This is a genomic window from Peribacillus sp. NPDC096540 (assembly GCF_050278525.1).
Lineage (GTDB): Bacteria > Bacillota > Bacilli > Bacillales > DSM-1321 > Peribacillus.
In genome coordinates this window covers 1-57,671 of record NZ_JBNNTG010000012.1, presented here as the reverse complement: position 1 = coordinate 57,671, position 57,671 = coordinate 1, and the positions used below count along the sequence as shown (strand labels likewise).

Below are 57,671 nucleotides of genomic sequence, written 5' to 3'. Positions count from 1 at the left end.
AAATGTATTTGTGCTAAAGCGGGAATGTACTAAAGCGAAAGCCGACACAAAATCCTCTTGTTGAAGATCAAGATAAAAAGCATCTACCTGCTCTGGTGTCAACAATCCTTTGTAAACAATCGTAGTACTTGAAAAACTAGCAAAATAAAAACGATTACCACGTTCACGTGCCCAGTTTTCAGCTTGTTTTCTAATAATGAATAGTTTACGTTCAAAAGCTAAATCATCGGATATCTCCTCACTAGCCCCAATGAATACTTGGCGGATCGTCGGACATGTCTCCTTGCCAACCTCTCCGATTTTTGCTGCATCGACAGGAACCGTTCTCCAGCCTAAAAGCGTTTGTCCCTCTTGTTCTATAAATGCATTTAGACGTGCTTCAATCTCATTCCGTTCCACATCATTGTTTGAGAAAAAGAGCATCCCCACACCATAGCGCCCTTTTGCTGGCAAATTCATTTCCGGGCATGCCAGTCTGAAGTATTTATCAGGAATTTGCACCATTAATCCTGCGCCATCCCCTGTAAGCGGATCGCTTCCTTGTCCTCCACGATGATCTAATTGACACAGCATCTTTAGTCCTTGTTTGACGATGTCATGTGTAGCAAGCCCTTTTAAATGAGCGTATAAACCGATCCCACATGCATCATGTTCAAATTCAGGATGGTAGAGACCTTGTGCCTTTGGTATTTGATTGTATGTCATATTAATCGCCCCCATCGTATTCTTATACCGTCATTTCTCTTACATTTAATTCTAGGTTTTCAAATCAATATAAACAATATATAATTCTCTTAAAATCTATCTCACCTTGAGATGAATGAATGGAGGATGAATAAATGGAACTACGTCAATTACGTTATTTTGTTGAAGTCGCTGAAAGAGAACACGTCTCTGAAGCCGCAGAGCACCTGCATATCGCACAATCAGCAATCAGCCGGCAGATCGCCAGACTAGAAGATGAACTTGGGGTCCTCTTATTTGAAAAAGCTGGCCGTAATATTCAGTTAACTCCTATTGGTAAAATATTCTTAATCCATGCGAAAACGGCAATAAAGGCGATAGAATATGCAAAAGATCAAATAGAAGAATTTTTAGACCCTGAACATGGAACAATTAAGATCGGCTTTCCTACAAGTCTCTCCACCCAATTATTGCCTACCGTTATTTCCGCTTTTAAAGATGAGCAGCCAAATATCGGGTTCCACTTAAGACAGGGATCGTATTCGGCATTAAAGGAAGCTGTCAAAAACCGCGAAATCGGATTAGCCTTTCTTGGCCCAGTTCCAACAAAAGATCCAGATATTGAAGGCCATATATTATTCACAGAAAACATTTCCGCTTTACTTCCCATCTCTCATCCATTAGCTGATAAGAAGAGTTTGCGCCTAAGTGACTTACGAAATGATCCATTCGTCTTGTTTCCCAAAGGATACATCCTTCACAGTATTGCTATCGAAGCATGCAAACAAGCAGGATTCACACCGATCATTGCCTCAGAAGGTGAAGATATGGATTCCATAAAAGGACTCGTATCAGCCGGAATCGGAGTCAGCCTTTTACCTGACAGTACCTTTTATGAAGTAATTCCAAGACTAACTGTAAAAATCCCGATTGATACACCTGAGGTTAAAAGGACAGTTGGTATCATCACACCCAAAAACAGGGAATTAGCACCTTCCGAAAAGGTATTTTATGAGTTTGTCAAAAAGTTTTTCTCGATTCTTGAGCAGTATCAATAATTATTTTGGAATAATATAATGAAATTATGACTACTCAATTCATAGCTCCTGCATAGCCTATTCCCACTTCAATATTGAGAGTATATTGAAATTGGGGTAATTATGTGATTGAAATGATGGAACTTTTGAAAAATCACCCTTCTTCCAGAACTAGCAATTTTGCCAGTTGGATTAATATTCAGCAGATCAGTGTGATTGAAGATAGGTAAATTTGAGGTAAAAAGACAGTTGGCCTAGGCATGCAGGAAATCAATCCTAAGTTGCCGAAACCACTGTCTTTTTCTTGTCCTGCCTTTATTTTTGTGGATAAGCTTGCCCTTTAAAAAACGGACAGCATTTCTTCCATAAGTAATCTAAGCTAAAATGCAGGACGATTTTAATCCTCTTTTTTCAAAAGACAACTTACCAAGAGCCCACTTTACGAATAACGTATCAAGATTATTTGTTCAGGAGGATTTTATATGAAACCCACCCATTCACATCTTGCTTGACATGAAACACTCGAACTTCATGAATTGGTCGCCGCCCAGTCCAATGCCCTTATTAAATTGAAAAAAGCCTATCCGACAATACAGGACCCCATTCTAAAAACGATATACAAGCAAACCATGATGCCCTTACCCAAAACATCATGGAACTGCTGCAATTTTACCCATTGACGCCTAAGACGGACCGGGATGACGATGCATTAAGGGATGACGCATCGGCCGCTGCTGCCGGAGAATTGCTGGGGCTTGCCAAAACATCCATCAAAAGTTATGCAGGTGCCATTACTGAAACAGCCACCCCTTCCCTTCGAAAGGTATTTATGAAACATTTAAATGGAGCCATCGATATCCAAGTCAAGATTTTCAACTACCTTTATGAAAGAAATCTCTATCCTGCTTACAACTTAAACCAATTGCTTCAAAATGACGTGGATGTTGCCAATAATCCTCTTTCCCAACCATTCTAAATGCAAAAAAAAGGTAAGCGTTCCGATTGCTTGCCTTTTACCGCGTTCCGATTCATTTTTTTCATTAAAATGTTATAATATACAAGAATTGGGTTTAATTAGCTTGATATTATCAAGGGGGGTGAAATACATGAAAAAGATCATATTATCCATCATCATATCCCTGCTCTCATTTTCTTTAGTCGCCTGTAAGGCTGATGATCCAAAACCCGAGAATACCCTTTCAGTTCCTAAGTTATCAGCAAGGGAAAAAGCCATCCTTGAGAATACAAGTAAACATTTCTTTCTTATCGATTTCAATGTTGATGATACATACAAGGAGATCTCCGTCTGGGTCGAAAAATATGAATTTGGTAAACTTGTCGAAGATGAAAAAGGTCGCATGACAACTGGGGTTGAAAAGAATGGGACGATCATCTTCACCACATCCAAAACGGATGATGAACAAGATCTATCGATGTTCAACATCAGTATTCAAAGCGATGATGGTATAACTACGGCTACTTTTCCTGAAACCATTGATGAAAAGGGTTCCAGCGTATGGGGCAGTCCTAGTAAATTCAATATAAACAACACAAAAAAGCTTGCGTTGGCGAGTATTTGTTATTCAAGCGGAGATGAAGGCATGCACACACTTTCCAATGATTTTTACAATGACATGGATCGTCATATGGAAGAATTAAAGGAGTACGATGTTGTCTATCTTCTGAGAAGTGAATTTACTAAATAAGCTTACAAGTGCAGGAGACAAGTTGGATCGAGCTTGCCCTGCACAGTTTGTTTGTAGCACGAGAATCCTACAAAAATGGATTGTTCAACTTTATGATTTCAAGAAAATAAATGAAGCATTTGAAGATCCAAAAAAGGGTTGGTGATCAAATTGATGAAGTGCAAAAGCCCAAGCAATGGCTGATTCTGCTCATTCGATATATGAGCGAGTCCAAATTACGGGGTATGGAAAGATTTTCATGAAATCAATTTTTCTACATTTTTAAAAAGGGGTTGAAGGAAGAGGCATTTGGGTGTAATCTTTAAAAATAAAAAAACGGAAAGAAGATATTAAATTGAAGAAAATCATCCCCTCTTTGCAGCAGTAGTCATTGCGTGCTCTCTCGGACATCAAATAAACGGCGGATATATGGACCCTCGAAAATCCCGGCATAGGTATATACATTTTAAAAAAGGAATCCGTAATACATGAGATTGATTCCTTATATTGCAGAAATCGAAAAATGTTTGGATTTATGCAGGAAGTTACCCCAAACGCTCATTCCCGGCCTCAACTGAAAGCGTTCCTAACCCAATTGAACAAGCTGAAATAGTACCTAACGCTATTACTCTTCCTATTTTCATTTTATTTCCTCCTGAATTTTGGGATTACTGCACTTTGACTTTTATTCCCTCTCTTCTCCTTTTCTCTAATAAAGATTTATAGTGCGAAACTCCAGATCTGACATCATGCAATGACAACGAACAGGCAAAGACACGATCATAGCAAAAACACCGCTCATCATCGAGCGGTGTTTTCATTCGTTTTCTCACAAAAAAAAGCCGTTTAACATGTAAGTTAAACGACCTTCACCTCTTATTGCTATTTAGATTTTTTAACAGTTACTTTTGTTGCTTTCCCTGTATTGCCAGCTTTATCTTTTGCTGAGACATATAATACAGAACCTGCTTTTTTCTTGCTGATTTTAATAGAGAATTTTCCATTTTTATCAGCTTTAGCTGTGCCGATATGTTTATCTTTGTACTTCACCGTAACGTTCGATCCAACTTCTGCTTTACCTGTTACTTTGGTTGCTTTGTCATTTACTTCATTCACTTTCGGTGCACCTGGAGCGGTTTTATCTTTAACCGTTACTTTTGCTGCTTTTCCTGTATTGCCCGCTTTGTCTTTTGCAGAGGCATATAATACGGACCCTGCTTTTTTCTTGCTGATTTTAATGGAGAAGTTCCCCTTTTTATCAGCTGTTGCCGTTCCGATGTTTTTATTGTTGTACTTCACGGTAACTTTTGAACCGATTTCCGCTTTACCAGTTACATTGGTGGATTTGTCGTTTACTTCGTTCACTTTCGGTGCACTTGGAGCTGTTTTATCAATTACAGTCACGGTTGCTGCTTTACTTTCACGTTTTGCCAAGTCTGTAGCTGTGATTGAAAGTTTAGTCCCCGCTTTTTGTTTGCTGATTTTTACTTTAAATTGCCCCTTGCTGTCCGTGTTACCTGAACCAATTACTTTTTTCGCATTATTTTTGATCGTGATTTTCATATCGGCTTGCGATTGACCAGATACATACGTATCTTTGTCACTAACAGCCTTAACTGTTGGCTTATTAGGTGTTTCACCCTTCTTCACAAACACTTTGATTGAAGATACTGCTAGTTTGGAAGAATCAGATATATTCACAGTAAGAAGTTGACTTGCTTTTTGGACTGGAATCTTAATACTGAACGTTCCATTGGCTGCAGCTGTTGCTTTACCGAGCGTTTTCTTCCCGTTTTTCACTTCGATTACTGAACCTTTTTTAGCTGAACCAGTCAGTTTTGTTTGAGTATCCATCACAAGATTCACTTTAGCTTTTAAATCCACTGTACTAAGTGCACTATATGCATTCAGTCTACCAAACCCTGATACTAAATCTTTCCCTACAGGCAGTTCTTCTACTGGGTATTGGATTTCCCCATCTTCTGGTTGATAGCCCTCATAAGGGTCTACATTATCTTCTTCTTCAAAAGCAACATATTCCGATGTCTCATGAAGGATTTCCCTTACTTCATTCACTTTCAACCCAGGGTTTCCGGATAATAACAAGGCTGTAGCTGCCGCAACATGGGGAGCTGCCATTGATGTACCATCCATGTAGGTAACATTTCCATTAGGTACAAGGCTCGGGATGCCTGTCCCTGGAGCGACCATGTCCAATTTCGATCCATAATTGGAATAATCGGATACTAAATCAAGGGCATTGGTTGCACCGACGGATATGGCGTATTTAGATGATGCAGGATAAGATAGTCCCTCCATCCCATCATTACCGCTTGCTACGACAACCATTACATTCTTGGCAGCGGCATGTTTCAAGGCATATTCAATCGTTCTGCTATATTCTCCGCCCAAGCTAAGGTTTATGACCTTTGCTCCATGATCCACGGCATATTTAATGCCTAATGCAATTTTCTCCATGTCTCCATATCCTGAAGAATCGAGAACCTTCACAGGCATGATTTTAGCAACTGGATTAATTCCTTGCATCGAATACCCATTATCCGCTTTGGCAGCGATAATTCCGGATACATGTGTACCATGACCATTGTCATCAATGGCATTTTCTTTCTTATCAATGAAATTCTTACCTAAGTCCATGCGAACCGTATCTTTCAAATCCGCCAGTGAATCATCGACACCCGTGTCGACAACCGCTACCATTGTATCTTTTAAATTACGTTTCTTTATAAGGTTCTGCAGTTTTTCGTTATCGATGTCCGCTCCCTTTATGCCCTCTTCACCACCGGCGTTATTTAAAGACCATTGATACGGTGACTGAATATCAGCTGAAAGTGCTTTGTACGCTTTTACCGCTTCGATATATTCCACTTCTGGAAGTTTCTCGATATTCGATAGAGCTGCTGTGCTCATTTTAGCTTGATTGTTTAACTCTACAACGTACATATCATCATACAGTACCTCTTGTTTCTTAGGTGCCGATAATGTTCCATACCCTTTTCCTTTTACCTTGGATTGGACTGAACTTAATGACTTCCCAGGTTTAAGTTTGACAATATATTTGTTCTTTATATTCTTCGAAGCTGGAAGTTCAATTCCTGCTTTGCTTGCGATATCTACGATTCTCTCACCTGCAAGCTTATCAAGGTTGATTTTCTTTGCTATGCTGTTCATTTCTTTTTTCAATCCAGCAGGTGCTACGTCTGCCGACTTATTGAATAATGCTTTAATCGCTTCTTGCTGCTTGTTGCTAATGACTGCCGTACTGCTTACTCCATTCTCATTAAGATCCTCAATAAGGGGCTTAATGACGACTAAGTGATTATAGACAGCTTCCCTGGCCGTTTTATTACCAGCCAGATGAATGGCCAGGAATGGGGAAGCCTTATAGTATAAAGAGGAAAGGGAGCGCCCCTCAGATGACTTGGTGAGAACTTCATCTCTAAACACGCGGAGTGTTTTCAACATCGATTCTCCCGTTTTCTTATCGTTTACACTCACTTCAACCGGGCATGATTCGAGATCCATCTCTTCGTCCCCGGCAGATGGCGGCAATGTTACTGAATGCGCATTGATGGAGTATTCAGCTACATTTTCCGCATCCGGGATGGGATTCCCCTCATCATCCGTATCGCCGAAATATTCAACTTTAACATAATATGTGCCTTCCCAAGCATATGGGAAATCGACTACAGCTTTTTCATCAGGATAAGAAGAGACAAAATAATTGCTCTCATCTTTTTCTGCTTTTTCTTTATCTTGATATACGGAGATATTCAAGATTTTGTCCGAATTGACTTCGAACTCAATATGGGAGAATTTTTGTATTTCTTCTTTTGTGGGGGTGATTTGATACCATTGAACATCCGGTTTTTTAAACTTCCCGTCCAAAGTGTCCCCATTTTTAATCGTTTTTACATTTTCAATAGGTGTTGCAGTTGCAGCTTGAGAATTTAGTGGAATCACCAAGCTGAAAATCAGTGCAAAAATAAGTACAAACGCGGTAAATCGACTTACATTCTTAAATTTCACGGTTTCGCCTCCAATAAATAGTAAAAAATTACATTACTATACCAAACTATCATACTGTAAAATATTATCAACCAATTTTTTCCCTTTTTTAAAAAAAATGCTTGATATAACTGAACATCGAGCTAAAAAATGATTCACATGTACCAATTAAGCAATTTAAGTGAAGATCACACTGGCTCCTTATAACGAGTGATGCATTCAAAATATGATGGGGAAGTATCGAAAACCGACTTAAATCGGTAAAGTTTCTAACATGACCTAACTCCAACTTCATCTATCTATGCTCGAGCAAAAAAAAGCTGACCCTGCACATGACATGCGGGCCAGCTCTGATTTGAACTATTTAGTTTGCGACAATGTTGACCAGTTTTCCTGGTACAGCAATGACTTTACGGATGGTTTTGCCATCAATTTGTTCTTTGATGGAGTCGTCTCCCATCGCAATTTCTTCTAGCTTTTCTTTCGTTGTGTCAGTTGGAACCATTAATTTGGCTTTGACTTTTCCGTTGATTTGGATGACGATTTCAACTTCGTTATCGACTAGCTTAGCTTCGTCAAACGCTGGCCATGTTCCGTATGTGATGCTTTCAGAATGGCCAAGTTTAGACCAAAGTTCTTCGGCGATATGCGGTGCAACTGGCGCAAGCAATTTCACGAAGCCTTCGATATATTCTTTAGGAAGCGAATCTGCTTTGTAGGCATCATTGATAAATACCATTAGCTGTGAAATCGCCGTATTGAATTTCAATTCTTCATAGTTCTCGGTCACTTTTTTAACCGTTTGATGATACACTTTTTCAAGCTTTCCACTGTCATCAGTGTCGACCATTTTATTTGTAATCGTGTCGTCTTCGTTGATTAGTAAACGCCAGATACGATCTAGGAATCGGCGCGAACCGTCCAATCCGTTTGTGGACCAAGCAATAGATGCGTCCAATGGTCCCATGAACATTTCGTACATACGAAGTGTATCCGCACCATGGCTTTCAACGATGTCATCCGGGTTTACGACATTACCCTTTGATTTACTCATTTTTTCATTATTCTCTCCAAGGATCATTCCCTGGTTGAATAGGTTTTGGAACGGTTCATTCGTTGGTACGATTCCGATATCGTACAAGAATTTATGCCAGAATCGAGCGTACAATAAGTGAAGAACCGCATGCTCAGCACCACCAATATAAATGTCGACTGGCATCCATTCTTTTAATTTTTCCGGATCTGCAAGTGCTTCTGTGTTGTCTGGATCAATATAACGAAGGAAGTACCAGCTGCTGCCTGCCCATTGTGGCATTGTATTCGTCTCACGGCGGCCTTTACGTCCATTTTCATCCGTAACATTCACCCATTCCGCAATGTTTGCAAGCGGTGATTCACCCGTGCCTGAAGGCTTGATATCTGTTGCTTTCGGTAAAATCAATGGAAGTTCTTCTTCTTTCACCGCAGACATCGTGCCATCTTCCCAATGGATGATTGGAATCGGTTCACCCCAGTAACGTTGGCGGCTGAATAACCAGTCACGAAGACGGTACGTGATTTTTTTCGTGCCAATTTCTTTTTCTTCCAGCCATTTGATCATGGTTGAAATACCTTCTTCTTTATTCAATCCATCTAGGAATTCAGAATTCACATGAAGGCCGTCGCCTGTGTATGCTTCTTTTGTCACATCTCCACCAGCTACAACTTCCTTAATTGGCAATTCGAATTTAACAGCAAATTCATAATCACGTTCATCATGCGCAGGAACGGCCATGATAGCACCTGTTCCGTAGCTAATCAACACGTAATCAGCAATCCAGATCGGCATTTTCTCGCCATTGACTGGATTTATTGCATAAGCCCCTGTGAACACGCCTGATTTATCTTTTGCCAAGTCGGTTCTTTCCAAGTCGCTTTTATGTTTCACTTCATCTAAATATGCGTCAACTGCAGTTCTTTGTTCAGCAGTCGTAATTTTATCAACAAATGAATGCTCTGGAGCCAATACTGCATACGTTGCACCGAATAAAGTATCCGGACGAGTCGTAAACACCGTGAAAGTTTCATCGTGGCCATCGATATTGAACGTCACTTCCGCTCCCTCAGAACGGCCAATCCAGTTACGTTGCATATCCTTAATGTTCTCAGGCCAATCCACATCATTCAAATCATCGATCAAACGGTCTGCATAAGCTGTGATTCGAAGCATCCACTGCTTCATCGGACGGCGCTCAACCGGATGGCCTCCACGCTCACTTTTACCATCGATGACTTCTTCGTTTGCCAAAACTGTGCCAAGTGCCGGACACCAGTTAACAGCTACTTCATCAATATAAGCAAGACCCTTTTCATATAATTTCAAGAAGATCCATTGCGTCCATTTATAATAATCAGGGTCGGTCGTATTGATTTCGCGGTCCCAGTCATAGGAAAAACCAAGCGCCTTGATTTGACGGCGGAACGTGTTAATATTGTGTTCCGTGAATTCCGCTGGGTCATTCCCCGTATCAATCGCATACTGCTCAGCCGGTAGTCCAAAAGCATCCCAGCCGATTGGATGTAACACATTATACCCCTGCGCCCGTTTCATTCTCGCTAAAATATCGCTTGCCGTATAACCTTCGGGATGACCAACATGAAGACCCGCTCCTGATGGATATGGGAACATATCAAGTGCGTAGAATTTACGTTTTCCGCTCTCTTCCCCCGTTTTAAATGTCTTATTGCCTTCCCAATACTGTTGCCATTTCGTTTCTATACTTCTATGGTCAAAACTCATTTGATTTCCTCCTAATTTCCGTATAAAAAAACAATAAAAAAACCCCTCATCCCAAATAGGGACGAGAGGATTATGTATATCTTCCCGCGGTACCACCCACATTGGCGATACTAAAAAACCGCCCAGCTCAAACATCCGTAACATGGATTAAACGCCAGGCATTACTATTACCTTCACACCTGTAACTCCAAGGCGAGTTCACAATCATTCCAGGTTGACTTGCACCATCCGTCAACTCTCTAAACTGGTTCTAATCGCTACTGCTCCTCTTCATAGTCTTTATGAGAATATTTGATTATATTACATTCTAGTCAATTTTACCGATAATTGCAATAGCCGTTCACCAACATTATCAACAGGTTTCTCATTATATATGCGTATTTGAGAAAAATCGTTCAAAAATAAATAGGGAGCTATGCATCCATAGCCCCCATTCTTTCTTTAATGACGCAATAAAATCATCTCATTTTTCATTTCATTCAACTGCTGTTTCATCCGAGAAAGCATATCTCGTTGTTGGGCATTTGAGCTTGCATATAATCTTTCCATGTCCGTCAATGCCTCTTCGATATACCTTTGGGAATTCTGAAACTCTTCATCTTCATAATGCTCCTGCCGTGAGGCCTCGTTAAATTCAAACTCTGCAAAATGGAGAGCCCCTTCACATTGCTCTAAAAAATGATCGACGGATTGTCTGGTTGCCATTTCAAACCCTCTCCTTCGCGCCTCATTTGGATGATTCAGTATCATCTTGTTTAGTTTGAGCAAATAACGAGTGGATTATCAGTTTTTTTGAGGAATCATTATTTATCCCAAAATTTCTCTCCTTGATGGGAAATAAACAGATCAATCCATTCGGCAAAGCCCATATGGAGTTTCTCGCCCTCTTCAAAATCGTCGATATGTCCTTTTACCATTAAATAATTCTTATCGCCTTTCGCAACGGCCTCTCCATCAATCACGATATTATCTTGATAAATGCAGGCAACCTTATAACATCCTTCATAGGAGCCCTCATATGTGTAATTAATAATATCATCCAGGCTGTATAAATCATTTTCTCCCCCGGATTCAAGGTTATCGAACAGTCGGCATCCATTCGTTATTTTCAAAAATTCTTTATAATCATCGGGCAGCAGCAATCCAGTTTTCTGTTCAAAGGAATGAATTTGTTCGTCCGAAGCAGGTGAATTGAAGGTACAAGTGGCTTTATATATAAACCCATCTTCATTTACTTCGATCACCTGATTATTTTCGGCTAATTTCTTTTTCATTTGATTAATTGCTTCTTCAACTTGACCGGTCATGTCCATCAGCTCCCGATTGGATTTATTCATTCACTAGATATACTGGCATTAGTAGCCAATGTTTAACCTTCAAGTATACATTATACGCTTATTTTTAGAAAAAAGACCTAGCTGCTAGAATGTTGTATAATATATGATGCGCTTTATTATTCTTAGGGAGGTTGCTGATTTGAATCAAGCAAACCCGTTTATATATGCAACGGATAACAAACGATATCATACTTGGAATTACCACTTACGCAATCACTTTGGACATAAAGTTTTTAAGGTTGCTCTAGACGGCGGTTTTGACTGTCCAAACCGTGATGGCACCGTCGCACATGGTGGCTGTAGCTTCTGCAGTGTCTCTGGATCGGGAGACTTTGCAGGTAACCGTGTTGAACCGCTTGACGTCCAGTTTAAGAAAGTCAGTGAACGAATGCATCATAAATGGAAAGATGGAAAGTATATGGCCTATTTCCAAGCGTTTACGAATACGCATGCACCCGTGGCAGAGCTTCGTGAAAAATACGAAAGCGTCCTGAATCAAGAGGGTGTCGTCGGCCTCTCCATTGCGACACGCCCGGACTGTCTGCCAGATGATGTGGTCGAATATTTAGCGGAACTGAACGAACGCACTTACCTTTGGGTAGAGCTTGGCCTTCAGACAGTTCATGAAAAAACCGCCACGATGATAAACCGTGCACATGATTTTGATTGCTACAAAGAAGGCGTCGATAAACTTCGCAAACATGGCATTCGCGTTTGTTCACACATCATTAATGGACTCCCTCAAGAAGACTACGAAATGATGATGGAAACAGCTCGTGAAGTAGCGAAACTAGATGTGCAGGGCATTAAGATTCACTTACTTCATCTATTAAAAGGGACGCCCATGGTCAAGCAATATGAAAAGGGCCTGCTTGAATTTCTTGACCGTGACGATTATGTTAATCTTGTTTGTGATCAGTTGGAAATAATCCCTCCTGAAATGATCGTTCACCGCATAACTGGAGACGGTCCGATTGATTTGATGATTGGCCCGATGTGGAGCGTCAATAAATGGGATGTATTGAATGCCATTGATGCCGAATTGCAACGCCGCAACAGCTGGCAAGGGAAGCATTATCATATGGAGGTACCATCAAGATGAAGCTGGATCGCATTTTGACATTCGCAAAACTTCTGCTTGAAAAAGCAGTTCAACCCGGGGACATCACCGTTGACGGTACTATGGGCAACGGCTTTGACACTGTCTTTCTTGCAGGACTAGCCGGTGAAAATGGGCATGTCTATGCTTTTGACATTCAAGAAAACGCCATTCAAATCACAGCAGCCAAACTGAAGGAGGAGAGCATGCATGAACGCTGCACTCTCGTTCATGACGGACACGAGCACCTGAACAAATACATCAGCAAAGAACATTTAGGGAATATTACAGGAGCTATTTTTAACCTAGGCTACCTTCCTGGTGGAGACAAATCAATCGTCACCCAAGCTAATACAACGATACCTGCACTTGAACAGCTATTCGAAATGATGGCTCCCGAAGGTATCATCATCCTTGTCATCTATCACGGTCATCCAGAAGGTGCTTCGGAACGGGACGCATTGTTACACTATGTTCAGAATCTCCCTCAGCAAAAAGCCCATGTCCTGAAATATGACTTCATTAATCAAGCTAATAATCCACCATTCATAGTGGCAATTGAAAAGAGAGCATAAACAAAAGAGGTTCTATCTAAATTTTATAACAAAGTTGATTGGAGCGGACGGTGCGAGACTCCTGCGGGAAAAGCGCGTCTAGGGGAAGACCCCGCAGGCGCAAGCCGAGGAGGCTCCCGGACCGCCCGCGGAAAGCGAGTGGCCTACGTTCCAATCAACGTTCAAATTGTACAAGCCATAAAAAAACTGTAGAAGACCTGAAACAGTATGAAAATCAATTTGATAAATTCCTGTCTCAACTCGATTTAGTGATTTCCACTCAAGGTCATGAAGAGATCATGAATATGATGGCAACCCTCTTAGACCTATTCGCGAATGACTTAAGCTTCAAATCAATTAAGTTTACTGCTTTATCCAATAAAAAAGAACTTACACACTTGCACCAATTTATATATCCGGTTACTTATTGGGCACCGGTCATTAAGTCGAACGAATTACTTACAAACGCTGGCTAAAACAAACAAGCTGCTGATAATCGCTTCAGCAGCTTGTTATATTTATCCCGCAGTATGTACATTTCAAACGACATACCCTAATATTTTTAAACGATTTTCAACAAAACTCAAAGCGTATTGGAATACGTCATCCTGCTCTGGTTCGTTGAAGATTTCGTGATAAAGTTTTGGCCATTCTTTGTATTGTTTTTCACTAGCCAAGTTATAATTAAACCACTCACGAACCGCCTTTTTATTCACGATTCGGTCATCACCGCCCTGCATCAACAAAAGAGGCACATCCTGAAATTCAGGAATCTCTTCAAAAGCATCCTTCATAGCCTGTGCAAGCTCACGATACCAGCGAATCGAAACTTTTGTAATGTATAATGTATCATTTTTATCTGATTCACGGACTTCAGAACTTCTCGTAGCCATTTCAGGTGTTAAACCGGAATCGACTCTGAACTTAGGCATCACGAGGTTCAAACCATGTGAAATAGCTGTTAAGAACTTTCTAGGCTTCGTCACGAGGCCCAGACATGGTGAAGATAAAATCACCCCGGCAATGTCCAACTCTTCTTCCTGAAGCAAGCGTATCGAAATTAAACCACCCATGCTGTGTCCAAGCAAAAAGACTGGCAGCGAATATTCATAGGCATCTTCTATCCAGCTTTTTACTTCGTCTAAATATTCGTCAAAGGAATCGATATGTCCCCGGTAGGCACGAGTTGTCATCCCTTGCCCAGGAAGGTCGCCCATGACAACATGATATCCGGCTGAAAGCCACATTTGCGTTACCCACTTATATCGGCCGTGATGTTCCATTGCCCCATGAATGATGACAATGACGCCTTTTGCGTCTCCTTCTGTCTCCCATTTCCACATTCGAAATCCCCCTTTCACTTTTCTCTTGTTGTATACGATCAATGATAGCTGAAAAATAATATATATAAATTATAACCATATTCATGATTTTCGACAAAAAGGAACTCTAACAAATTCTACATTTTTATTATAAATAGCAAAGTCTATTTACATACGGTATATTAAAATAATACATAAAAACATCTACTTCGGAAAGGAAATGATTAAAAATGATTATTTATCCATTTAAAGGGAAAGAACCTGAAATCTCTGAAAGCGCTTATATTGCTGAAAATGCTGTCGTGACAGGTGATGTAAAAATCGGCGACGAAACGTCAATCTGGTTTAATACCGTTATACGTGGCGACGTAGCCCCTACTATAATCGGTAATAAAGTAAGTGTACAAGATAACAGCGTCCTCCACCAAAGTCCGAATAATCCATTAATTATTGAGGACGAAGTAACCATCGGCCATCAGGTTATTTTACATAGCTGCAAAGTTCGTAAAGGAGCTCTTATTGGCATGGGGTCGATTGTGCTTGATGCAGCAGAAATCGGGGAAGGAGCTTTCATCGGTGCAGGAAGTCTTGTTCCCCAAGGCAAAGTTATACCACCAAACACATTGGCATTCGGCCGTCCAGCTAAGGTGGTACGAGAAATTAACGATGAAGATCGTAAGGATATGGAGCGTATCGTCGGAGAATATGCTGAAAAAGGACAATACTATAAAAATGCAGAACGCATTAAATAATTCATGAAAATTCACGAGTAAACTTGCATTATTCACGAGTAAAAAAATAAATGACTGGATTAAATAGGATTTCTTGAATTATTCCCTCAGTCGACAAATTAATCCATTTCACAATTGAAAAAGGTGCCTCGCTAGTTGCGAAGCACCTTTTCTTTTATTTGATTATGCTTTTGCTTTTAAAATCTCAGCTTTATCTGTGCGTTCCCAAGGAAGATCAACGTCTGTACGGCCAAAGTGTCCGTAAGCAGCTGTTTGTTTGTAGATTGGGCGACGAAGATCAAGCATTTTGATGATACCAGCTGGACGCAGGTCGAAGTTAGCGCGTACTAGATCAACTAGTACTTCTTCGCTTACTGTACCAGTTCCGAATGTATCGATCGAGATTGATACAGGCTCTGCCACACCAATTGCGTATGCCAATTGTACTTCCGCTTTGTCAGCAAGGCCAGCAGCTACGATGTTTTTCGCAACGTAACGAGCAGCGTATGCCGCAGAACGGTCAACTTTTGTAGCATCTTTACCGGAGAATGCACCGCCGCCGTGACGAGCGTATCCGCCGTACGTATCAACGATGATTTTACGTCCAGTAAGACCAGCATCCCCTTGTGGTCCGCCAATTACAAAACGGCCAGTTGGGTTAATGAAGTACTTAGTCCCAGCATCGATTAATTCAGCTGGTACAACTGCTTTAATCACATGTTCTTTTAAGTCAGCTTGAATTTGCTCAAGCGTTACTTCTGAATCATGTTGTGTTGAAATTACAATTGTGTCGACTCTTACAGGTTGATTATTTTCATCATATTCCACTGTTACCTGTGTTTTACCATCAGGACGTAAGTAAGCAAGCGTTTCATCTTTACGAACTTGAGACAAGCGGAATGAAAGTTTGTGAGCTAATGAAATCGGAAGTGGCATAAGCTCTTCTGTTTCATTGCAAGCAAAACCGAACATAAGCCCTTGGTCCCCTGCACCGATCGCATCGATTTCTTCATCTGACATAGTTCCTTCACGAGCTTCCAACGCTTTGTCTACGCCAGCTGCGATATCGGCAGATTGCTCATCAATAGAACTCAATACGGCACAAGTTTCAGCATCGAAACCGTATTTCGCACGTGTGTAACCAATTCCTGCAATCGTATCCCGAACGATACGTGGAATATCCACATAAGCAGATGTTGTAATTTCACCTGCAACAAGTACAAGACCTGTTGTTACACTTGTTTCACACGCAACACGTGCATTTGCATCCTTAGCAAGGATAGCATCTAAAATGGAATCTGAAATCTGATCACAAATCTTGTCCGGATGGCCCTCTGTAACAGATTCAGAAGTAAATAGACGTTTCTTTGACATCATATTTCCTCCTTGGAAGTTAGTATGTTGTAGGCAAAAGCCTGATTTTTTACGGAACTCGTTTTCCCTTATTAGTTTCAACTATAGACACAGAATTACTAAAAAACACAAAAACCTTCCCTGGCAAATGAGGAAAGGTTTAAAATTCTGTCATCTATCCTTTCACTCTTATCGTTCAAGGGTTTTTTACCTTGCTCAGGTTAGCACCATCACCACTATTCCTTGAAGAACTATCGCTTTATTTTCGGCGATTGATCTTGGAGTCAAGTTCAATATGGCAGGTTGCTGGGTTTCAAAGGGCCTGTCCCTCCACCAACTCGGGATAAGAGAATCCGTACAATTTAAGATATTATCGTATATGGTCGGAATCTGTCAATGCTTTTCTAAAAAGAACAATTCCCCCCATCGTAGCTTTCGAAAAAAAAAATGTGCTGATGCTCCGTCATTATTGGATTTTCGAAGTAGAAAGCAAAACGAAACTGTAGATAATTTCCAAAGATAAAAGAAAATTAAAAAAGCAAACTTCGAAGCGTAAAAAACTTTTTATGACTTTGCCTTTCGAGGTAATAGCATGTTATTCTTTTCTTTGTTACTTCCTATTAAATAAAACAATCCTTTTTTATATTTCTGAAGCGAGACCCATCCTTTTTTTACATAACCTTTAATCCAGCTACCAATCTTGATTATGGGTTTTCTTTCTAGTTAAGATTCCTCCATTCAAGTATATGCAAGAATCCGAACTCGGTTCTTAACGCATTTATAAAAATGATTAAGGAAACCATATAAAAATTATCACAAAAAAAAATAAATAGTATAGACTATTTAAGTGAATGTGTTATACTAATTGTAATATAAAACTTAAAACAAAGGAAGGTACCTCATATATGAATTCTGTAGACGTTTCTAATGAGTTACACCAATTATTGGCAGGAAATAATGTGCAAACTCAACTTTCAGTTCCCCAATTAGTTGAAAAAGTATTAAGCAGAAACGAAGGCGTTTTGACATCAACTGGCGCAGTAAAAGCTGAAACTGGCAAATATACTGGCCGTTCACCTAAAGATAAATATATCGTAGACGAAGCATCTGTTAAAGACAAAGTAGATTGGGGTTCAGTAAACCAACCAATCTCTGAAGATGTATTCAATAAACTATATAATAAGGTAGTTGACTACCTAAAAGCAAAAGAAGAGATCTTTGTTTTCAAAGGTTTCGCTGGTGCAGACGAAACATCACGTCTTCCCATCCGAGTGGTAAATGAATATGCTTGGCATAATCTTTTCGCTCATACTTTGTTCATCCGTCCAAATGAAGAAGAACTAAGAGGTCATGAAGCAGAATTCACGATTCTCTCAGCACCTAATTTCAAAGCAGATCCAGAAGTCGACGGAACTAAATCCGAAACATTCATCATCGTGTCATTTGAACGCCGTACTATCTTAATCGGTGGAACGGAATATGCAGGTGAAATGAAAAAATCGATCTTCTCAATCATGAACTATCTACTTCCAGAGGCTGGAATCCTTCCAATGCATTGCTCTGCTAACGTAGGACGTGAAGGAGATGTCGCTTTATTCTTCGGACTGTCTGGTACTGGTAAAACAACTTTATCTGCAGACACTAATCGCAAACTGATTGGTGATGACGAGCACGGCTGGTCTTCTAACGGTGTATTCAACATCGAAGGCGGCTGCTATGCAAAAACAATTAACCTTTCACGCGAAAAAGAACCGCAAATTTTCGATGCCATCCGTTTCGGTGCCGTATTGGAAAACGTAGTTGTTGATCCAGAAACACGTGAAGCGAACTACGATGATAGTTCATTAACAGAAAACACTCGTGCTGCATACCAAATGCAAGCGATTGATAACATCGTGAACCCAAGTATCGCAGGACACCCAAATACAATCATTTTCTTAACAGCTGATGCTTCAGGCGTACTGCCTCCAATCAGCAAACTTTCTAAAGAACAAGCAATGTTCCATTTCCTAAGCGGGTACACAAGTAAATTGGCAGGCACTGAAAGAGGAGTAACTTCACCAGAAGCTACATTCTCAACTTGCTTCGGTTCACCATTCTTACCTCTTCCTGCTACACGCTATGCTGAAATGCTTGGAGATAAAATTGACGAACACAGCGCAAAAGTATACCTTGTCAACACTGGATGGACTGGCGGTGCATACGGAACTGGTAGCCGTATGAAACTTGCTTACACTCGTGCAATGGTACAAGCAGCACTTGAAGGCGAATTAGCAAACATCGAGACAGTCAAAGACGATATCTTCGGTTTGGATATTCCACTTCATGTTCCTGGTGTTCCTGACGAAGTGCTTCAACCAATCAAGACTTGGGCAGATCCTGCTGCATATAAACAAACAGCAACAGCCCTTGCTGCTCAATTCCGTGCAAACTTTAAAAAATTCGGAAGCGTTCCAAGTGAAATTGAAGAACTTGGCGGACCGACTGCTTAATTTTAATAAACAAAAACAAAAGGGGTTCGGAATTAAAACATTCCGAACCCCTTTTGATATTGTCATTGAATGAATGTCAGTTTAACTAAAATAACTGGATCAATACTTGGGCGACCGACCTCTGAATACATATCTTTCACCAAGTCATAAATGAAAGGGAAATCAATGGTGGCTTCAATTTTACGAGCCAAATGGTTCGATGGCACCAGTTGATCTAAAGTAATCATTTCAAGTTGATCTCGCTGAATAGAATCATGTTTCGAAAGCATCCTTATCACCTCAAGTTTTAATACTTCTATTTTTTAAAAACAAAAAAGACTGTAGGCAAAAGCTTATATCTAATTGTTAAAACAAAGTGGATTGGAACGGAAGGTGTGAGACTCCTGCGGGAAAAGCGCGTCCAAGGGAGACCCCGCAGGCGCAAAGGCGCCGAGGAGGCTCCCGGGCCGCCCGCGGAAAGCGAGTGCCTGAAGTGGAAAGTAACGTTCAAATTTTACAACCCATCAAAAAAACTGTAGACAATCTCCATTACTATCGAGTTTAGCAAAACTTGCTTGGTCCTTTCTTTATAAACTGATTAATCTAAGCGAAAAATCAATCATCACGTTCTAACTCCTGTAAAATCCACAATAACCTGAAGCGCCAGGATCTGCTCTTCACATGTCCCCATAGGAAGTCATATTTACAGAACATATTAATTATCCAATCTATACTATGAATTTTGAATTAAAAATAGCCAAGAGGCTGTCCCCTATGTTCCAGCTGGTGGTATAATTCATTGGTTTTCTCAAAAGCCCTGAGAAAGGTCTCCTGTACCAAATCCTCTACATCCAGTTGGCCAATATAATACACAAGAAAGTTCGTCATACTTTTTTCATACGTATGAAATTCACTCCTCTTGATCGCCCATAAGAGACAGCCTCCTCCTTATTAAATAGACTGAGCTGCAAATATAAAATTACAAGTTCATCAAATGATTTAACATGTTGCACAACTATAAAGGGTGCTGACTGAGTCAACACCCTTTATATCCCTATCATATCCGGCCTTGCAGAATCAATTGTTTATTAGATAATCATTTTGTTCCTTACTTCTTTCAAATGTTCTGTTTTATATTCGAATACATTGCCTAAGTTGGCAATTTGGATGTTATGTTTATTGGCATCAATGCAATTCCGAGTATCCAAAATCATTTTATGAGCCATCTTATTCGATAGTTTGTCATAATCCATTTCTCTAAATTCATTATGATCGGTTAAGACAAGAATCAGGTCGGCATCTTTTACAGCGTCTTCGACAGAAACGACTGGCATTTTCCCAGATTGGACATGTGGGTCATGCAAGGATACTTCCATCTGATCCATGCTCATTAGGATATTTACAACATCAATGGCCGGGCTTTCACGGATATCATCTACATTTCCTTTGTAGGCAAGTCCAAAAACCGCTACCTTTGGTTTACGGATACCCTCAAGTAACATCCTGACACAATTGACGATATAATACGGCATCGAAACGTTCGTGTCGCGGGCTAATTTGATGATTCTAGCTGTCTCAGGAGCTTTAGCGACAATGAAATAAGGATCGACCGCGAGACAATGTCCACCTACCCCTGGTCCTGGTTGATGAATATTTACACGTGGATGCTTATTTGCCATTGATATGACATCCAATACATTGATATCCAATTCGAAGCAAACTTTAGCCAACTCATTCGCAAGAGCAATATTCACATCACGGAAGGTATTTTCCATCAATTTGGACATTTCAGCCGTTTTCGCATCCGTACGAATGATTTCCCCTTTAACAAAAGTTTCATAGACAAGGCCTCCTCTGTAGGAGCAGGCTTCTGTGATGCCGCCGACAATTCGGTTATTATGCACCAATTCTTCTAGAATTCTTCCTGGTAAGACACGTTCGGGACAATGTACAAGAAAGATGTCTTTCCCGATCGTTAGCCCTGACTTCTCAATCAATGGCTTGATATGATCATCCATGCTCCTTGGTGCAATCGTCGATTCGATAATGATGACATTTCCCTTCTGAACAAAAGGAAGAACACTTGAAGTTGCCTGCATAACATAGGTAAGATCACACGATTGGTGTAGATCTTCATTGTTTGGAGTTGGGACCGCAATGATGAAAACATCCGCAGACTCCGGATTCAAGGTAGCACGAAATCTTTTGGCATCTAGCACTTCATTTAACACTTCTTCTAGTCCAGGTTCTTCAATATGGAGCTTTCCATTATTCAATTTATTAATAACATCAGGATGGATATCCACGCCAACAACATCTACACCGTGTTTTGCGAACATTAAAGATGTTGGAAGTCCTATATAACCTAGTCCCATTGTACATAATTTCATAATAACCACTCCTCATCATATTTTCTTCTAGTATTCTAGTTTGGTTAAGCTGATTGATAGATTTGGATGAAGATTTCTTTCTCTTGTTTCCAATTGTATTTTAGGCGGGCTTTAAGACAATTGCTGCTCATTTCAGCTCTTTTTTCTGGATGCTTTAATAAATAATTGACTCCGTCCGCAATAGAACGTGGGTCATGGGAGTCGACACACAAACCAATTTTCTCAGTCTCGACTACCTTTTGAATTTCTGGAAAGCTGCAGGCGATGACAGGTACTCCGCTCATCATATATTCAAACAACTTATTGGAAGAAGCAGAATAATGATTAAAGCAGACATTATTCAATACCTGAAAACCTAAATATGCGTTTTTCGTATAATGAAGCAAATCGTCAACCGGAACCTTCGGGATAAATTTCACCCGATGTTCGAGACCCATTGCCTCTACCTTTTTTATTAATTCAGGCTTGATCTTTCCATCTCCAATAAAAACAAGCGTTCCTGCTTCCATCATTGGCACAGCCTCAACCACTTTCTCTAGCCCTCTGCCTGTTTGAATGCCGCCTTGATATAACAATATCGGCTCGTCCTCTGGCAGCATGAGCAACTCGTGTAAATCCACGACTGTACTTTCCTCAGGCAAGGTAGGGATTGGGTAGTTATGGACCACTTTTGGATACAGACCATATAAGTCTTCATTATATTTAGCACGAGTATGATTTTCGGCGATCATTTCGTCGACAAATTTTAATAGAAACTTTTCCATTATCCCGTAAATCCGGCTATTATAACCGGTTCTGCTCGTTTGAACTTCATGAGAATCATATATGAGCTTTTTACGTCTTAGAAATTTACTGCTGATCGCTCCCTGCATTAACGTATTCAAATCATTCGAATGATAAAAGTCATACTTCTTTTTCCGGCCGTAATGAACCATTTGAAAAAAAATATAGCTTCTTGTCAAAAGATTCGGTAGTTTTGTTTTCGTAACAATTGTGGCGATTATTGCAAGAAGCGCCATAACACCCACTAATACGACAGTACTGATCCAGCCCGTAATCAAGTTCATGTTCATCAAGGTATTCCAAACCAATAAAGTGAGAACGGTCAATTCAAACATCTTATTTTTCACTTTTTTAACAATTTTCAGCACTCTATTTAGTCTATCCCAGCGATTATTCACTCGAATGACATTAAATCCGTTTTTATGTTTCTCTTTTTTTGGTAATTCTTCATTTTTCCAGTTATAAATAGCAATTAAGTCGACTTCATAACCTTCTTCAGTAAGGGCAGTGCATTCCCTTAGAACCCGTGCATCGTTGGTAAAATGATTCCACACAAACATACATACCTTCTTCGCCATTTTTACCTCCACTTTTCCAGATATGCCGTTAGCTAGATGCTTCCATCACGTTAATGAGCCCTTGAATATTTTTTGACCATAGAAAATTTTGTTCCGCATATCGATGGCCATTTTCACCAAGCTCTTCGCGAAGAGCTTTCTCAGAGGCCATTGTTAGAATATGTTGACTGATTTCATCAACCGTTCTACTATCTGCCACCATCCCGCATTGCGCTTCTGAAATCATTTGTCTGGCACGCCCGGCGACATCACCGACAATCGGTTTCCCAACACACATATAGTCGATGATTTTTCCAGGTAACACCTTGTTAAAAACATCCTTCTCAACTAAGCTTACATACGCAATATGGGAAGAGGATACTTCATTAAGAGTCACCCTCCTGTTCATCGCTTTGATGACCCTTATATTAGTCAACCCTTTAGAGGATATCTCGTCTTGGACTTCGGACATTCGATAGCCATATCCAATAATCGTGAACTCAATTTGCTTATGTTCTTTCAGTTTTTCAGCCACCGCTATTAACTTTTTAATATCTTGGGCAAGTCCGATATTACCCGTATAAACGACCTTGATCCTATTTTCTGAAATTGGTGGAAGCCTTTTTTTCAAGTTCAGCTCGTCTGCAGTAAGCGAGTTTGGAATGAATTGGATATCATCATTTTTGACTCCTTTTGAAAGGATATAATCCCTAAATCCAGGACTATTGATGATAATTTGGTTAGAGTGTTGATATATTTTTCTTTCAAGGAAAAAAGACATTTTCAAGATCCACTTATTCGCGAATACGCCTACTCCCTGCAGTGATTCGGGCCATAAGTCTCTTACATCGGTAATTAGCTTTGCCTTCATCTTTTTCTTGGCTATCAATGCCGCCAATATCGGGAAAATAGGTGGCGTCGTGACAAACACATAGTCATATTTTTTTTCCAATCGGATAATTGTGTAAATGAAGAGCCACATCGCTTCCAAATAATGAAGCAAGCGTCTCCACATATTGCTTGTATACCTCTTCACTTTATCTGGTTGAATCCTGATGATATCTTTCTCCTCAATATCTACTTCATCCCAAAAGTGGGCATCTTGATATAAACTTTGGTGAGGATAACTCGGCTTCAAAGTGATGACTGTTACCTCATAGCCGCTCCGCTTCAAATTGAGATATACATTTTTCATCCTGTTTCCTGCACTCCCAATTTCAGGATAAAAGTTTTGCACAATCATCAGGACACTTTTCATATGAGCCTATCACCTCTATTCTTTAAATGTTCATCGTCCTGCTTTTTATTGTAAATGGACGATATTAAGTGGGGATTAAAGAAATATAAAGTCCTTATTAACTTTGTAAATATTCTGTTAATTATTGCACTAATAAAATTTTTCTTAGGAACAACTCGTTATAATAGGGAGGAAATAAAGAAAGCGAGGAAATCATAATGCCTAAAAATCGTTTAAAGGTCATGACTGTGTTTGGGACAAGACCAGAGGCCATTAAAATGGCTCCTGTCGTATTGGAGTTGAAAAAGCATCAAGAATCAATTGAAAGCATTGTCGTAGTCACCGCCCAGCATCGGGATATGCTTGATCAAGTTCTGCAATGTTTCCAAATAAGACCAGACTACGATTTGAATATGATGAAAGAAAGACAAACATTAGAAGAGATCACAACACGCGGTATTGGGGAACTGAGCGCTCTTATGAAAGAAATACAACCAGATATTGTGCTCGTTCATGGAGATACAACGACGACTTTCATCGCCAGCTTAGCCGCTTTTTATAATAAAATTCAAATTGGCCATGTTGAGGCTGGTCTTCGGACTGGTAATAAGTATTCACCGTATCCCGAAGAAATGAATAGGCAGCTGACAGGCGTCTTAGCTGATTTACATTTTGCCCCAACAAATCAAGCAGCAGATAATCTAATTTTGGAAAACAAAAAGAGTGATTCTATCCATATTACCGGCAATACGGCTATCGATGCTTTGAAAACAACTGTACGGAAAGACTATGAACATCCTATTCTATCCGGTTTGAATGGAGATCGTATGTTATTGATGACAGCGCATAGACGAGAAAATATCGGAAAACCAATGGAAGAAATATTCCGTTCCGTCAAACGGCTGCTTGAAGATCACATGGATATCCAAGTCGTTTTCCCACTTCATAAAAACCCAGTCGTCCGCGAAATTGCTTACCGGATTTTTGGTGAAACGGAAAGACTTCACTTAATAGAGCCGCTTGAGGTGCTTGATTTTCATAATTTTGCAGCGCACGCCCATCTAATACTGACAGATTCCGGAGGCGTGCAAGAAGAAGCCCCTTCACTTGGCGTTCCTGTCCTTGTGTTACGCGATACAACAGAACGGCCAGAAGGGATTGAGGCTGGTACCCTTTTATTGGCAGGAATTGAGGAAGAACGAATTTATCAATTAGCCACAGACTTACTTACAAATGAAGAAACCTATAAAAAAATGGCGACAGCTTCTAACCCATATGGAGATGGATTTGCCTCGAAGCGAATAGTCAAAATTCTTTTAGAGAAATTGAGTGCTGATAACAATAAGATGATAAATTCCCCAACCCGCTCATCCTAATTTTTATCATTTATTAAACAGCTTCATCGTTAGAAAGAACGATAAATCAAAAAAAGAAGCCTAACACTCTTTAAGAGGTTGTTAGGCTTTCAGTTTGTAGACAAAAGAGGTGAACGTGGATTTCCACTCCAGGCACTCGCTTTCCGCGGGCGGTCCGGGAGCCTCCTCGGCTTACGCCTGCGAGGTCTCCCCTAGACGCGCTTTTCCCGCAGGAGTCTCGCACCTTCCGCTCCAATCAACTTTGTTATAAAATTTAAATAGAAAAATTGTACAAGCATAAAAAAACTGTAGGCCTAACTGAACTGCCCCGTAAATGTTAGGCTTTTCCTAATTCTTCTTATATCTTAAATTTTAAAATGATTCACTTCCATTTTAAGACTCTCGGCAAAGGTTGAAGTAGTTATATAGAGGCCACTCACCTAAACAGTAGCCTCTATATTTATTTTGAAAATATGATTTACTTTCCTTGTACTTTTAATATTTCTTCTTATTTAGAAACATAAGCTACTTCTTTATATTTTCTAATGCTCTATAAGCATTTGCTTCTCCTGAACCAAATAAAGCATCTTGTCCTTTCTTTCCATAGTCAAGAGCTGTTTGCTTAATACGTGCTGTTACTTGGGCAGGTTTATACTCCGGATGAGCTGCCTTAATAACTCCTGCAATTCCAGCTACTTGAGGAGTGGCCATAGAAGTACCAGCATTAAACTCATATGAAGAGCCTAAATAGGTAGGCCAAGTACTTAGGATTAAGTTACTTGGATCAGCCGCCGCAGGATCATTGGTTTCTGCATATTTAGGTCCATAATCTCCTCCAGGAGCTGCCACGTCAATAGCACTGTTTCCATAATTAGAGTAGAAAGCAAGCTGCTGAGTTGACCATTTTGTGGAGGCAGACACATTAATAACTCCTGGCATTTGTGCTGGTACTACAGTTGCAGGCCCTTTCACGCTCATTCCATATGGTTCATACAATTTATTTAAAAATTCGTTTACTTCCTTCTTGTCATCTAAATTTAAACTTTCATTACCACTACCGGCTACTACAGTTACTCCATTCTTTACTGCATATTGAATTGCTCTCTTCCAAAGTAACGTTTCAGCGACCGATTTATAACTTTCTCCCTCAATTGTCATTTTGGTATTATTATAGAAACGAAGAGACATATTAATAACATCTACCTTGTCATTTGTTGCTGCAATAATTGCATCTATTATCCAAGCTGGTAATCCAAGGGCTTGCTCTGAGTACAATACGCGATAGGATCGGATTCCTAAATCTGGTCCTACACCGTTTACTTTACCATTTGCTCCAATGATCCCGGCAACGTGTGTACCGTGCCCATTGCGATCTTTTATATCAGTAGGATCACCTGTTTCAGATTCATCCATTCCAGCAGGAACAAGATTACGTCCACCTATTATATTATTCTTTAAGTCAGGATGAGACTCATCAATTCCAGTATCAATCACTCCCACCACTGCTTTATGAGTAATACTACCATCTTTATTTTTATATCCGCCTGTTTCTAAATCATATGATTTCCCGTCGTTGGTCACCCTTTGAATATCCCATTGGGAGTCCCAATAACTCTCTGAATTTTGCTGGCTGATGATACTAGACTCATAGTTATAAGGGCTGACTGCTGTTTTGTCTAAGGTTAGGGGAATTTCTCTGTTAGCAGCTTCTATTGAAGAATTACCTTTTAGGTTTTTAAGAAAAGAAGGCTCGTCAGATTGAGCTTCTATTCCTCCAACTTCGGGAAGAACTTTAGTTACTTTACCACCAGCTTTCCGTATTACCTCTTGATAATTCTCTGGTAATCCACTTTTAAAAGCTATTGCGTATGTGTTATTCATCTCCTGATTTTGACTCTTAGCTTGGGTAGGAACACCACCAACGGACAATATCCCTGCTCCTACTGCAATCGAAAGTACCGTATGTAGAATTTTCTTTTTCATATGTCTCCTCCTATATATGGAAAATATTCATCATATACTATCTTAATATACAACAACTTAAATTCCAAGTTTTCCTAATAAATCTCATATTATTGAAATAAAGAATAAATATTTTTTAATAAATAAAAGAGCAGCGTCCCGTGATAAAGCTCGGAATACTCCTCTCATTATTATTGTGATGAACGCAGTATGTATCGTCATTAGTTCCATTTAAGAAAAAATAACGTAAGGATTAATACATTTTTACTTAAAATACGTTTTAACAATTACATATCGTGTAGAAAAAGGGCCCATTTTTCATTTATATTTAGAAAAATAGAGCCCTTAACTACGAGATAAGTATAAACTGTTTTTAAATAATCTTTTTTGCCTCGAAATCTCTATACCCTTTACATCTGAAGATCATTCTTTGTGTTTTTTCTTATTAATGAATTAGTTAGGCGTTTACGTGCTGTTTTCATAGGCCCCATCGTAAAATAACGCAGCCATAAAGTAGCAAATAGCATTTGGAGCAAACAGACTAGTATCCAAATGGAAATGACCGAGAATGAACTACGATGTCCACCTAATCCAAAACCCCAACCATAAAACAGAATGGCACATAAAATATTCTGTAGCACATAGCAACTTAAGGACATCCTACCTACTTTCTCTAAAACTCCCCATAATGAAAAGGATTGGGATTTTTCAACCAATACGCTAATTACTCCCATATATCCAATTGATTTTTTTCTAGTCAGTTCACGAAAACACAATAAAATAAACATATATCAAAAAATCAAGCCATTTAGGGTAAAGTAAAAAAAGGTGTAGTGAACATCATCCATTTAAGGATTCGTGTAAATAACATATACTTCGCACGCAACATTCTTTTCGGCCTGCAAATTAGCGTCAAACCTAGTACTCAATTGCATCGTTTTCGAGATTAATTACTTCACCTTCAGTAACTGTACAATTTAAACCTAAGCAAAAAAGACCACCAAATTGGTGATCTTCTAGGAATTTCTAATTTTCAACTTATCCTTTAATTAACCGGACATTTTTTCTAAAGTTTGAACCTATGCTTTTTAAATAAAGTAAGACAGTTAAGAATATAACTACCTCAGATAATGGAATGGCCAGCCATGCTGCATTTGTTCCAAATATCAGTGGCAATGTTAGCAGGAATATAAGCATGAAAATAAATTCGCGGCCAATAGTAATCCAAGCGGCCATCTTTACTTGCCCAATTGATTGGAAATAGGTCATCATGACGAAGTTGACTCCCATTAGAATATATCCGCTAAAGAAGATTCTTATTCCAATTGTAGCAAGCTCTTTGACATCTTGAGAAAAGTCTCCGAATAAATCTACAATATAAGGTGCCGCCACTTGTCCCACCAGGGTAATGGATATTCCTGCACCGATTGCTGTGAAAATGGCAATACGTATCGTTTCGCGCTTCCTCTTTTCATCTTTCGCACCATGATAATAACTTACGAGTGGCTGTATTGCCGACCCGATACCAAGAAACATCAACAGCATAACACTATGTGCATAATTGACAATAGAAAATGCAGCTAATCCGTCGGTACCAGCAAGGCGCGAGAACGCATTATTATGAGCAATAGTAAAGACGGATACACCTATTTCAGCTAAGAAACTCGGAAAGCCAATCACCATCGTCATGATGAAAAGTGACTTTTCAAAACGGAACTTGACGAGACCAAGCGTGTTCTTCTTCGTGAAAAAGTGCGCGCTGAGAACTAGTATACCCAAGGCAGCTGCGATGATGGTTCCGTATGCAGTCTCACGCACCCCTAATTCAAGTACATAAAGGATAATGAAGTTTAAAACGAAATTGGAGATGGCTGTGACGATAAGAGATGCCATGGCCAGATTCGGATTGCCATTGTTCCTGACGAATATACTTAAGGTGTTTTCAAGGGTGAAAACAAAACCCAGCATCAAGAATACGTTCATGTAGTCTGTTGCAAAAGGAGCGGTTGCCTCGTTGGCCCCTAGTGCATAAACAAGCTGATGGTGAAAAGCGTAGGAAATCAGACCAATGATTACGGTGAATATTGTGATTAAAATGATTGAATGGGTGAAAATAAAGCGTGCACGATCATATTGCTTTGCCCCCATGCTTTGTGAATAAAGCGTTGCCCCGCCGACCCCAATCCAAATCGACATCGCTACAAAGATTGTATAAATCGGCCCTGCAATATTAACTCCTGCAAGGGCAACAGATCCAAGTTTATTGCCGACCATCACGCCATCGACAACAAAGTTCAATGCCATCAATACCATTCCAATCATAGAAGGGATCAGATAGCGAAGAAAGACCTTTCCCGTCGATTCCATCTCCAATAGATTTTGTTGTTGTTTTTCTCTTAATGCCATTTATACCATCTCCTGCTTTTGACCTTACTTTGAAATTCCTCTCCAAAAAATAGACCACGACGACGCAAGTTTTTCCGCGACTCGGTCTGGATTTTCCGCATAAACAAGTTCGACCATAATGGCAGCGATGACGCCTGAATACGCCAGTGTCAGGGTTCGCGCATCTCCTGAGTTAAAACCCCTCCCGATATCCATGTTTCGAATATCTTTTCCATTAAGGCTTCCTGTTGAACCTGAAGATCATCAGTCTCTTTTTTGAATCTCTTTGTATGGATGTGTTGGTGGAAAGAATCCCATACGAAGCCAGATTTTTAAACTCTCAACCTCCTGGAACATCTTTATCATTTCTTCCAAAAATCCGTATAGCGTTTTTTCTGGATCACTTTTTTCATGTTATTGAAATACTCAAGCTCCATTTCCTTGGCGTCTTTAAGTACAGATAAAAACAGATCGTCTTTCCCTTAAAAATGAGAATATATTGATTGTTTTTTTATCCCTACATCTTCGGCAATTTGAGAAAGTGAAGACCCTCATAACCATGAATCGTAAAATATTTGAGTGCTGCTTTTTTTATTTCATCGCTTTTCATAATGTTCACCTTTCATTGCTGAATATTTTTTTGTATTTCTGATAATCCTATCATAAACTAACGAACGTTCGTCAGGCAAGTTTTTCATTCTGGGAATTTTAGGTTTACCTCCTATTGAGATAAAGTTTGGTCCGTTCTATAAAGAAGGGTTCATCATCCATGCTGCTACATTATTCCTTAGTATAAAAAGGATTATAAGGTCTACCTGTCGAAGTGATATTCCATAATAAAAAGGAGGATTCATATGAAACATCAGGTTACCCCCTATTTAATATTCGATAGACAGGCAAAGGACGCATTAGCATTTTATGAAGAGGTATTTCAAGCGGAAATTACCGAACTGCAAACTTACGGGGAAGCCGATTTCCCGACACCTGAAGAAGCGAATGACCTTGTTTTGCATGCTAAAATCAAAAAAGGCGATTTGCTGATCATGGTATCTGATACGTTTCCGGGAAATCCCTTTGAAGTCGGGAATAATGTATCGCTGGTCCTCGAGTGTGAAAGCGAATCGGAAATCCAACATTTATACGCTGCCATGTGTGAAAAAGGATCATCCTTAATGGAGCTGCAAGATACCTTTTGGGGAGCTAAGTATGGTAAGGTCAAGGATCAATTTGGCGTCCAATGGGACTTGAATTTCACAAAATGAATTCAAAAATGGCCGAAGATACGATTAGTATCTTCGGCCATTTTTATACGAATTTTTCGAACTAGAGACATCGCCGAGAATGGCAATCTATCAAGCTCCTTCAGGAATCATCCGTTCCGAGAAATGCAAACCTGTAGTCAATGAATCCCTTCCATCAAAACACATGAAAATAATTCAAGACATTTTTGCCAATCAATAAAACGGTAACACAAATGAATAATATACGTACATAGGAAGCACCCTTCTTAATTGCGAAGTTCGTTCCGACCAATGCTCCGGCGACCATTGCAAGACCCATCGGAATTCCGTAGGCAAAATTGACGGTCCCCATGGATAGGAAAATGATAAGTGCGGCTATATTGCTGCCAAAGTTCAAAATCCTTGCATTCCCAGCAGCTTGGACAAAGTCAAACCCTATAATCAAAAAGGAAAATAATAAAAAGGAACCTGTGCCTGGTCCAAGAAAACCATCATAAAAACCAATGGCAAATATAATGACTATCAGCAGAAGCATTTTCTTCTTTTTCAGTCCTTTATACTTTGCCTCTTTCCCCCAATCCTTCTTTACCATCGTATAAATCGCGACAATGACTAATAGTACCAAAATGAGAGGCTTTAGTATCTCTGCGGAAACGAAATGTACAACATATGCTCCTAATGCCGCTCCAATCACGGTAATCGGAAACAGCTTCATGACGAATTTAAAGTTAACTTTTCCAGCCCGAATGAATGAGATTGTACTCGTTAAAGATCCCATTGTACCCGCCAACTTATTGGTCGCTAGCGCCGCTGAAGGTGAAATCCCCGTGAACAATAAAGCTGGTATGGAAATTAACCCGCCTCCGCCCACAACGGAATCGATAAATGCAGCAATAAAACCGACAAGTATTAAAAATAGCAAAGTATAGAGATTGATGTCCTCCATGTATTCTCCTCCCTACAAAAACACTAACTCTATTATAACTCCCACTTTCTATATCAGTATTTCTGGAATTTTAATGAAAAGAATGCTACCGATTACTCTTTTTCATTTAGAAATTCAAACAATTTTTCCTCTGAAGTTACCGTAAAACCGTGTCGTTTTAGTAACGCAGCCGTAACTCCATTCCCACCCTTTTTCATTCCCTTAAATTCACCATTATAAATCGTCGCGCTTCCACAGGATGGACTATTTTCCTTTAAAACGACAAGCGTCGCTCCAACTTCCTGGGCTTTCTGCAATGTTAAATGAGCTCCCTTCAAGTATAATTCCGTTACATCCCTGCCCGACTTTTCGATTATCGTCGCTTTTCCATCAAGGACATCTTCACCTTCACCGCCAACTATCTCAGCAGGTTCTCTGGGAATTGCAAAACCCCCAAGCAACTCCGGACATACAGTGATTGCCTTTTTTTCTTCTAATAATCTCAGAATTCTATTATCTAAGCTATGTGTACCGTTGTATCTTACCTCTAAACCTGCTAGACAAGAACTTACTAAAATCATCAAAATCACCTCATCATATTAGCCTAACAATATTTTACCATTCTTCTTAAATAATTTTATTTGAACGGTTAAAGAAAATTGTTATAGCATGCTTTATGGGTGCGTAGGTCGGATTACTGGCGCGTAGGTCGAATTATCTTCGCGTAGGTCGAATTATTACAGCCAGGGTTGATTTAACCGCTAAAAAAGGTCAAATTTCACCAAACAACTCAAAAAAGCGCTTGCAGAGAATTTATTTCTCGGCAAGCGCTTCATTTATTCAGTTGGTTGAGTTTAATGATAACAATTGGTAGGTAATGGTGGTTTCTTCGTTGGTCCATTCAACTTTTTGAATAACTGCTGTTCCGCTTGAGTCCGATTGAATAGTTTTACGGACGTCAATTGGAATGTCGATTGGATATAACCGGTATCCTGCTTTTGTTAGTTTAAAAATATTTTCTTGTTCCCGAATTTCGTTTCCTTTTGTAACGATCATGGTGTTGAGTTCCATAGGCATGCCCATGTATATCTCCTCCTCTGGCCAATATATACTCATTCTAACTTATTCGGTTTTATTTTTCATCCAAGTTGTTAAATCTTCGACTACTTTTCTGTTGACGGCTGGCGGGAAGTAATGTGTGAATTGAGGAAAATACCAGCTTTCTACCTCTTTGTCATGGGTTTTCAACCGTTTTTCCAGCCGATACGCATGTTCAACCGAGACATTGTCATCCAGTTCACCATGAATAATCAGAACAGGAACATTCAAGTCTTCAATCGCAAACAATGGAGTCCGGAATTCATATTGGTCGGGACATTTTTTAGGCGTACCACCGATGACTCGCTTCATCATGCGACGCATATCGACCCGTTCTACATAAGTTAAAAACATATCTGATACACCGCCCCATGTTACAATCGACGCCGCATTCTTACAATAGATTCCAGTCCAAAGCGCCATGATACCGCCGCGGGAAAATCCGAGAATATGAATATGTTCCTTATTCACTCGGGGGTGTTGTTCAAGCAAATTGAACCCGGATATCGCATCGAATCGATCAACGCCTGCAAAATCCTCATCGCCCTCGCCACCTTGATTCCCCCGGTAAAAAGGGGCAAATACGATGAATCCTTCTGCAGCATACTGTATAATTCTTGCAGGCCTCACCTTGCCTACATTTTTAATTCCACCGCGTAAATATAAGAAGGCATCGTGCATCTCACCATCCACTGGCTCAGCTAGTAATCCCTTAACCTTCAAGCCCTGTGATATGTATGTAATTAAATAAAGATGGATTTCTGGATGCGGTGATGGAAACCGCTGTTTTGAAATAATCGATCCGTTCTCCAATTTCCACTCCCCTTTCTCTTTCCTTTATTGTAAAACATCCTACTGTTTTTATCCCCTGTTAGGCATTCACATATTTTTTCTCCTGTTCATACGATAAGGTAGGCAAAATACCTATTTATGAGGAGGAAGGAATTTTGAAAAAATGGTGTAAAGCAGGTGTCATGTTTTTACTCATGTGTTTGCTTCTGATTCCGCTTGGAGCATGCGGCAGCAACAAGGAAAAAGAAACAACGAAGGTCAGGGTAGCCGAAGTGACCCGCTCCCTTTTCTATACACCGCAATATGTCGCGATTGAAAAGGGATTTTTTAAAGATGAGGGCTTAAATATTGATTTAAAAACGACAGCAGGCGGTGACAAGACGATGACCGCTCTACTTACGGATGGGGCGGACATTGCCCTCGTTGGCTCTGAAACATCGATTTATGTCCAGGCGCAGGGTTCAGACGACCCGGTCATAAACTTTGCTCAATTAACGCAAACAGATGGAACGTTTCTTGTTTCACGTGAAAAAATTGACAATTTCAATTGGGATATGCTGAAAGACTCCACATTTCTTGGCCAGCGTAAGGGCGGGATGCCGCAGATGGCCGGCGAGTTTGTATTGAAAAAACATAACATTGACCCGCAAAAGGATTTGAATCTCATCCAGAATATTGATTTCGCGAATGTCTCAACTGCCTTTGCTTCCGGTACAGGTGATTTTGTTCAGCTATTCGAACCTACTGCCAGTGTGTTTGAAAAAGAAGGAAAAGGCTATATCGTCGCTTCTTTCGGCGCCGAGTCTGGTCATCTTCCTTATACGGTTTATATGGCTAAAAAAAGCTATTTAAAGGAAGACAAAGAGACGGTTGAAAAATTCACGCGAGCTTTGAAAAAAGCACAGGATTGGGTTCAGGAAAGTGATGCAGCAGAAATTGCTAAAGTCATTCAGCCATATTTTGAAGATACCAATCTAGACACGATGGAAACAGTCATCAATCGCTACAAAGAACAAGGCTCCTTTGCCACCGATCCCATTCTTGATGAAGAAGAGTGGAACAATCTGCAAGACATCATGGACGAAGCCGGTGAGCTCCCTTCGAGAATTAGCCATGATGAACTGGTAAACACCGATTTTGCTAAAAAAGTGGCAAAATAGCTAGAGGTAAGGAGGATGTCCGATGAGCTTTTTAAAAATCCAAGACATTCACCATACTTATTTTTCAAATCAGACGGCAGCGACCGCGCTCGCGGACATTTCCCTCGACATTGAAAAAGGTGAATTTGTCTCTTTTCTTGGTCCGAGCGGCTGCGGAAAGACGACCCTGCTTTCCATCATCGCCGGATTATTCCCGCCCACTTCCGGAAAGATCCTGCTCGAAAACAACCCGCTGAAGGCCGACAGTGACTTATCAATCGGCTATATGCTGCAACAGGATTATCTTTTTCCATGGAAGACAATTGAAGAAAATGTTTTATTAGGATTAAAGCTAATTAAGAAGAATGAAGGCCTGGAGAGAATAAAGACGTTGAAACTGTTGAGTGATGTTGGATTGGGAGGCACCGAAAAATTATATCCGCGTGAACTTTCTGGGGGGATGAGGCAACGAGCTGCTCTGGCACGAACTCTCGCAGTGGACCCAAAAATCCTCTTGCTTGATGAACCGTTTTCGGCCCTAGATTACCAAACAAAGTTGAAGCTTGAAGATCTTGTTTTTGAAACACTGAAATCTTTTGGAAAGACGGCAGTGCTCGTCACCCATGATATTGGTGAAGCCATTGCAATGAGCGACCGGATTTATCTATTTTCCGCGAAGCCAGGAAGAATTTACAAAACTTTTGAAGTACCTGGTGAACTACGCGAACTGACACCTTTTCATGCCCGTAATCACCCACACTATTCGGTATTATTCCAAAAGATCTGGAAGGAGCTTGAGAGCCTTGAATATTGAACAGCTTCATAGCCAGTATAAAACCTCTTTGAAAAAGGAAAACAGGCTAATTCGCTTTTATCAGATCCTGATTTTCATTGTTTTTTTCAGCAGTTGGGAGCTTTTTTCTCGGATGAAGTGGGTCGATCCGCTCATCTTCAGTTCGCCGTCTAAAGTGTGGCATCTATTTATTAAGAAATTAGGTGACGGAACACTTCTTTCCCATTCAGGCGTGACGCTATTCGAAACCGTGCTCGGCTTCATCATCGGGACCCTGCTCGGTACAATACTTGCTTCCTTGCTCTGGTGGTCACCGAGATTGTCGAAAACGCTCGATCCGTATCTCGTCATTTTAAATGCAATGCCAAAAGTCGCCCTCGGACCTATTATCATCGTCGCATTCGGACCAGGTTTCCCATCAATCATCTCGATGGGGGCCATCATTTCCATCATCATCACCACTATCGTCGTCTACACAGCATTTCGCGAAGTCGATCCCAACTACCTAAAGGTCCTGCAAACATTCGGTGCCACAAGGACTCAGTCCTTCCGGGAAGCCATATTACCGGCCTCCTTCCCAACCATCATCTCGACATTGAAGGTGAATGTAGGACTCTCCTGGGTCGGCGTCATCGTCGGTGAATTTCTCGTCTCGGCAAAAGGACTCGGCTACTTAATTATCTATGGATTTCAAGTCTTCAATTTTACCCTCGTTATGCTCTCCTTGATGATTATCGCCGTCTTTGCGACAATCATGTACCAACTTGTCGAACTACTCGAGCGAAAATTAATCAAAGATTAACCTAACTGCCGATACTCGTCGGCAGTTTTCATATTTACCGGGATTTACTCGTGATTTAGATGGATTTACTCGTGAGTTTTCGGGATTTACTCGTAAATCTATGCACTTTACTCGTACATACCTTCCAACCTCGCTAAACTCAACGGCACAATCTCATCTTTCATGATAAAACTAAATTCCTCACCTAGCACTTCCGGCAACACATCTAATAGAATCGGTCCATCTGTTTCCAGATAATCTTCTTTCCACTCTATCTCACTCAACTTAGCAAAGAAAATCGATTTTACAAATGGCTTCACTGGATTATGAACTTTATACTGTCCCAAAAATTGAAGGTGTTCCACCACTCCTCCGGTTTCTTCATACACTTCCCGCTTGGCCGCCTCTTCAATCGATTCCCCAGCCTCCCGCTTTCCGCCCGGAAACTCCAATCCCCGCTTACGATGTTTCGTCAATACCCACTTTCCTTTAATTCTGCAGAGAACGAAAACATGCCGTGCTTCCCCAAAAACAGGATCCACGGAGAATTCCACCTTATATCCGTTCATATCAAAAAAATGTTTCATATTTCCCCTCTCTATTTAAGAAAAACTAGTCACCATTCATTATATGGAATAAAAAACCGGCTATCCAGTAAGAATTCTCATCACATTGAAAAAAACGATGGCCTCTCAATATTCGAGGCCATCATCTGTTCGTTTTGCCTGTAAAATTCCCATACTCTCTATATGCCGCTTTCCTTCTTCAGTTCCAAGTTTATAAATCATTTCGTATACCTTTTGAAGCGTTATATCCTGTTTATCATTTTCCCGGTCATAATGATATTGAAGATACGGGACGTGGGCGCGATAAAAGTTTTCTTCCCCTACTGAATAATTGTAATCAAATAACTCACGCAACTGGAGGATTTCGTTATCGGTTGCTTCGATTTCAAAATTCCACGGAGAACCTTCCCTATCTTGTGAGATTTGCCCATTCGGAATCCAAATGTAATACGTTTTCCTATTTTCAGACACATTCATCCACCCTTTCCATAAATCCTACGCTTATTTTTTCACGTAACTCCTCACTTCATACAATGGAAAATTTTGTTTACAGAAGATCAAAGATATTAAATAATAGATTAAAGTATCTTTCATAGGGTAAAACATATAATATAGGCAAGCATCCTTACAAATTTTTATATGCACCCAGAGGTTTTTTTGATAACCTACATATAAAGAGATAACGGATTTCTAAAAAATGTGAGGTGAGAGTTTTGAAGTTAATTGAAGAATTATACAATATGTATCGTAATAAGTTGACCGGTGATGAAGAAGACATTGATATGCTTACTTTTGCGGTTCTGGAACAACTGGACAGGAAGGAAATTTTCGAATTGCTTCAAGAGATGGATGATCAAGAATTAACCAATCTAATGGGCCTTTACATTATTGAAACGTTAAAAGGGAAGTTCGCTCAAAACAGCATGAACGATACGAAACCTACACATTTTCCACCTCGGAATATTCATTAATACATACCATTCAGGTATCCCTCTATAAGGGATGCCTTTTTTCTTCCATATTTATAAAAGTTATTGGAGAAATACACCCCCTTTTACAGTACAAATACATTTAGCAAAATAAATAGCTCGGAGAAACAGTAGTCTTTCCATTGTTCAACGAAAAAAGCTGCAAACAATATTACCATTCAATGGATTCGTAGGTCATAAAGATAAATCTGCACACTCTTTTTAATTATCACGTTTAGTTTCTTTCTATCAAATTTCACAGTGTATTTCTAAACAACCATATGTGTAAAAGCTAATTAACAACTTGTCGCACCAAAAAGGCTTGTTGTAAGTTGAAACTTGTTGAATATTTTAGCAAGTTACATAGCCCTAACGATTTGTTCACCACTTTCAAATTCATTAAAATCATGACTATAACATTGGACAAAGAGCAAAAACTAACTTTTTCAGCTCAAAAAAAGCCCTACCGAAGCAGAGCTTTTCCCGAAAACTTTAATGTCCTAAATACGCACGCAGCATCCATGCATGTTTGTTTAGGCTTTTCTTCATACCTGTCAGCATATCAGCTGTAACCGGATCTTCTTCTTCAGCAACTGCGATAATTTCTAGGAACTCTTCGGAAAGCTTCTCGAAATCACTGATAACACTTTGTACCATATCTTCTGTATTTTCGTTTCCTGTTGCTTCTTCGATAGTAGTCAATTCCAAATATTCTTTAAGCGTAGCAACTGGTTTTTCACCAATGGCTAAAAGTCGTTCAGCCAACTCGTCATAATTAGATGTCACTTCTTTATATAGTTCTTCCAATTTTTGATGAAGTTCAAAGAAGTGAGGTCCGTTTACGAACCAATGGTAATTATGAATTTTTGTATAAAGAATACTAAAGTTTGCGATTTCCTTATTCACTAATTTCCCTAATTTTTTCTGAGCCATAATATCTCCTCCGTAAGTTGGTTATACCTTTATAATTCCCTCTATTCAAAAATTGAAACATTTCCAGAATCAGTTCTTATGCTAAAATGAATCTAAAATGTGAACGTTAGGAGCTGTAAATTATGATTACGGTTTTAGTTATATCCATTATAGTGATTTTCATCGTGTTGGCATTATCCGTTCTAACAATTGGAAAAGGCTACAGCTACAAGCATACAGTGGATCCTATTGACCCTTTACCTGAAAGTAAAGAAAGAAATAAAGAACCTGAAAAATAAAGAAAGTTCCTGTCAAAAATGACAGGAACTTTTTTTATTAACCGAAAACTTTATGAAGGTCTTCTTTATCTTGTGACAGCCAGAAATTCATTAATTTCTTAGCTCCTTCAAGATCATGCAACTTTGCTTGGCCACATTGTTTTTCGTTGGCAGCTGGAATTTCTGTAATTTGTACAGCATCCTTGAATGTATCTTCAAGAACATCGATAATCTCAGTCACGGTCGGCTCGCCGCTTACCACAAGGTAATACCCTGTTTGACATCCCATAGGTGATATATCGATAATATCAAAATGATCGAACCGCTCAGAATGCTTACGGATATTGAATGCTAGCAAATGTTCTAATGTGTGGATCGTATCCGGCTTCATCGCTTGTTTATTCGGCTGACAAAAACGGATATCAAATTTATTAACAACACCATCTGTTCCAACCTTATGGACACCACAATGTCTAACATATGGGGCTTTAACAGCGTTATGATCTAATTCAAAGCTTTCAACTGAAGGCATTTAATTCACTCCTTAATTGTATGTCATTTCTATTTTACCTTGAATTACAATATATTTCACTCTTTAAAATTAATTCACATTATTTCAATCGGATTTATCCCTTACGCTTGTTCCTTTTTTAACCTTATTGGAAACAAAAAAAATATGCTATAATTAACGGTAATGAATTTTACTCGAAAAGAGATGAAGACGTCTTGCTGAAAAAAATATTAATGGGAATAATCCGTTTTTACCAAATTGTGATTTCACCATTAAAGCCGCCTACTTGCCGTTTTTACCCGACTTGTTCCCATTACGGTTTAGAAGCGATAAGTCGATTCGGACCGATCAAAGGAAGCTGGTTAGCCATCGTCAGGATTCTTAAATGCCATCCTTTTCATCCAGGCGGTATTGACCTCGTTCCCGAAAAAGCGAAAAAAGGTGAAGATCACTAAAAAAAACCTTGCTTTCTTATATAATCTTTTGTATCATACAGAAGTCAAATCGTAATCATTTCGTTTTTAAAATATAGATTTCAAATCGTAATCAGTACGAATTATCTAAAAAGGAGAGTTTTATATGAAAAAAAGTGTACTTATCTCCCTTTTTCTGGTTACAGCGCTTTTTCTTTCAGGCTGTGGCAATTCAAAGGGAGAAACTACTGATACTGATAAAGGCATTTTAAACGTGTACACTACCGTTTATCCTTTGCAATACTTCACGGAAGCAATTGGTGGGGAGTACGTAAACGTGGAAACTGTTTATCCACCTGGTACTGATGAACATTCATTTGATCCCTCTCAAAAAGATATTGTAAAAATGGCTGAATCAGACCTATTTTTCTATATTGGCTATAATCTTGAAGGCTTTGTCACAAAAGCAGAACCCATTTTAAGCAAAGAAGGCGTCACCACAGTCGCTGTAGGTGAAACGGTTCATTTAGATGAAGATGAGCATGCACACGAAAACGAACATGCGCATGAAGAAGCTGGCCATGATCATGGTGGTGTTAATCCCCATTTGTGGCTAGATCCCATCTATTCCATTGAAATGGCAAAAAGCATTAAGGACGAATTAACGAAGCAAATGCCTGAACAAAAAGACTACTTCGACAGCCAATTCAACGAACTTACTGAAAAACTTAAGGCGCTTGATAAAAAATTCGCTACGACAGTTGAATCAGGTCGTACCAACAAGATTATCGTTTCCCATTCTGCATATGGTTATTGGGAAGAACGATACGGACTTGAACAAATTGGCGTAACCGGCCTTACGTCTTCAAACGAGCCTTCTCAAAAAGAACTGGGGAAAATCGTAACTATGGCCGACAAAGAAAATCTTCACTACGTCATCTTTGAGCAAAATATCAGTTCTAAACTGACCGAGATTATCCAAAAGGAAATGGGTGCGAAATCACTTGAGCTTCATAACCTTTCCGTCTTGACAGATAAAGATATCAAAGCCGGTGAAGATTACTTCAGTTTAATGGAAAAAAATATCAAGACGCTACAAACTGCATTGCAATAGACAAAGAAGAGGCAGACTCAATTGGGTCCGCCTCTCTTCTTTGTCTATTTCCATTTTTATATTATACAGAAGAATGTACACACTCGAGTCACGAAACAGGATGCCGTACCTTCAAACCTGCAAAAAGTATATGACTTTGTAAAACCTGACTCAAAAGGCGAATCTATTCTTTTGAGTTCAGTTCCCCTATTTTTCTAAGTGTTTTTCACGAATTCTTTCCATTTTCTTCATCAATTTTGTCCCAACTGTGTACTCGAATTCCGGGTAAATGACCGTCATTTTATCCATCCACTCTTTTTTTTCTTCATCGGATAATGTGTATATGTCGATATTGGATTTTTTCTCAATTTCTCGAAGCTGAGCTTGATTCATTTCATTCGACTTGATCCAGAGCCAATTCGTTGTATCGTCCATTGCGCGCTGAATTTGTTGCTGAATGTCCACCGGAAGCTTGTCCCAAAACGGCTTATTTACCATGACCACATAGCCTAAATACCCGTGATTACTGATAGTTAAATATTTTTGAACTTCGTATAGTTTCTTGGAATAGATATTCGAAATCGTATTTTCCTGGCTGTCCGTTTTATTGATTTCCAGGCTTTTGAACGTATCATTAAATTCTAGCTTAGACGTTGTTGCCCCAAAATGCTGAAATTGGCTTTCAATCACCGTACTTGGCATGATCCGGAAGTTCTTCCCTGCAAAATCTTCTGGATGGCGAATGGGTTTATTGCTTGTAATTTGCTTGAAGTTATTCGACCAGAATGCTAGCCCTTCTATATCTATCGTATTTAACTGATCAAGTAGCTCTTCTCCCACTTCTCCATTCAATGCTTCCTGTAAGGCGGCGTCCGTTGGAAAGACATAGGGCAGGTCCAAAAGCATCCACTTATTCGATATACTTGTAATTTTAGATGTGGTCGGAGCAATCATCTGCACCTTATTTTCCTGTAACGCATTGATTTCTTCATGATCACTATATAAAGATTGATTAGGGTAGACTTCAATTTTGACACGGTGATCGGTATATTCATCAACAAGGTCTGCAAATCGGTTCGCTGCTAGCCCCTTAGGCGTATTTTCAGCGACTACATGACTAAACTTAATTACAATTTGATCTTGAATTCCTGCCTGCTCTTCATCCCTCGGTAGATCAAAATCGGAGCTAGAAAAGAACGATTGAAACGACATATATACCGCAATCAGCAACCCTATTCCAATTAAAACAAAGTACCCCCAAAAAGCACGCATGCTGACATCTCCTTACCGCTCGCTTCACAATATATCTATTCTATCACAGCCTTTTTCCTGTCGTAATACAATGCGCGAAAAATAGCGAAAAGAGTTAGAAATTCTGTTACTATTAAGTATAGAAGTAATGGAGGAAAAATAATGGATAAATCCTTTCATATGCCGATTCAATGGAAGATTACCTTGCTATCATTCATAATCGTAGCTTTTTCGATTCTAATAGGCGGGATTTTTATATTTGGAAACATCGTTTCAATCAGGGAAGATGAAATTGGCAAACGCTCCATGATTACCGCCCATACTATTGCCGAACTACCTGAAGTACAAAAATTGGTCCGTGAATCAGAAGGTTGGACCCAACTAAACCCTATGATTGAAAACTTAAGAAAAATTCATCAAGCTGATTATATAGTTGTGCTGAACAATCAGCATATTCGCTATTCCCACCCGGTTTTCAGCCAATTGGGAACACAATCAAAAAGCAACGACGAAAGCGCTGCTTTTGCTGAACATGAATATCTATCAAAGGCGGCTGGCGAACTTGGAATTTCAGTTCGTGCATTTGTCCCGATCCTTGATAAGGAAAATGAACAAATCGGTGTCGTTCTCGTCGGAAACATATTGCCGACAATTCCCGAATTAATCATGGACTTGAAAGGCCAAATTGCAATTATTTTTTTACTTACACTACTGTTCGGCGTATGTGGCTCATGGCTCATGGCCCGACGGATAAAAAAAGAAACCTTTCAACTTGAGCCTCACGAAATTTCAAGAATGTTAGTCGAAAGGACGGCTGCCTTCAATGCGATGCATGAAGGTGTCATTGCGATAGATAATAATCAAACCATTACAATTTTTAATGAAAAGGCAAAGCAGATGCTCAATATTAGTGGTGCGGTGATTGGCAAGAATATCAGTGACATTATTAGTGATACACGCCTGCCAGAAGTGCTTGACAGGACATCTCCTATCTTCAATCAGGAAATTTCTGTTCAAAACAGAAACCTTCTAAGCAACCGGGTACCTATTAAAATTGCCGATAAAACCATCGGAGCTGTGGCAATCTTTCAGGATCGTACCGATGTAGCGAAGCTTGCTGAAGAATTGACGAGTGTCAAAGCATTCGTTGAAGCCCTGCGTGTTCAAAACCATGAACATATGAACAAACTTCATACGATAGCAGGTTTGATTCAACTTGGGAATTTAGACGATGCACTAAAATACATTTTTCAAATTACAGAAGAGCAAGAGGAATTGACCAGGTTTTTAACGAAGCACATTCACGATGATAATTTAGTGGGGCTACTATTGAGTAAAATCTCCTTAGGGCGAGAACTTGGAATCGAACTCATCATGGATAAACATACGAAACTGGACCGCTTTCCAAATGATATGGACCATCATGATTTTGTATTGATTATCGGGAACTTGATTGAAAATTCCTTTGCAGCCCTCAAACATTTATCAGAGGACACAAAGCAAGTTTACCTATCCATCTATCAGGATGAACAACATTGCCAAATCGTACTTGAGGATAATGGATCGGGCATCCCCGAGGATATTCACAAAGAAATATTCGAGTATGGTTTTACAACAAAAGGTGCGGAAGGATCAGGAATTGGTCTCTATCTTATAGAGCAAATTGTAAAAAAAGCGAATGGCGAAATAAGCTTTACAACACGTCCTAATGAAGGAACAAGCTTTTTTCTTTCTTTTCCCATGCACGATATAGAGGAGAACCAAAATGACTAACCAAATTCGCGTACTATTAATTGAAGACGACCCAATGGTCCAAGAGGTAAACAAGCAATTCACTGAGCGGCTACAAGCCTTTAAAGTCATTGATACAGCTTCCAATGGACTTGAAGGTCTTGAAAAAATCAGGCAATCTAAACCGGATCTTGTCATTTTGGACATCTTCATGCCTTCTTTAAACGGGGTAGATACACTCTATCAAATAAGAAAAGAACAAATCGATGTGGATGTTATCATCATTTCTGCAGCAAATGACCAGAAAACGATCCGAAAAATGATTCAGAACGGGGCTTTTGACTATTTAATCAAACCATTTAAATTCGAAAGACTAAAACATACACTTGAGCAATATTTTGCTTTTCGTATGGAAGTTGAGCCCGACCATCAGATCTCACAAAATCAACTCGACCGTATTCTCTTTCAAAATAATACATCTTCTGAAGCGAGTCCGAAATACGATGTTCCTAAAGGGTTAAATGGTGCGACCCTTGAGCAGGTTACAAAATTCATAAAAACTCAGCCTGGATCTTTATCTGCGGAGGAAGTGGCCGATGGAATTGGAATTGCCAGAGTAACAGCCCGGCGCTATCTAGAATACTTACACGGTGAAGACGTCCTTCAGCTTGATGTCCAGTACGGCAGCATTGGCCGACCAGTCAATCGGTACCGTCTAAAAAAATCTTAGAACATATGGGGACCGACTAGAACCATAGCGGTTCCCTTTTACCTTCTTAACCTACGCTCCCGTTGTTCTGTTATATATGCCCCACTTTCTCTTCAAGAGAAACAATTCACACTCCGCTAATGCTGTAACTTCTTTAATGACAAAATCCGGAACACCTCTTCTTAATAGAATTTCTGCAATAAGGTATGGCTTTTTCATATTCTCTCCCCTCCCTATTCCTTAGTTGTTTCACTTTTCTCTATTATACAAAATAATCCAATAAAGAAAAAATAGACAAAGCCCCATTTTTCGAAAAAAATATGATTTTTGAAAAACGTATCCGTTTAATGAATCGTTTTATATAGAGGAATAGGATGGATAGAGTAAAAACCAAAAAATTCCATACGATTGATAATGTTTATTAAAGGGTGGATTTCAATGGAATACTATTTTTATTTGTTAAACACACACAGGAATCGTTCAAGCGGATAGAGGTACAATTTGTGGGGACAATTTTGATGATGTTGGACATATTAATCATTATGAACAATCTATTATTCAAGTCATATTTTAATTGGCTTCAAAAGATACACCCCAATCTTGGCGATATGAATATTAAGAAAATGCATTTGGATTTACAAAGACAAGTGCTAGAAATGCATTATTAGACAGTAAAAAGCAAACATATTTATTAACCTGTCTCTCGTCATTCTTTTCCTATCTTATATGCATCTAGCTCCTCGCTTGTTATCCAAATATCTTTAGGAATATTGAAGACCGATGGCTTTACGAACTAAAAGTACATTCAAAAAGAGGTGCGAATTGCACCTCTTTGTCGTTTTACCGGTACAGCTTACTATAGGTCGTCAATTCATTTAATCGCTTTTCATTTATGGTAAAACCGATTCCTGCTTTTTCTGGAACCTGAATGACGCCATTTTCGACGATGACTTCCGGTTCAATAATATCCTCTTCCCAATAGCGGGACGATGACGATATGTCCCCCGGAATTGTAAAGCCTTTTAATGTGGCCAGCGCGATATTATGAGCTCGTGATATGCCAAATTCGATCATGCCTCCGCACCAAACGGGCACGTTTTTTTCCACGCATAGATCATGGATTTTGACCGCTTCCGACCAGCCGCCTACTTTGGCCATCTTAATTGTAATAACCCCGCAGCTCTCGAGTAACAGTGCACTTTTCGCATCTTGATAGGAATTGATGCTTTCATCAAGACAAATTGGCGTCTGCAGCTGCTTTTGCAAAATAGAATGTTCGACAATGTCGTCATGCCCTAGTGGTTGCTCAATCATCATCAACTTGAACGCATCAAGCTTTTGCAGGTGCGAAGTGTTTTCAAGCTTGTACGCCGAATTGGCATCCGCCATTATCGGAATATCTGGATAGGTGCTCCGAATTTCTGATAAAAACTCCAAGTCATTTTTAGGATTGATTTTTATTTTATACCGCTGATAACCGAATGCGGAAAAATCGTCAATCTGACGCATTGCATCACTGATATTATCCGATGCAACGACAACACCAGCCGCAACTTCGCTCCGTTCCCCTCCAAACAACCGTCCGAGATAGAATCCCTTCTGCTTCGCATATAAATCCCAAATCGCCTGATCTAGAGCTGACTTCGCCATTGCATTCCTTCTTAATCCGCTCCAAAGGCTTGGGAGTTCATTAGGGTGCTTAAACTGACCAGCTAATGTTAAAGGAATTAAGAAATCCTCCAACATATGAAAGCAGGTTTTGACCGTTTCCTCGGTGTACCAAGGACTTGTAAACGGCACCGCTTCACCGTACCCGATTAGCCCATCTTGATCTTTGGCTTCGATAACAATCACTTCGCGTTCGCTTACCATCTCGAGGTGCGTCTTAAACGGCTGCTTTAAAGGTGCCTTAATGAGCCGTAATGAGATGGATGATAACTTCATCGTTGTTCCCCCAATCTCTTCTTCAATTCCCTTCGCAGCAGCTTACTCGCACCATTCCGGGGAAGCTCTTCACAAAAAATCACGTTCTGAGGAATTTTATAAGAAGCCAAGAAGTCCCGGCAATATTTCAAAAGCTCGGTCTCTTTCAACTCTGCTCCTTGATGTAAGACAACAAACGCGAGTGGTACCTGCCCCCATTTTTCATCGTCTGTGCCCGTGACTCCCGCCTCGAAAACAGCCGGGTGCGTACTTAGGACATTTTCAATTTCAGCTGGATAGACATTTTCGCCACCGGAGATAATTAAATCGGTGCGTCGGTCAAGCACATACAAAAAGCCTTCTTCATCAAGATAACCAAGATCCCCAGTATAAAGCCATCCCTCAGTAATCGCTTGCTGTGTCGCATCCAACCGCTTGAAATAGCCTTTCGTCACATTCGGGCCTGAAACCACAATTTCACCTGCTACTCCAGGTTCACAGGTCTTGCCGTCCTTTTCTATCCGTAACTGAGATGGAAACAAAGGTTTCCCCGCCGACCCGATTTTTGTCATGCTATATTCGGGTGCAAGTGTCACAATCTGCGAAGACGTTTCAGTCATCCCATACGTCTGATAGACAGGTATCCCTTTTTCCTTACATATTTCAAGCAAATGAACTGGTGCCGGGCCGCCGCCTAACAGCATACAGCGGAATGTTTCTGGATAGCTTGTCTTTCCTAAATCATGCAACATCCTATTCAGCATCGTTGTCACGACCGAAATAATCGTCACGCCATTTCCCTGAATGCTCCGGTTCGCTTCTCGTTCATCAAACTTCTCTACCAACACGACCTTCATACCATAAATCACATTTTTCATCAAAATAGACAGCCCGCTAATATGAAAAATTGGGACCGAACAATACCATGAATCTTCTTCTCTCAGTCCAAGATTCAACATAGAACCAACCGCACTCCACCAGTGGTTGCCGAATGTTTGTATTACACCCTTTGGATTACCCGTTGTACCCGATGTATACATAATCGTAGCTGTATCTTCAAGATTAAACTCATTGAGAATTTCTGCAGTGCCTTCTTCGGGTAATTCTTCCTTTAAAAGAACCTGGAAATCCGTGAGAATGTCACGAATATCGGATAGTTTGGCAGAGAAGGAATCATCCGATATCAGACGTACTGCCTCGCTATCCTCGATCTGCCAGGACAGTTCTTTTGCCGTTAACTTATTATTCAGCATCACGATCTTTACACCCAGATAAAAGAGCGCATGAATCACGACGACACTATCAATATGATTCCGGAGTAAAACAGCGCATGATTCGCCAGCCTTCACACCTTTGTTCGCTAGCTTACCGGCCATATTAACAGTTAGAATATGTAGTTCAAGAAAGGTATACGAACGCCCTTCAAATTCAATCGCCGGACGATCTGGTGATAGATGTGCCCGGTTTTTCAGCCAGTTCGGCAACTTTTCTTCTGCCATCGCTACTTCCCCTCCAATACATTTAGATATAGAAAACAGCCCGGCGATTATCCGCCAAGCTGTCTGTCTTATCGATTCACGCGTTTCATTAAGGGAAACGAGGGAATTGTCCGAAGTCCGGATCGCGTTTTTCTTTGAACGCATCGCGGCCTTCTTTTGCTTCTTCTGTTGTATAGTATAAAAGTGTAGCATCGCCAGCCAATTGTTGAAGACCCGCAAGACCATCTGTATCCGCATTCATCGCTGCTTTTAAGAAACGAAGTGCAGTTGGGCTCTTCTCAAGCATTTCTTCACACCATTTAACTGTTTCTGCTTCTAATTGGTCTAAAGGAACAACCGTGTTAACTAGTCCCATATCCAATGCTTCTTGAGCATTGTATTGACGACATAGGTACCAAATTTCACGTGCTTTCTTATGACCTACGATACGTGCTAAGTAACCTGAACCATAACCAGCATCAAAGCTTCCTACGTTTGGTCCGGTTTGTCCAAAGACTGCATTGTCAGCTGCAATTGTTAAGTCACATACCACATTCAATACATTACCGCCACCAATTGCATAACCTGCAACCATAGCTACAACTGGTTTCGGAATCACACGGATCAAGCGTTGCAAATCAAGTACGTTTAGACGCGGAATATTATCTTCGCCGACATATCCACCGTTTCCGCGTACTTTTTGGTCCCCGCCTGAACAGAATGCTTTGCCGCCTACACCCGTTAAAATAATAACTCCGATGCTAGAATCATCACGCGCTCTTGCGAATGCATCAATCATCTCAGCAGTCGTTTTTGGCGTGAATGCATTATGTACATGTGGACGGTTGATAGACACTTTCGCTATCCCATTATATTTTTCATATAAGATTTCATCATACTCACGTATTGTTTCCCATTGTATTGTCATCTAAAATCCTCCTTTAATTTTGCATTAAAAACTCACTTATTATTTTACCAAACTTTTCTCCATCTTCCACATGAATCGCATGTCCGGCATCATTAATTATTTTCCATTCAGCCTGTTTCAGCATTTTGTGCATCGAGTCCGCAATTCGACAAAACTTGGGATCGAGTTCCCCAGTAACAAGAAGCACTGGAAAATCAAGAAATTCTAGTTCTTCCCAATAGGATGCCTGACTGCCGGTTCCCATTCCTAAAAGGCTATTGGAAAGGCCGGAAGGTGTATTCTCCAAACGCTGCCGCCGAATCGCTGCCTGGGTTTTAGATGATAATTTTTTTTGACTTTTAAACAGAGGGATATTTCCCCACTGTTCGACAAATGCTTCGATACCGTTTTCAATAATCTTTCCGGCAAGCCTCTTATCATTACATCTGCGGATTTCCCGCTCCTCTTCTGTTAAAAGTCCAGGTGAAGCGCTTTCTAACATCAATGTCTTTACATACTCAGGATACAAACAGGCGAAGCCCAAAGCAAGCCTCCCTCCCATAGAATATCCAAGGATATGGGTTTTCGGGAAATTTAACTGATCCAATATATGCTTAAGATCCTCAACCACTTCCTCCATCTCATACCGACGATAATCGGCTGGTGATGCAGTCCCTCCATGACCGATAATATCGACCAAAATCAAGGTAAATCTTTCACGCAAAAGCGGGATGAGAAATTTCCACGTATCTCGATTTCCCGTAAATCCATGCAAAAGTACAAGAGGTTCTCCATTTCCCGCTATTTCAACAGAATAAGTGACATCTCTGCAGACAATTTTCATGGTATTTCTCTGTCTAACACCATTTTTATTTCCTGGGAAACAAAACTCCACAAATTTCGATGCTTTTGCAAATTGGACTCCCTTTCGGTCGGTACTTCGATGATTTTCAAGCCTTGGATTTCAAACGACCCCGTAAATACCTGCCTAAGTTCATTCCAATTTTGCACCTTGCTGTATTTCCCACCGTAAAGCTTTGCTGTATGGGAAAAATCAAGCCCGTGAGGAGTGCCGAATAGCGTTTCGAAGTGTTCCCTATCATTTGCCTGTGGAAGGAAAGAGAAAATACCGCCGCCGTCATTATTAACCAGCAAAATTGTGATATTTTGCTTTTGCAGCTTAGCCGCAAGCAATCCGTTCATATCATGGAAAAAGCTTAAATCCCCGATTGCGAGTACTGTATTTTCTGAAACGGTGCTTACGCCCAGCGCAGTAGAAACTACACCATCAATTCCGTTCGCTCCCCGATTTGCAAAGGTTTTGATTCCTTTTTCATTATTCAAAAAGAATGTGTCCAGATCCCGTATTGGCATACTATTTCCGACGAATAACGTCGATTCTATTGGCATCATGTCCTGTATCAGCGAGAACAGCTTTCCTTCACTTAACTCCGCTTCATCACGGATGGAAGATAAGGCATTCTTCGTTGCTCCATTGACAGTTTGCCACAAACCAAGCCAGTTTTTCTCAGTAGCATTCGGAATTTGTTCACATACACGTTGGCAAAAATCTTTTTCTTCGCAGTAAATCATGTTGGTTGCCAGTCCTGCTGGTTCACGCCACCCTGCACCGCCATCAACGACCAAAGTAATTGCCTGTTTTTGTTTTTTCATGAATAACAATAAAGGTTTTGATACCGGCATAGAACCGAAACGCAACACTACATCCGGCCGGAAAGCTTCCTTGGCCGCTTCATCACGTAGAAATGTATCGTAGGTATCAATAATACCGTCTTTATCGTGTTTGCCACTTCTTAGCTGCGAAAGAGGGTCAGCTAGTATCGGGAAAGCAAGCTTCTTAGCTAAAGCTACAATTGCTTCCTTCATCTTTGGATGCCGTAATTCTCCACACACGATCATTCCTTGTTTCGCTTGTGACAAAGTAGTTGCCAGTGCCTCTATTTGTGAATCAGACAGTGATAGTGCACCATTTTCAATCATCACAGCCGGTGTCATTTTATTTTGCCTATATTCCTTAGCTTGTTCCAGATTTGGAATAAGTGGTTCACGAAGCGGGAAGTTCAAATGTACTGGTCCAGCTGGCTCAGTTGCCGCTGTTGATACTGCCCTTGCACCGATTGTTCTCGCATATCGCATCATTTCATCGGTACTTTCCGGAAGCGCCATTTCGATAAACCACTTCACTTGCCTTCCGTACAGATGAATTTGATCAATGGCCTGTGGAGCCCCGACATCACGCAACTCATGCGGACGATCAGCGGTCAGCACGATCAGTGGCACCCTTGAATAGTAAGCCTCAATGACAGCTGGGTAGAAGTTAGCAGCAGCTGTACCAGACGTACAAAGAAGTCCAACAGGTTCTTTTAATGCCTTAGCCAAACCAAGGGCAAAAAAAGCAGCCGAACGCTCATCCACATTAATATGAACTTCGATATCAGGATGTTCTACCAGCAGCAAAGCTAGCGGTGTGGATCGTGAACCTGGACTTACCACCACATGCTTCATCTTATTTTGTGCCAGCTCATCGACAAATGAAGCAGCATACGCTGTCAATGCATCTCGGTCATTCATTAAGATTTCCTCCTAAAGCACTTAGCATTGGATTAAATTTAATCCCCGTTTCCTGGAATTCACTTTCAGGTGTCGAATCTTCCACTACGCCGCACCCTGCAAAAAGCGATGCCTCATTATCCTGTAGTAGAGCGGAACGAATCCCAACTGCAAATTCCCCGTTCCCATAGGTATCCACCCAGCCTAATGGTCCCGCATAAAAGCCGCGTTCAAGACCCTCTATTTCTCGAATACGGGCGACAGCTTCTTCTTTCGGAAGCCCGCCCATAGCAGGTGTTGGATGCAGATTTTCTACAAACTCAAAAATCGTGACACCCTCATTGCAAATTCCACGGACCGGTGTATACAGATGCTGAATATGACGGTTTTTCATTAATTTCGGTTCAGTCGGAACGATTACCTTTTCACATACCGCCTCAAACGCATTTGATATCATCGATACGACGTATTGATGCTCTTGTAAATTCTTTTGGTCATGAAGCAGTTCATCACCAAGACAAGCATCCTCTTCTTCAGTTTTCCCCCGTCCCATCGAACCCGCGAGACAGGTAGAAAAGACTTCATTACCCTGCTTCTTTATTAAACGCTCAGGAGTGGCACCTACGAAACAGTCACCGCCCGCTTCCAAACTGAAAATATAGCTTAATGGCTGCTCAGCAATCAATTGCTCGAGTACTTTCTCTGAATCAATGGAACGCTCAAACACAAGGCGCAGCTCCCTTGCCAGAACAATCTTGTCGAGATCTGTTGACTTGATTTCCTCAACAGCCTCTGCAACCGTCTGCTTCCATTCCTTAGGTTTGACTTCCTTCTGCTTAACAAGAGTATTGGCACTCAATTCGGTGCCATTCAAGCTTTCGATAAGGAAAGATTCCCGTTCATTTATCATATCTATGAAGAGTTTTTCTGAATCATCCGGCGAACAAAGTAGGTTTGTCGTTAAGTAAGCTTGCTCCCCCACTAGCGATAGCATAAAGGCAGGTATATAAAACAGATTGTCCCCGAACTGATTCCAAAGGAGTGTACTGTTAGTTTCATAATCAAAAGAAAAGCCCCCAAACAGTACAGGACCAGTTGCTTCTACATCGGTCACTCCTGTTTTGACAGCAGTATTCTGCAGTTTGATCCAGCTCATTTCGACTTCTCTATAACGGTCGGCATTTGATGCCGCTTGGAGTTTCTTAACGTTGCCTAAACCAGTAATGGTTATTTCTTTTGCAGGGTCCTCCCAGAAAAAGCGTTCACCCGCATACCGTTCTCTTCCAGCTTGATAAAATGAAAGGGGATTGTTACAATTTATTTTCTTAATATGACTGAATAGAACTTGACCATTCAAGTCCTTTGCCTTTTGTATAGCTGAAGCCAGTCCCTGAAACTGTTCAGTTTCTTCTGAGATAGCCAAAAAAATCCCCCCAAATGTACATTTTAAAAGCTTTTTAACCTATTTAAAGATACACCTCTCTTCAACCCAATGTCAATAAAACGCCCCTTTATCAAACGATTCATGACTGCTTTTTTCCTTATTATATGATTCTTAGCGAATGAAGTAGAATATCCTTGATATTGGAAGTGATCGCATATGAAATACGATTGACACTCCCTGCCACTTTTCCTACACTAAATAGGATAACCTTTTGTGAACGATTTCAATATTTGATATAATTTCAAGAGAACTAATAATGATTTTGAGGAGAGAAATAATGCAAACAGAATACGACGACCTTCCCCTTAAACGAACCTGGAAAATTTGGTGGGAGTTAATTCGTCCACATACACTTACCGCAGCTTTTGTTCCAGTCCTACTAGGAACAGTGATTGCACTTTTAGAAGATGGCGTAAATTGGCTACTATTTGCAGCCATGATGCTTGCAAGTATCCTGATCCAAGCTGCAACGAACTTATTTAATGAATACTATGATTTCAAGAGAGGATTGGATACGGAAGAATCTGTTGGCATCGGTGGTGGCATTGTCCGTCATGGCATGACTCCAAAGCTCATCATGACTTTAGCTCTTAGTATGTATGGCATCGCACTGATACTTGGAATCTATATCTGTGCAGCATCATCTTGGTGGCTTGCTGCGGTAGGCCTGGTCTGTATGCTTGTCGGCTACCTTTACACTGGCGGTCCACTGCCTATTTCATACACACCATTTGGAGAACTTTTTTCTGGATTGTTTATGGGCTTTTTGATAATCTTGATTGCCTATTTCATTCAAACTGGTTTTGTTTCTACCACAGCTATCTTAATTGCTATACCAAGCGGAATTTTAGTCGGGTTAATAAATTTATCCAATAACCTCCGTGATCATGACGGAGATAAGGCACACGGCCGTAAAACGATGCCTGTAGTAATGGGCAGAAAAAATGCCTTAACATTTATGGCGATTATGTTTGCCTTCTCTTACCTATGGCTAGTAGGATTAGTCCTAGCTGGAAGCGTTACAGCATGGATTTTGCTTGCCTTCCTAAGCATTCCGAAAGCCTTGGCAGCAATCAAAGGCTTCGTCGGTAAAACGTCACCTATTACGATGGTACCTGCGATGAAAGCCACGGCCCAAACGAACACCTTCTTCGGCCTGCTTATGGCCATTGGATTATTCATCAGCTATCTTATTTAATCTCCAAGGACTGAGTCGATTTTGACTTAGTCCTTTTTTCTGCTTCTTATTCAATTTGTTTCCCTCCCCTCCGATTCGGGTAAAAGATAAGACAACCATCCAACCATTACTCAAATGAGATATAGACTTTCGAAGGAGTGAAATAAACATGGTAACCAAACAACAAACGCAACATTTAAAAAAAGAACTACTTATAGAAAAAAAAGAACTTAATAATAGGCTCAGAAATGATGAACAATCACTTCTAAATAAAAGTCAGACAGAATCTGTAGGGGAATTATCCTCCTATGACAATCATCCCGCAGACCTAGGAACCGAATTATTCGAAATGGAAAGAAACCAGGCACTAGATGAGCATGCACAATCTGAAATGGAAAAAGTCGAGGAAGCATTGAATGCGATAGAAGGAGGCTCCTATGGCCATTGTAAAACCTGTGATACAGAAATCCCTTTTGAACGGCTAGAAGCTGTACCTACCACTCTCTACTGTGTCGAGCACGCTCCAGAACGACCGACTACACAAGATCGACCAGTTGAAGAAGATGTACTGATTCCATCAAAGGGAGATAATTTTGAAAACCGTCATGGAAGTGAAATAGTAGATAAAGAAGATAGCTTTGGCGAAGTAGCCAAATTTGGTACATCTGAAACACCTGCGGATTACACGGGCGATCATGACAGCTATAATAATCTTTATAAAACAGAAGATGAAACCGATGGATTCCCTGAAGACTATGAAGGATTTGTAGCAAATGATATCGAAGGAAAAAATATAAGGGGTATCATGAATAAAAGGCAAAAAGAATATGAAGATACATTAGATGAAGAAAATGCTGAATCTCAGCTTGGAGACATTCCTTATAAACAGAAAGATAGTTATACCAATGAAGAGAAATAAATAAAAAAAAGAAGCATACAGGATGTATGCTTCTTTTTTATGACCCGTACGGGATTCGAACCCGTGTTACCGCCGTGAAAGGGCGGTGTCTTAACCGCTTGACCAACGGGCCAAATGGCGGAGAAGGAGGGATTTGAACCCTCGCGCCGCTCACGCGACCTACACCCTTAGCAGGGGCGCCTCTTCAGCCTCTTGAGTACTTCCCCATGGCTCCGCAGGTAGGACTCGAACCTACGACCGTTCGGTTAACAGCCGAATGCTCTACCACTGAGCTACTGCGGAACAATATGAATATGGTGGGCCTAAATGGACTCGAACCATCGACCTCACGCTTATCAGGCGTGCGCTCTAACCAGCTGAGCTATAGGCCCATAAATTGGAGCGGGTGAAGGGAATCGAACCCTCATCATCAGCTTGGAAGGCTGAGGTTTTACCACTAAACTACACCCGCGAAATGGGGCGACTGATGGGAATCGAACCCACGAATGCCTGAACCACAATCAGGTGCGTTAACCACTTCGCCACAATCGCCGTAATTTTTGAAATAATGGTGGCTCAGGACGGAATCGAACCGCCGACACAAGGATTTTCAGTCCTTTGCTCTACCGACTGAGCTACTGAGCCACATAAGTATTTAATTTTAAAATGGCGGTCCCGACGGGAATCGAACCCGCGATCTCCTGCGTGACAGGCAGGCATGTTAACCGCTACACCACGGGACCTAATAATTGCGGGGACAGGATTTGAACCTGCGACCTTCGGGTTATGAGCCCGACGAGCTACCGGACTGCTCCACCCCGCGACGGTAATAATAAAACGATTTTGCATCAAGTTTTCGTGTATATTGTTTTTTCCGCTTCCTCTATGTAAAGGTTGTTTAAAAACAACTTGCTGCTTTTAAAAGAAATGGAGGAGGTAGAGGGATTCGAACCCCCGCGGGATTTGACTCCCCTGTCGGTTTTCAAGACCGATCCCTTCAGCCGAACTTGGGTATACCTCCGTGGCTAAAAAAATTACATGGTGGACCTTGTAGGACTCGAACCTACGACCGGACGGTTATGAGCCGTCTGCTCTAACCAGCTGAGCTAAAGGTCCTTATATTTATTGGTAGCGGCGGAGGGGATCGAACCCCCGACCTCACGGGTATGAACCGTACGCTCTAGCCAGCTGAGCTACACCGCCAATATAATATAAGTTTTTGATGAAAAATGGTGGAGCCTAGCGGGATCGAACCGCTGACCTCCTGCGTGCAAGGCAGGCGCTCTCCCAGCTGAGCTAAGGCCCCATTCATTAGTAATCACGTGGTCGGGAAGACAGGATTCGAACCTGCGACCCCTTGGTCCCAAACCAAGTGCTCTACCAAGCTGAGCTACTTCCCGCAAAAAAACATGGTGCGCCCGGCGGGAGTCGAACCTACAACCTTCTGATTCGTAGTCAGATGCTCTATCCAATTGAGCTACGGGCGCATATTAAGATGGTGCCGAGGACCGGAATCGAACCGGTACGGTAGTCACCTACCGCAGGATTTTAAGTCCTGTGCGTCTGCCAGTTCCGCCACCCCGGCACATACGAAAAGTGGAGCGGAAGACGGGATTCGAACCCGCGACCCCAACCTTGGCAAGGTTGTATTCTACCACTGAACTACTTCCGCATGAAAGATGCGGGTGAAGGGACTTGAACCCCCACGCCTTGCGGCGCCAGATCCTAAGTCTGGTGCGTCTGCCAATTCCGCCACACCCGCATAATATAATGGTGAGCCATGAAGGATTCGAACCTTCGACCCTCTGATTAAAAGTCAGATGCTCTACCAACTGAGCTAATGGCTCGTACGTTTAATTTAAAAGATGGTGCCGGCAAGAGGACTTGAACCCCCAACCTACTGATTACAAGTCAGTTGCTCTACCAGTTGAGCTACACCGGCAGGTGTAAAATGGTGGAGGATGACGGGATCGAACCGCCGACCCTCTGCTTGTAAGGCAGATGCTCTCCCAGCTGAGCTAATCCTCCATATGTGTAACTGCTTGGCGGCGTCCTACTCTCACAGGGGGAAACCCCCAACTACCATCGGCGCTGAAGAGCTTAACTGCCGTGTTCGGAATGGGAACGGGTGTGACCTCTTCGCTATCGCCACCAAACAATGTTTACATTTTTTTAAGACATATATTATTATAACGTCTTTTTGAAAAAATGCAAGAAGAAATTTTCATTCCTTCAAAACTAGATAATAAGAAGGTATTTCATTTTTTTAAAGCTATGGTTAAGTCCTCGATCTATTAGTATCAGTCAGCTCCACATGTCGCC

General features: G+C 40.6%; 49 protein-coding genes, 21 tRNA genes, 1 rRNA gene, 2 pseudogenes, 1 riboswitch and 1 other annotated feature (1 of these 75 running past the window's edge). Of the genes and pseudogenes, 21 read left to right on the top strand and 52 right to left on the bottom strand.

Features of this window, described 5'->3' with window-relative positions; translation table 11 throughout:
* Positions 1–705: the beginning of a glutamate synthase large subunit gene (gltB, locus tag ACQKMR_RS12715; RefSeq protein WP_427697608.1), read on the bottom strand. Its footprint begins 3,846 nt before the window's first position; 705 of the gene's 4,551 nt are visible here — the first part of the coding sequence; its start codon is at positions 703–705; its stop codon lies beyond the left edge, outside the window.
* Between the two features lie 134 nt (positions 706–839).
* Here gltB and ACQKMR_RS12710 point away from each other — a divergent pair, with 134 nt between their 5' ends.
* From ACQKMR_RS12710 to ACQKMR_RS12700, 3 genes and pseudogenes are all read left to right on the top strand, one after another.
* Positions 840–1,742: a LysR family transcriptional regulator gene (locus ACQKMR_RS12710; protein WP_427697607.1), complete on the top strand. Its 903-nt coding sequence runs from the start codon at positions 840–842 to the stop codon at positions 1,740–1,742.
* Between the two features lie 515 nt (positions 1,743–2,257).
* Positions 2,258–2,697, top strand: a pseudogene (locus ACQKMR_RS12705) (spore coat protein).
* A gap of 130 nt (positions 2,698–2,827) precedes the next feature.
* Positions 2,828–3,427 (top strand): hypothetical protein, encoded by a 600-nt coding sequence (locus tag ACQKMR_RS12700; RefSeq protein ID WP_427697606.1) that lies wholly within the window; start codon positions 2,828–2,830, stop codon positions 3,425–3,427.
* 861 nt (positions 3,428–4,288) lie between these two features.
* On the opposite strand, the gene ACQKMR_RS12695 is transcribed toward ACQKMR_RS12700, so the two are convergent.
* The 4 genes from ACQKMR_RS12695 to ACQKMR_RS12680 form a co-directional block, all read right to left on the bottom strand.
* Entirely contained in the window at positions 4,289–7,456 is a 3,168-nt protein-coding gene (locus ACQKMR_RS12695; RefSeq protein ID WP_427697605.1) for an Ig-like domain-containing protein, read from the bottom strand.
* Between the two features lie 343 nt (positions 7,457–7,799).
* Positions 7,800–10,214 (bottom strand): leucine--tRNA ligase, encoded by a 2,415-nt coding sequence (leuS, locus tag ACQKMR_RS12690; RefSeq protein ID WP_427697604.1) that lies wholly within the window; start codon positions 10,212–10,214, stop codon positions 7,800–7,802.
* Positions 10,215–10,268: 54 nt separating this feature from the next.
* Positions 10,269–10,497: a binding site (T-box leader), on the bottom strand.
* Between the two features lie 158 nt (positions 10,498–10,655).
* Positions 10,656–10,919, bottom strand: a complete 264-nt coding sequence (locus ACQKMR_RS12685) for a DUF2524 family protein (protein WP_427697603.1) — start codon at positions 10,917–10,919, stop codon at positions 10,656–10,658.
* Between the two features lie 98 nt (positions 10,920–11,017).
* The gene (locus ACQKMR_RS12680) at positions 11,018–11,521 is read right to left on the bottom strand and encodes an SMI1/KNR4 family protein (RefSeq protein WP_427697602.1); all 504 of its coding nucleotides are present in this window, start codon (positions 11,519–11,521) and stop codon (positions 11,018–11,020) included.
* A 169-nt stretch (positions 11,522–11,690) separates the two neighbouring features.
* On the opposite strand from ACQKMR_RS12680, the gene ACQKMR_RS12675 reads away from it, so the two are divergent.
* The 3 genes from ACQKMR_RS12675 to ACQKMR_RS12665 are packed head-to-tail and all read left to right on the top strand — an operon-like array spanning position 11,691 to position 13,680.
* The gene (locus ACQKMR_RS12675; protein WP_427697601.1) at positions 11,691–12,653 is read left to right on the top strand and encodes a TIGR01212 family radical SAM protein; all 963 of its coding nucleotides are present in this window, start codon (positions 11,691–11,693) and stop codon (positions 12,651–12,653) included.
* A complete protein-coding gene (locus tag ACQKMR_RS12670; RefSeq protein WP_427697600.1) occupies positions 12,650–13,225 on the top strand; it encodes a class I SAM-dependent methyltransferase in 576 nt (191 codons plus the stop codon). The genes ACQKMR_RS12675 and ACQKMR_RS12670 overlap by 4 nt, the downstream gene beginning before the upstream one ends.
* 50 nt (positions 13,226–13,275) lie before the next feature.
* Complete coding sequence (locus ACQKMR_RS12665) at positions 13,276–13,680, top strand: hypothetical protein (RefSeq protein ID WP_427697599.1); 405 nt, start codon at positions 13,276–13,278, stop codon at positions 13,678–13,680.
* A gap of 63 nt (positions 13,681–13,743) precedes the next feature.
* Here the strand turns inward: ACQKMR_RS12665 and ACQKMR_RS12660 are convergent, their stop codons facing one another.
* Positions 13,744–14,547, bottom strand: coding sequence for a lysophospholipase (locus ACQKMR_RS12660; RefSeq protein WP_427697598.1), 804 nt, complete (start codon positions 14,545–14,547; stop codon positions 13,744–13,746).
* A 212-nt stretch (positions 14,548–14,759) separates the two neighbouring features.
* Between ACQKMR_RS12660 and ACQKMR_RS12655 the strand changes: the two genes are divergently transcribed.
* Positions 14,760–15,278 (top strand): gamma carbonic anhydrase family protein, encoded by a 519-nt coding sequence (locus tag ACQKMR_RS12655; RefSeq protein ID WP_427697686.1) that lies wholly within the window; start codon positions 14,760–14,762, stop codon positions 15,276–15,278.
* 162 nt (positions 15,279–15,440) lie between these two features.
* Here ACQKMR_RS12655 and metK read toward each other — a convergent pair whose 3' ends face one another.
* Positions 15,441–16,634: a methionine adenosyltransferase gene (gene metK, locus ACQKMR_RS12650; RefSeq protein ID WP_427697597.1), complete on the bottom strand. Its 1,194-nt coding sequence runs from the start codon at positions 16,632–16,634 to the stop codon at positions 15,441–15,443.
* A 162-nt stretch (positions 16,635–16,796) separates the two neighbouring features.
* A riboswitch (SAM riboswitch) is annotated at positions 16,797–16,960 on the bottom strand.
* Between the two features lie 555 nt (positions 16,961–17,515).
* Here metK and pckA point away from each other — a divergent pair.
* Positions 17,516–19,102: a phosphoenolpyruvate carboxykinase (ATP) gene (pckA, locus tag ACQKMR_RS12645; RefSeq protein ID WP_427697596.1), complete on the top strand. Its 1,587-nt coding sequence runs from the start codon at positions 17,516–17,518 to the stop codon at positions 19,100–19,102.
* A 65-nt stretch (positions 19,103–19,167) separates the two neighbouring features.
* Here the strand turns inward: pckA and ACQKMR_RS12640 are convergent.
* The 4 genes and pseudogenes from ACQKMR_RS12640 to ACQKMR_RS12625 all read right to left on the bottom strand — a co-directional run.
* Positions 19,168–19,371 (bottom strand): annotated as a pseudogene (locus ACQKMR_RS12640) (IS5/IS1182 family transposase); the annotation flags it as partial.
* Between the two features lie 798 nt (positions 19,372–20,169).
* Positions 20,170–21,471, bottom strand: a complete 1,302-nt coding sequence (locus ACQKMR_RS12635) for a nucleotide sugar dehydrogenase (RefSeq protein WP_427697595.1) — start codon at positions 21,469–21,471, stop codon at positions 20,170–20,172.
* 44 nt (positions 21,472–21,515) lie between these two features.
* Positions 21,516–22,832 (bottom strand): glycosyltransferase, encoded by a 1,317-nt coding sequence (locus ACQKMR_RS12630; RefSeq protein ID WP_427697594.1) that lies wholly within the window; start codon positions 22,830–22,832, stop codon positions 21,516–21,518.
* A gap of 28 nt (positions 22,833–22,860) precedes the next feature.
* The gene (locus ACQKMR_RS12625; protein ID WP_427697593.1) at positions 22,861–24,069 is read right to left on the bottom strand and encodes a glycosyltransferase family 4 protein; all 1,209 of its coding nucleotides are present in this window, start codon (positions 24,067–24,069) and stop codon (positions 22,861–22,863) included.
* A gap of 197 nt (positions 24,070–24,266) precedes the next feature.
* Here ACQKMR_RS12625 and wecB point away from each other — a divergent pair, with 197 nt between their 5' ends.
* Positions 24,267–25,424, top strand: coding sequence for a non-hydrolyzing UDP-N-acetylglucosamine 2-epimerase (wecB, locus tag ACQKMR_RS12620; protein WP_427697592.1), 1,158 nt, complete (start codon positions 24,267–24,269; stop codon positions 25,422–25,424).
* A 504-nt stretch (positions 25,425–25,928) separates the two neighbouring features.
* Here wecB and ACQKMR_RS12615 read toward each other — a convergent pair.
* From ACQKMR_RS12615 to ACQKMR_RS12605, 3 genes are all read right to left on the bottom strand, one after another.
* Entirely contained in the window at positions 25,929–27,386 is a 1,458-nt protein-coding gene (locus ACQKMR_RS12615) for a S8 family serine peptidase (RefSeq protein ID WP_427697591.1), read from the bottom strand.
* A 389-nt stretch (positions 27,387–27,775) separates the two neighbouring features.
* On the bottom strand, positions 27,776–28,099 hold the full coding sequence (locus tag ACQKMR_RS12610; RefSeq protein WP_427697685.1) for a DUF418 domain-containing protein: 324 nt from the start codon (positions 28,097–28,099) through the stop codon (positions 27,776–27,778).
* Between the two features lie 304 nt (positions 28,100–28,403).
* A complete protein-coding gene (locus tag ACQKMR_RS12605; RefSeq protein ID WP_427697590.1) occupies positions 28,404–29,771 on the bottom strand; it encodes an MATE family efflux transporter in 1,368 nt (455 codons plus the stop codon).
* An 833-nt stretch (positions 29,772–30,604) separates the two neighbouring features.
* Between ACQKMR_RS12605 and ACQKMR_RS12600 the strand changes: the two genes are divergently transcribed.
* Positions 30,605–31,012, top strand: coding sequence for a VOC family protein (locus tag ACQKMR_RS12600; protein ID WP_427697589.1), 408 nt, complete (start codon positions 30,605–30,607; stop codon positions 31,010–31,012).
* 154 nt (positions 31,013–31,166) lie between these two features.
* Here ACQKMR_RS12600 and ACQKMR_RS12595 read toward each other — a convergent pair whose 3' ends face one another.
* From ACQKMR_RS12595 to ACQKMR_RS12580, 4 genes are all read right to left on the bottom strand, one after another.
* Positions 31,167–31,937: a TSUP family transporter gene (locus ACQKMR_RS12595; RefSeq protein ID WP_427697588.1), complete on the bottom strand. Its 771-nt coding sequence runs from the start codon at positions 31,935–31,937 to the stop codon at positions 31,167–31,169.
* Between the two features lie 92 nt (positions 31,938–32,029).
* Entirely contained in the window at positions 32,030–32,497 is a 468-nt protein-coding gene (locus ACQKMR_RS12590; protein ID WP_427697587.1) for a DUF523 domain-containing protein, read from the bottom strand.
* A 259-nt stretch (positions 32,498–32,756) separates the two neighbouring features.
* The gene (locus ACQKMR_RS12585; protein ID WP_427697586.1) at positions 32,757–32,999 is read right to left on the bottom strand and encodes a DUF2584 domain-containing protein; all 243 of its coding nucleotides are present in this window, start codon (positions 32,997–32,999) and stop codon (positions 32,757–32,759) included.
* Positions 33,000–33,038: 39 nt separating this feature from the next.
* Positions 33,039–33,827 (bottom strand): alpha/beta hydrolase family protein, encoded by a 789-nt coding sequence (locus ACQKMR_RS12580; RefSeq protein WP_427697585.1) that lies wholly within the window; start codon positions 33,825–33,827, stop codon positions 33,039–33,041.
* Positions 33,828–33,988: 161 nt separating this feature from the next.
* On the opposite strand from ACQKMR_RS12580, the gene ACQKMR_RS12575 reads away from it, so the two are divergent.
* Genes ACQKMR_RS12575 through ACQKMR_RS12565 form a run of 3 tightly spaced genes read left to right on the top strand, consistent with a single transcriptional unit; the run spans position 33,989 to position 36,540 of the window.
* Positions 33,989–34,966, top strand: coding sequence for an ABC transporter substrate-binding protein (locus ACQKMR_RS12575; protein ID WP_427697684.1), 978 nt, complete (start codon positions 33,989–33,991; stop codon positions 34,964–34,966).
* Positions 34,967–34,988: 22 nt separating this feature from the next.
* On the top strand, positions 34,989–35,759 hold the full coding sequence (locus ACQKMR_RS12570) for an ABC transporter ATP-binding protein (protein WP_427697584.1): 771 nt from the start codon (positions 34,989–34,991) through the stop codon (positions 35,757–35,759).
* Positions 35,749–36,540: an ABC transporter permease gene (locus ACQKMR_RS12565; protein ID WP_427697583.1), complete on the top strand. Its 792-nt coding sequence runs from the start codon at positions 35,749–35,751 to the stop codon at positions 36,538–36,540. The genes ACQKMR_RS12570 and ACQKMR_RS12565 overlap by 11 nt, the downstream gene beginning before the upstream one ends.
* Before the next feature lie 107 nt (positions 36,541–36,647).
* On the opposite strand, the gene ytkD is transcribed toward ACQKMR_RS12565, so the two are convergent.
* Together ytkD and ACQKMR_RS12555 are read right to left on the bottom strand one after the other, a co-directional pair.
* On the bottom strand, positions 36,648–37,106 hold the full coding sequence (gene ytkD / locus ACQKMR_RS12560) for an RNA deprotection pyrophosphohydrolase (RefSeq protein WP_427697582.1): 459 nt from the start codon (positions 37,104–37,106) through the stop codon (positions 36,648–36,650).
* Between the two features lie 105 nt (positions 37,107–37,211).
* The gene (locus ACQKMR_RS12555) at positions 37,212–37,562 is read right to left on the bottom strand and encodes a hydrolase (protein WP_427697581.1); all 351 of its coding nucleotides are present in this window, start codon (positions 37,560–37,562) and stop codon (positions 37,212–37,214) included.
* A 227-nt stretch (positions 37,563–37,789) separates the two neighbouring features.
* Here ACQKMR_RS12555 and ACQKMR_RS12550 point away from each other — a divergent pair, with 227 nt between their 5' ends.
* Complete coding sequence (locus ACQKMR_RS12550) at positions 37,790–38,056, top strand: DUF6154 family protein (RefSeq protein WP_427697580.1); 267 nt, start codon at positions 37,790–37,792, stop codon at positions 38,054–38,056.
* 489 nt (positions 38,057–38,545) lie between these two features.
* On the opposite strand, the gene ACQKMR_RS12545 is transcribed toward ACQKMR_RS12550, so the two are convergent.
* Positions 38,546–38,986 (bottom strand): Dps family protein, encoded by a 441-nt coding sequence (locus ACQKMR_RS12545; protein ID WP_427697579.1) that lies wholly within the window; start codon positions 38,984–38,986, stop codon positions 38,546–38,548.
* A gap of 122 nt (positions 38,987–39,108) precedes the next feature.
* Between ACQKMR_RS12545 and ytzI the strand changes: the two genes are divergently transcribed.
* Positions 39,109–39,264, top strand: a complete 156-nt coding sequence (ytzI, locus tag ACQKMR_RS12540; protein WP_427697578.1) for a YtzI protein — start codon at positions 39,109–39,111, stop codon at positions 39,262–39,264.
* A gap of 37 nt (positions 39,265–39,301) precedes the next feature.
* Here the strand turns inward: ytzI and ACQKMR_RS12535 are convergent, their stop codons facing one another.
* A complete protein-coding gene (locus tag ACQKMR_RS12535) occupies positions 39,302–39,775 on the bottom strand; it encodes an S-ribosylhomocysteine lyase (RefSeq protein ID WP_427697577.1) in 474 nt (157 codons plus the stop codon).
* A 212-nt stretch (positions 39,776–39,987) separates the two neighbouring features.
* On the opposite strand from ACQKMR_RS12535, the gene yidD reads away from it, so the two are divergent.
* Both yidD and ACQKMR_RS12525 read left to right on the top strand, forming a co-directional pair.
* Positions 39,988–40,209, top strand: coding sequence for a membrane protein insertion efficiency factor YidD (gene yidD, locus ACQKMR_RS12530; RefSeq protein WP_427697683.1), 222 nt, complete (start codon positions 39,988–39,990; stop codon positions 40,207–40,209).
* A 124-nt stretch (positions 40,210–40,333) separates the two neighbouring features.
* Complete coding sequence (locus ACQKMR_RS12525) at positions 40,334–41,281, top strand: metal ABC transporter solute-binding protein, Zn/Mn family (RefSeq protein ID WP_427697576.1); 948 nt, start codon at positions 40,334–40,336, stop codon at positions 41,279–41,281.
* A gap of 186 nt (positions 41,282–41,467) precedes the next feature.
* On the opposite strand, the gene ACQKMR_RS12520 is transcribed toward ACQKMR_RS12525, so the two are convergent.
* Positions 41,468–42,532: a DctP family TRAP transporter solute-binding subunit gene (locus ACQKMR_RS12520; protein WP_427697575.1), complete on the bottom strand. Its 1,065-nt coding sequence runs from the start codon at positions 42,530–42,532 to the stop codon at positions 41,468–41,470.
* Between the two features lie 141 nt (positions 42,533–42,673).
* On the opposite strand from ACQKMR_RS12520, the gene ACQKMR_RS12515 reads away from it, so the two are divergent.
* Positions 42,674–44,284: an ATP-binding protein gene (locus ACQKMR_RS12515; RefSeq protein ID WP_427697574.1), complete on the top strand. Its 1,611-nt coding sequence runs from the start codon at positions 42,674–42,676 to the stop codon at positions 44,282–44,284.
* The gene (locus ACQKMR_RS12510; RefSeq protein WP_427697573.1) at positions 44,277–44,972 is read left to right on the top strand and encodes a response regulator; all 696 of its coding nucleotides are present in this window, start codon (positions 44,277–44,279) and stop codon (positions 44,970–44,972) included. Before ACQKMR_RS12515 ends, ACQKMR_RS12510 begins: the two co-directional genes overlap by 8 nt.
* Positions 44,973–45,023: 51 nt before the next feature.
* Here the strand turns inward: ACQKMR_RS12510 and ACQKMR_RS12505 are convergent, their stop codons facing one another.
* The 7 genes from ACQKMR_RS12505 to ACQKMR_RS12475 all read right to left on the bottom strand — a co-directional run bounded on the left by ACQKMR_RS12505 (position 45,024) and on the right by ACQKMR_RS12475 (position 53,253).
* Complete coding sequence (locus ACQKMR_RS12505) at positions 45,024–45,170, bottom strand: hypothetical protein (protein ID WP_157443825.1); 147 nt, start codon at positions 45,168–45,170, stop codon at positions 45,024–45,026.
* Positions 45,171–45,791: 621 nt separating this feature from the next.
* Positions 45,792–46,895, bottom strand: a complete 1,104-nt coding sequence (menC, locus tag ACQKMR_RS12500) for an o-succinylbenzoate synthase (protein ID WP_427697572.1) — start codon at positions 46,893–46,895, stop codon at positions 45,792–45,794.
* Positions 46,892–48,373, bottom strand: a complete 1,482-nt coding sequence (locus ACQKMR_RS12495) for an o-succinylbenzoate--CoA ligase (protein WP_427697682.1) — start codon at positions 48,371–48,373, stop codon at positions 46,892–46,894. The genes menC and ACQKMR_RS12495 overlap by 4 nt, the downstream gene beginning before the upstream one ends.
* A gap of 88 nt (positions 48,374–48,461) precedes the next feature.
* Positions 48,462–49,280, bottom strand: a complete 819-nt coding sequence (menB, locus tag ACQKMR_RS12490; protein WP_056521242.1) for a 1,4-dihydroxy-2-naphthoyl-CoA synthase — start codon at positions 49,278–49,280, stop codon at positions 48,462–48,464.
* A 13-nt stretch (positions 49,281–49,293) separates the two neighbouring features.
* Entirely contained in the window at positions 49,294–50,103 is an 810-nt protein-coding gene (menH, locus tag ACQKMR_RS12485) for a 2-succinyl-6-hydroxy-2,4-cyclohexadiene-1-carboxylate synthase (protein WP_427697571.1), read from the bottom strand.
* Positions 50,100–51,851: a 2-succinyl-5-enolpyruvyl-6-hydroxy-3-cyclohexene-1-carboxylic-acid synthase gene (gene menD, locus ACQKMR_RS12480; protein WP_427697570.1), complete on the bottom strand. Its 1,752-nt coding sequence runs from the start codon at positions 51,849–51,851 to the stop codon at positions 50,100–50,102. Before menD ends, menH begins: the two co-directional genes overlap by 4 nt.
* Entirely contained in the window at positions 51,844–53,253 is a 1,410-nt protein-coding gene (locus ACQKMR_RS12475; protein WP_427697569.1) for an isochorismate synthase, read from the bottom strand. Before ACQKMR_RS12475 ends, menD begins: the two co-directional genes overlap by 8 nt.
* A gap of 298 nt (positions 53,254–53,551) precedes the next feature.
* On the opposite strand from ACQKMR_RS12475, the gene ACQKMR_RS12470 reads away from it, so the two are divergent.
* A complete protein-coding gene (locus ACQKMR_RS12470; RefSeq protein ID WP_427697568.1) occupies positions 53,552–54,472 on the top strand; it encodes a 1,4-dihydroxy-2-naphthoate polyprenyltransferase in 921 nt (306 codons plus the stop codon).
* A 148-nt stretch (positions 54,473–54,620) separates the two neighbouring features.
* Positions 54,621–55,370, top strand: a complete 750-nt coding sequence (locus tag ACQKMR_RS12465) for a TraR/DksA C4-type zinc finger protein (protein WP_427697567.1) — start codon at positions 54,621–54,623, stop codon at positions 55,368–55,370.
* 40 nt (positions 55,371–55,410) lie between these two features.
* Here the strand turns inward: ACQKMR_RS12465 and ACQKMR_RS12460 are convergent.
* The 22 genes from ACQKMR_RS12460 to rrf form a co-directional block, all read right to left on the bottom strand.
* Positions 55,411–55,482, bottom strand: a tRNA-Glu gene (locus ACQKMR_RS12460).
* A gap of 3 nt (positions 55,483–55,485) precedes the next feature.
* Positions 55,486–55,576, bottom strand: a tRNA-Ser gene (locus ACQKMR_RS12455).
* A gap of 1 nt (position 55,577) precedes the next feature.
* A tRNA-Asn gene (locus tag ACQKMR_RS12450) sits at positions 55,578–55,652 on the bottom strand.
* 12 nt (positions 55,653–55,664) lie between these two features.
* Positions 55,665–55,741, bottom strand: a tRNA-Ile gene (locus ACQKMR_RS12445).
* 6 nt (positions 55,742–55,747) lie between these two features.
* Positions 55,748–55,821: transfer RNA gene (locus ACQKMR_RS12440), tRNA-Gly, on the bottom strand.
* 4 nt (positions 55,822–55,825) lie between these two features.
* A tRNA-His gene (locus ACQKMR_RS12435) sits at positions 55,826–55,901 on the bottom strand.
* 17 nt (positions 55,902–55,918) lie between these two features.
* Positions 55,919–55,994: transfer RNA gene (locus ACQKMR_RS12430), tRNA-Phe, on the bottom strand.
* A gap of 22 nt (positions 55,995–56,016) precedes the next feature.
* Positions 56,017–56,092 (bottom strand) — tRNA-Asp (locus ACQKMR_RS12425).
* Positions 56,093–56,098: 6 nt separating this feature from the next.
* Positions 56,099–56,172 (bottom strand) — tRNA-Met (locus ACQKMR_RS12420).
* A 105-nt stretch (positions 56,173–56,277) separates the two neighbouring features.
* Positions 56,278–56,370 (bottom strand) — tRNA-Ser (locus ACQKMR_RS12415).
* Positions 56,371–56,388: 18 nt separating this feature from the next.
* Positions 56,389–56,465, bottom strand: a tRNA-Ile gene (locus ACQKMR_RS12410).
* A gap of 10 nt (positions 56,466–56,475) precedes the next feature.
* A tRNA-Met gene (locus tag ACQKMR_RS12405) sits at positions 56,476–56,552 on the bottom strand.
* A 27-nt stretch (positions 56,553–56,579) separates the two neighbouring features.
* Positions 56,580–56,655, bottom strand: a tRNA-Ala gene (locus tag ACQKMR_RS12400).
* Between the two features lie 17 nt (positions 56,656–56,672).
* Positions 56,673–56,749: transfer RNA gene (locus ACQKMR_RS12395), tRNA-Pro, on the bottom strand.
* Positions 56,750–56,759: 10 nt separating this feature from the next.
* A tRNA-Arg gene (locus ACQKMR_RS12390) sits at positions 56,760–56,836 on the bottom strand.
* A 9-nt stretch (positions 56,837–56,845) separates the two neighbouring features.
* Positions 56,846–56,934 (bottom strand) — tRNA-Leu (locus ACQKMR_RS12385).
* 12 nt (positions 56,935–56,946) lie between these two features.
* Positions 56,947–57,021, bottom strand: a tRNA-Gly gene (locus tag ACQKMR_RS12380).
* A gap of 8 nt (positions 57,022–57,029) precedes the next feature.
* Positions 57,030–57,111: transfer RNA gene (locus tag ACQKMR_RS12375), tRNA-Leu, on the bottom strand.
* A gap of 9 nt (positions 57,112–57,120) precedes the next feature.
* Positions 57,121–57,196: transfer RNA gene (locus ACQKMR_RS12370), tRNA-Lys, on the bottom strand.
* 19 nt (positions 57,197–57,215) lie between these two features.
* Positions 57,216–57,291 (bottom strand) — tRNA-Thr (locus tag ACQKMR_RS12365).
* Between the two features lie 10 nt (positions 57,292–57,301).
* Positions 57,302–57,377: transfer RNA gene (locus ACQKMR_RS12360), tRNA-Val, on the bottom strand.
* 12 nt (positions 57,378–57,389) lie between these two features.
* Positions 57,390–57,505: ribosomal RNA gene (gene rrf, locus ACQKMR_RS12355) — 5S ribosomal RNA — on the bottom strand.
* Positions 57,506–57,671: the final 166 nt, after the last annotated feature.

Coding starts and splice junctions, on each gene's coding strand:
- ACQKMR_RS12660 (WP_427697598.1), bottom strand. CDS start 14,547: ATGTGGAAATGGGAGACAGAAGGAGACGCAAAAGGCGTCATTGTCATC.
- ytkD (WP_427697582.1), bottom strand. CDS start 37,106: ATGAAACATTTTTTTGATATGAACGGATATAAGGTGGAATTCTCCGTG.
- leuS (WP_427697604.1), bottom strand. CDS start 10,214: ATGAGTTTTGACCATAGAAGTATAGAAACGAAATGGCAACAGTATTGG.
- ACQKMR_RS12670 (WP_427697600.1), top strand. CDS start 12,650: ATGAAGCTGGATCGCATTTTGACATTCGCAAAACTTCTGCTTGAAAAA.
- ACQKMR_RS12520 (WP_427697575.1), bottom strand. CDS start 42,532: ATGCGTGCTTTTTGGGGGTACTTTGTTTTAATTGGAATAGGGTTGCTG.
- ACQKMR_RS12510 (WP_427697573.1), top strand. CDS start 44,277: ATGACTAACCAAATTCGCGTACTATTAATTGAAGACGACCCAATGGTC.
- ACQKMR_RS12625 (WP_427697593.1), bottom strand. CDS start 24,069: ATGAAAAGTGTCCTGATGATTGTGCAAAACTTTTATCCTGAAATTGGG.
- pckA (WP_427697596.1), top strand. CDS start 17,516: ATGAATTCTGTAGACGTTTCTAATGAGTTACACCAATTATTGGCAGGA.
- ACQKMR_RS12545 (WP_427697579.1), bottom strand. CDS start 38,986: ATGGCTCAGAAAAAATTAGGGAAATTAGTGAATAAGGAAATCGCAAAC.
- ACQKMR_RS12555 (WP_427697581.1), bottom strand. CDS start 37,562: ATGAATGTGTCTGAAAATAGGAAAACGTATTACATTTGGATTCCGAAT.
- yidD (WP_427697683.1), top strand. CDS start 39,988: ATGGGAATAATCCGTTTTTACCAAATTGTGATTTCACCATTAAAGCCG.
- menD (WP_427697570.1), bottom strand. CDS start 51,851: ATGAATGACCGAGATGCATTGACAGCGTATGCTGCTTCATTTGTCGAT.
- menB (WP_056521242.1), bottom strand. CDS start 49,280: ATGACAATACAATGGGAAACAATACGTGAGTATGATGAAATCTTATAT.
- ACQKMR_RS12595 (WP_427697588.1), bottom strand. CDS start 31,937: ATGGAGGACATCAATCTCTATACTTTGCTATTTTTAATACTTGTCGGT.
- ACQKMR_RS12615 (WP_427697591.1), bottom strand. CDS start 27,386: ATGAAAAAGAAAATTCTACATACGGTACTTTCGATTGCAGTAGGAGCA.
- ACQKMR_RS12635 (WP_427697595.1), bottom strand. CDS start 21,471: ATGAAATTATGTACAATGGGACTAGGTTATATAGGACTTCCAACATCT.
- ACQKMR_RS12630 (WP_427697594.1), bottom strand. CDS start 22,832: ATGGCGAAGAAGGTATGTATGTTTGTGTGGAATCATTTTACCAACGAT.
- wecB (WP_427697592.1), top strand. CDS start 24,267: ATGCCTAAAAATCGTTTAAAGGTCATGACTGTGTTTGGGACAAGACCA.
- ACQKMR_RS12505 (WP_157443825.1), bottom strand. CDS start 45,170: ATGAAAAAGCCATACCTTATTGCAGAAATTCTATTAAGAAGAGGTGTT.
- ACQKMR_RS12700 (WP_427697606.1), top strand. CDS start 2,828: ATGAAAAAGATCATATTATCCATCATCATATCCCTGCTCTCATTTTCT.
- ACQKMR_RS12525 (WP_427697576.1), top strand. CDS start 40,334: ATGAAAAAAAGTGTACTTATCTCCCTTTTTCTGGTTACAGCGCTTTTT.
- ytzI (WP_427697578.1), top strand. CDS start 39,109: ATGATTACGGTTTTAGTTATATCCATTATAGTGATTTTCATCGTGTTG.
- ACQKMR_RS12570 (WP_427697584.1), top strand. CDS start 34,989: ATGAGCTTTTTAAAAATCCAAGACATTCACCATACTTATTTTTCAAAT.
- menC (WP_427697572.1), bottom strand. CDS start 46,895: ATGAAGTTATCATCCATCTCATTACGGCTCATTAAGGCACCTTTAAAG.
- ACQKMR_RS12465 (WP_427697567.1), top strand. CDS start 54,621: ATGGTAACCAAACAACAAACGCAACATTTAAAAAAAGAACTACTTATA.
- ACQKMR_RS12710 (WP_427697607.1), top strand. CDS start 840: ATGGAACTACGTCAATTACGTTATTTTGTTGAAGTCGCTGAAAGAGAA.
- menH (WP_427697571.1), bottom strand. CDS start 50,103: ATGAAAATTGTCTGCAGAGATGTCACTTATTCTGTTGAAATAGCGGGA.
- ACQKMR_RS12575 (WP_427697684.1), top strand. CDS start 33,989: ATGTTTTTACTCATGTGTTTGCTTCTGATTCCGCTTGGAGCATGCGGC.
- ACQKMR_RS12600 (WP_427697589.1), top strand. CDS start 30,605: ATGAAACATCAGGTTACCCCCTATTTAATATTCGATAGACAGGCAAAG.
- ACQKMR_RS12605 (WP_427697590.1), bottom strand. CDS start 29,771: ATGGCATTAAGAGAAAAACAACAACAAAATCTATTGGAGATGGAATCG.
- metK (WP_427697597.1), bottom strand. CDS start 16,634: ATGATGTCAAAGAAACGTCTATTTACTTCTGAATCTGTTACAGAGGGC.
- ACQKMR_RS12685 (WP_427697603.1), bottom strand. CDS start 10,919: ATGGCAACCAGACAATCCGTCGATCATTTTTTAGAGCAATGTGAAGGG.
- ACQKMR_RS12495 (WP_427697682.1), bottom strand. CDS start 48,373: ATGGCAGAAGAAAAGTTGCCGAACTGGCTGAAAAACCGGGCACATCTA.
- ACQKMR_RS12610 (WP_427697685.1), bottom strand. CDS start 28,099: ATGGGAGTAATTAGCGTATTGGTTGAAAAATCCCAATCCTTTTCATTA.
- ACQKMR_RS12680 (WP_427697602.1), bottom strand. CDS start 11,521: ATGACCGGTCAAGTTGAAGAAGCAATTAATCAAATGAAAAAGAAATTA.
- ACQKMR_RS12470 (WP_427697568.1), top strand. CDS start 53,552: ATGCAAACAGAATACGACGACCTTCCCCTTAAACGAACCTGGAAAATT.
- ACQKMR_RS12515 (WP_427697574.1), top strand. CDS start 42,674: ATGGATAAATCCTTTCATATGCCGATTCAATGGAAGATTACCTTGCTA.
- ACQKMR_RS12535 (WP_427697577.1), bottom strand. CDS start 39,775: ATGCCTTCAGTTGAAAGCTTTGAATTAGATCATAACGCTGTTAAAGCC.
- ACQKMR_RS12585 (WP_427697586.1), bottom strand. CDS start 32,999: ATGGGCATGCCTATGGAACTCAACACCATGATCGTTACAAAAGGAAAC.
- ACQKMR_RS12590 (WP_427697587.1), bottom strand. CDS start 32,497: ATGATTTTAGTAAGTTCTTGTCTAGCAGGTTTAGAGGTAAGATACAAC.